This window comes from Streptomyces sp. NPDC007863 (assembly GCF_040633895.1).
Lineage (GTDB): Bacteria > Actinomycetota > Actinomycetes > Streptomycetales > Streptomycetaceae > Streptomyces.
Window position 1 is genome coordinate 1 of record NZ_JBEYEI010000005.1, and the last position, 56114, is coordinate 56114.

Annotated in this window: 52 protein-coding genes and 1 pseudogene; 19 read left to right on the forward strand and 34 right to left on the reverse strand. The window is 73.9% G+C overall.

The window, feature by feature from the left end:
* Positions 1 to 616 precede the first annotated feature (616 nt).
* A complete protein-coding gene (trpS, locus tag ABZ621_RS09185) occupies positions 617 to 1615 on the forward strand; it encodes a tryptophan--tRNA ligase (protein WP_360602294.1) in 999 nt (332 codons plus the stop codon).
* Here trpS and ABZ621_RS09190 read toward each other — a convergent pair.
* Complete coding sequence (locus tag ABZ621_RS09190; protein WP_360602296.1) at positions 1582 to 2376, reverse strand: helix-turn-helix domain-containing protein; 795 nt, start codon at positions 2374 to 2376, stop codon at positions 1582 to 1584. The two genes, trpS and ABZ621_RS09190, sit on opposite strands and share 34 nt — an antisense overlap.
* Between ABZ621_RS09190 and ABZ621_RS09195 the strand changes: the two are divergent.
* Positions 2285 to 2737 (forward strand): annotated as a pseudogene (locus ABZ621_RS09195) (isochorismatase family protein); the annotation flags it as partial. The gene ABZ621_RS09190 and the pseudogene ABZ621_RS09195 overlap by 92 nt on opposite strands.
* Here the strand turns inward: ABZ621_RS09195 and proC are convergent.
* The 5 genes from proC to ABZ621_RS09220 form a co-directional block, all read right to left on the reverse strand.
* The gene (proC, locus tag ABZ621_RS09200) at positions 2734 to 3543 is read right to left on the reverse strand and encodes a pyrroline-5-carboxylate reductase (protein WP_360602298.1); all 810 of its coding nucleotides are present in this window, start codon (positions 3541 to 3543) and stop codon (positions 2734 to 2736) included. The pseudogene ABZ621_RS09195 and the gene proC sit on opposite strands and share 4 nt — an antisense overlap.
* A gap of 85 nt (positions 3544 to 3628) precedes the next feature.
* Complete coding sequence (locus tag ABZ621_RS09205) at positions 3629 to 4366, reverse strand: ABC transporter permease (protein ID WP_360602300.1); 738 nt, start codon at positions 4364 to 4366, stop codon at positions 3629 to 3631.
* Complete coding sequence (locus ABZ621_RS09210) at positions 4363 to 5184, reverse strand: ABC transporter ATP-binding protein (protein WP_360602302.1); 822 nt, start codon at positions 5182 to 5184, stop codon at positions 4363 to 4365. Before ABZ621_RS09210 ends, ABZ621_RS09205 begins: the two co-directional genes overlap by 4 nt.
* 85 nt (positions 5185 to 5269) lie before the next feature.
* The gene (locus tag ABZ621_RS09215; RefSeq protein ID WP_360602304.1) at positions 5270 to 5776 is read right to left on the reverse strand and encodes a hypothetical protein; all 507 of its coding nucleotides are present in this window, start codon (positions 5774 to 5776) and stop codon (positions 5270 to 5272) included.
* 49 nt (positions 5777 to 5825) lie between these two features.
* Positions 5826 to 6080, reverse strand: coding sequence for an SH3 domain-containing protein (locus tag ABZ621_RS09220; RefSeq protein ID WP_360602306.1), 255 nt, complete (start codon positions 6078 to 6080; stop codon positions 5826 to 5828).
* A 138-nt stretch (positions 6081 to 6218) separates the two neighbouring features.
* On the opposite strand from ABZ621_RS09220, the gene ABZ621_RS09225 reads away from it, so the two are divergent.
* Complete coding sequence (locus ABZ621_RS09225) at positions 6219 to 8444, forward strand: serine/threonine-protein kinase (RefSeq protein WP_360602308.1); 2226 nt, start codon at positions 6219 to 6221, stop codon at positions 8442 to 8444.
* 18 nt (positions 8445 to 8462) lie between these two features.
* Here the strand turns inward: ABZ621_RS09225 and ABZ621_RS09230 are convergent, their stop codons facing one another.
* The 5 genes from ABZ621_RS09230 to ABZ621_RS09250 form a co-directional block, all read right to left on the reverse strand.
* Complete coding sequence (locus tag ABZ621_RS09230; RefSeq protein ID WP_360602310.1) at positions 8463 to 8903, reverse strand: acetyltransferase; 441 nt, start codon at positions 8901 to 8903, stop codon at positions 8463 to 8465.
* Between the two features lie 218 nt (positions 8904 to 9121).
* Positions 9122 to 10975 (reverse strand): dihydroxy-acid dehydratase, encoded by a 1854-nt coding sequence (ilvD, locus tag ABZ621_RS09235; RefSeq protein WP_360602312.1) that lies wholly within the window; start codon positions 10973 to 10975, stop codon positions 9122 to 9124.
* A 103-nt stretch (positions 10976 to 11078) separates the two neighbouring features.
* On the reverse strand, positions 11079 to 11693 hold the full coding sequence (locus tag ABZ621_RS09240) for a TetR family transcriptional regulator (RefSeq protein ID WP_360602314.1): 615 nt from the start codon (positions 11691 to 11693) through the stop codon (positions 11079 to 11081).
* Positions 11690 to 12514: a sugar phosphate isomerase/epimerase gene (locus ABZ621_RS09245; RefSeq protein ID WP_360602316.1), complete on the reverse strand. Its 825-nt coding sequence runs from the start codon at positions 12512 to 12514 to the stop codon at positions 11690 to 11692. The genes ABZ621_RS09240 and ABZ621_RS09245 overlap by 4 nt, the downstream gene beginning before the upstream one ends.
* 121 nt (positions 12515 to 12635) lie before the next feature.
* Positions 12636 to 13580, reverse strand: a complete 945-nt coding sequence (locus ABZ621_RS09250; RefSeq protein WP_360602318.1) for a Ppx/GppA phosphatase family protein — start codon at positions 13578 to 13580, stop codon at positions 12636 to 12638.
* Between the two features lie 152 nt (positions 13581 to 13732).
* Here ABZ621_RS09250 and ABZ621_RS09255 point away from each other — a divergent pair, with 152 nt between their 5' ends.
* Positions 13733 to 14539, forward strand: a complete 807-nt coding sequence (locus ABZ621_RS09255) for a hypothetical protein (RefSeq protein WP_360602990.1) — start codon at positions 13733 to 13735, stop codon at positions 14537 to 14539.
* A 9-nt stretch (positions 14540 to 14548) separates the two neighbouring features.
* Here the strand turns inward: ABZ621_RS09255 and ABZ621_RS09260 are convergent, their stop codons facing one another.
* On the reverse strand, positions 14549 to 16378 hold the full coding sequence (locus ABZ621_RS09260) for a hypothetical protein (protein WP_360602320.1): 1830 nt from the start codon (positions 16376 to 16378) through the stop codon (positions 14549 to 14551).
* Positions 16379 to 16606: 228 nt separating this feature from the next.
* Here ABZ621_RS09260 and radA point away from each other — a divergent pair, with 228 nt between their 5' ends.
* Positions 16607 to 18013, forward strand: coding sequence for a DNA repair protein RadA (radA, locus tag ABZ621_RS09265; RefSeq protein WP_360602322.1), 1407 nt, complete (start codon positions 16607 to 16609; stop codon positions 18011 to 18013).
* Between the two features lie 438 nt (positions 18014 to 18451).
* Positions 18452 to 19576: a DNA integrity scanning diadenylate cyclase DisA gene (gene disA / locus ABZ621_RS09270; protein WP_030497825.1), complete on the forward strand. Its 1125-nt coding sequence runs from the start codon at positions 18452 to 18454 to the stop codon at positions 19574 to 19576.
* Positions 19577 to 19663: 87 nt separating this feature from the next.
* Here the strand turns inward: disA and ABZ621_RS09275 are convergent, their stop codons facing one another.
* Entirely contained in the window at positions 19664 to 20536 is an 873-nt protein-coding gene (locus ABZ621_RS09275; protein ID WP_360602325.1) for a hypothetical protein, read from the reverse strand.
* Positions 20537 to 20751: 215 nt separating this feature from the next.
* Here ABZ621_RS09275 and ABZ621_RS09280 point away from each other — a divergent pair, with 215 nt between their 5' ends.
* The 6 genes from ABZ621_RS09280 (at position 20752) to cseC (ending at position 26173) form a co-directional block, all read left to right on the forward strand.
* Entirely contained in the window at positions 20752 to 21429 is a 678-nt protein-coding gene (locus tag ABZ621_RS09280; protein WP_360602327.1) for a phosphatase PAP2 family protein, read from the forward strand.
* Between the two features lie 33 nt (positions 21430 to 21462).
* Complete coding sequence (locus ABZ621_RS09285) at positions 21463 to 22470, forward strand: A/G-specific adenine glycosylase (protein ID WP_360602329.1); 1008 nt, start codon at positions 21463 to 21465, stop codon at positions 22468 to 22470.
* A 218-nt stretch (positions 22471 to 22688) separates the two neighbouring features.
* A complete protein-coding gene (locus ABZ621_RS09290; RefSeq protein ID WP_360602331.1) occupies positions 22689 to 23285 on the forward strand; it encodes a SigE family RNA polymerase sigma factor in 597 nt (198 codons plus the stop codon).
* On the forward strand, positions 23273 to 24076 hold the full coding sequence (locus ABZ621_RS09295) for a hypothetical protein (RefSeq protein ID WP_360602333.1): 804 nt from the start codon (positions 23273 to 23275) through the stop codon (positions 24074 to 24076). The genes ABZ621_RS09290 and ABZ621_RS09295 overlap by 13 nt, the downstream gene beginning before the upstream one ends.
* A gap of 66 nt (positions 24077 to 24142) precedes the next feature.
* On the forward strand, positions 24143 to 24853 hold the full coding sequence (cseB, locus tag ABZ621_RS09300) for a two-component system response regulator CseB (RefSeq protein WP_360602335.1): 711 nt from the start codon (positions 24143 to 24145) through the stop codon (positions 24851 to 24853).
* A gap of 3 nt (positions 24854 to 24856) precedes the next feature.
* Positions 24857 to 26173, forward strand: coding sequence for a two-component system sensor histidine kinase CseC (gene cseC / locus ABZ621_RS09305; RefSeq protein WP_360602337.1), 1317 nt, complete (start codon positions 24857 to 24859; stop codon positions 26171 to 26173).
* 66 nt (positions 26174 to 26239) lie between these two features.
* On the opposite strand, the gene ABZ621_RS09310 is transcribed toward cseC, so the two are convergent.
* Positions 26240 to 27817, reverse strand: coding sequence for an MDR family MFS transporter (locus ABZ621_RS09310; RefSeq protein WP_360602339.1), 1578 nt, complete (start codon positions 27815 to 27817; stop codon positions 26240 to 26242).
* Between the two features lie 105 nt (positions 27818 to 27922).
* Here ABZ621_RS09310 and ABZ621_RS09315 point away from each other — a divergent pair, with 105 nt between their 5' ends.
* Entirely contained in the window at positions 27923 to 28477 is a 555-nt protein-coding gene (locus ABZ621_RS09315) for a helix-turn-helix domain-containing protein (protein WP_360602341.1), read from the forward strand.
* A gap of 12 nt (positions 28478 to 28489) precedes the next feature.
* On the opposite strand, the gene ABZ621_RS09320 is transcribed toward ABZ621_RS09315, so the two are convergent.
* Positions 28490 to 29194: a M23 family metallopeptidase gene (locus ABZ621_RS09320; RefSeq protein WP_360602343.1), complete on the reverse strand. Its 705-nt coding sequence runs from the start codon at positions 29192 to 29194 to the stop codon at positions 28490 to 28492.
* A gap of 476 nt (positions 29195 to 29670) precedes the next feature.
* On the opposite strand from ABZ621_RS09320, the gene ABZ621_RS09325 reads away from it, so the two are divergent.
* Complete coding sequence (locus tag ABZ621_RS09325; protein ID WP_360602345.1) at positions 29671 to 32652, forward strand: NACHT domain-containing protein; 2982 nt, start codon at positions 29671 to 29673, stop codon at positions 32650 to 32652.
* 68 nt (positions 32653 to 32720) lie between these two features.
* Here ABZ621_RS09325 and ABZ621_RS09330 read toward each other — a convergent pair whose 3' ends face one another.
* On the reverse strand, positions 32721 to 35240 hold the full coding sequence (locus ABZ621_RS09330) for an ATP-dependent Clp protease ATP-binding subunit (RefSeq protein WP_360602347.1): 2520 nt from the start codon (positions 35238 to 35240) through the stop codon (positions 32721 to 32723).
* A 473-nt stretch (positions 35241 to 35713) separates the two neighbouring features.
* On the opposite strand from ABZ621_RS09330, the gene ABZ621_RS09335 reads away from it, so the two are divergent.
* On the forward strand, positions 35714 to 36310 hold the full coding sequence (locus tag ABZ621_RS09335) for an SCO3374 family protein (protein ID WP_360602349.1): 597 nt from the start codon (positions 35714 to 35716) through the stop codon (positions 36308 to 36310).
* Here ABZ621_RS09335 and ABZ621_RS09340 read toward each other — a convergent pair.
* The 10 genes from ABZ621_RS09340 to ABZ621_RS09385 form a co-directional block, all read right to left on the reverse strand.
* Positions 36289 to 36624, reverse strand: a complete 336-nt coding sequence (locus tag ABZ621_RS09340) for an Lsr2 family protein (protein WP_189944495.1) — start codon at positions 36622 to 36624, stop codon at positions 36289 to 36291. The two genes, ABZ621_RS09335 and ABZ621_RS09340, sit on opposite strands and share 22 nt — an antisense overlap.
* Before the next feature lie 165 nt (positions 36625 to 36789).
* The gene (locus ABZ621_RS09345) at positions 36790 to 37299 is read right to left on the reverse strand and encodes an amino-acid N-acetyltransferase (protein WP_150229043.1); all 510 of its coding nucleotides are present in this window, start codon (positions 37297 to 37299) and stop codon (positions 36790 to 36792) included.
* Positions 37300 to 37314: 15 nt separating this feature from the next.
* On the reverse strand, positions 37315 to 37728 hold the full coding sequence (locus ABZ621_RS09350) for a BlaI/MecI/CopY family transcriptional regulator (protein ID WP_360602352.1): 414 nt from the start codon (positions 37726 to 37728) through the stop codon (positions 37315 to 37317).
* A 160-nt stretch (positions 37729 to 37888) separates the two neighbouring features.
* Positions 37889 to 38065: a hypothetical protein gene (locus ABZ621_RS09355; protein ID WP_360602354.1), complete on the reverse strand. Its 177-nt coding sequence runs from the start codon at positions 38063 to 38065 to the stop codon at positions 37889 to 37891.
* 14 nt (positions 38066 to 38079) lie between these two features.
* Entirely contained in the window at positions 38080 to 38652 is a 573-nt protein-coding gene (locus tag ABZ621_RS09360) for a hypothetical protein (RefSeq protein WP_360602992.1), read from the reverse strand.
* 178 nt (positions 38653 to 38830) lie between these two features.
* Complete coding sequence (locus ABZ621_RS09365; RefSeq protein WP_360602356.1) at positions 38831 to 39637, reverse strand: type III pantothenate kinase; 807 nt, start codon at positions 39635 to 39637, stop codon at positions 38831 to 38833.
* A complete protein-coding gene (nadC, locus tag ABZ621_RS09370) occupies positions 39637 to 40650 on the reverse strand; it encodes a carboxylating nicotinate-nucleotide diphosphorylase (protein WP_360602358.1) in 1014 nt (337 codons plus the stop codon). Before nadC ends, ABZ621_RS09365 begins: the two co-directional genes overlap by 1 nt.
* Positions 40651 to 40737: 87 nt before the next feature.
* Positions 40738 to 42411: an L-aspartate oxidase gene (locus ABZ621_RS09375; protein WP_360602360.1), complete on the reverse strand. Its 1674-nt coding sequence runs from the start codon at positions 42409 to 42411 to the stop codon at positions 40738 to 40740.
* On the reverse strand, positions 42408 to 43478 hold the full coding sequence (gene panC, locus ABZ621_RS09380) for a pantoate--beta-alanine ligase (RefSeq protein ID WP_360602362.1): 1071 nt from the start codon (positions 43476 to 43478) through the stop codon (positions 42408 to 42410). Before panC ends, ABZ621_RS09375 begins: the two co-directional genes overlap by 4 nt.
* Entirely contained in the window at positions 43475 to 44452 is a 978-nt protein-coding gene (locus ABZ621_RS09385) for a DUF2520 domain-containing protein (RefSeq protein ID WP_360602364.1), read from the reverse strand. The genes panC and ABZ621_RS09385 overlap by 4 nt, the downstream gene beginning before the upstream one ends.
* A 138-nt stretch (positions 44453 to 44590) precedes the next feature.
* On the opposite strand from ABZ621_RS09385, the gene ABZ621_RS09390 reads away from it, so the two are divergent.
* On the forward strand, positions 44591 to 45862 hold the full coding sequence (locus tag ABZ621_RS09390; protein ID WP_360602366.1) for a beta-eliminating lyase-related protein: 1272 nt from the start codon (positions 44591 to 44593) through the stop codon (positions 45860 to 45862).
* Positions 45863 to 46007: 145 nt separating this feature from the next.
* Here the strand turns inward: ABZ621_RS09390 and ABZ621_RS09395 are convergent, their stop codons facing one another.
* On the reverse strand, positions 46008 to 46253 hold the full coding sequence (locus tag ABZ621_RS09395; RefSeq protein WP_360602368.1) for a hypothetical protein: 246 nt from the start codon (positions 46251 to 46253) through the stop codon (positions 46008 to 46010).
* Positions 46254 to 46353: 100 nt separating this feature from the next.
* On the opposite strand from ABZ621_RS09395, the gene ABZ621_RS09400 reads away from it, so the two are divergent.
* Positions 46354 to 47445: a DUF5937 family protein gene (locus tag ABZ621_RS09400; protein WP_360602369.1), complete on the forward strand. Its 1092-nt coding sequence runs from the start codon at positions 46354 to 46356 to the stop codon at positions 47443 to 47445.
* Between the two features lie 29 nt (positions 47446 to 47474).
* Here ABZ621_RS09400 and ABZ621_RS09405 read toward each other — a convergent pair whose 3' ends face one another.
* Both ABZ621_RS09405 and ABZ621_RS09410 read right to left on the reverse strand, forming a co-directional pair.
* Positions 47475 to 48149: a response regulator transcription factor gene (locus ABZ621_RS09405; protein ID WP_360602371.1), complete on the reverse strand. Its 675-nt coding sequence runs from the start codon at positions 48147 to 48149 to the stop codon at positions 47475 to 47477.
* Between the two features lie 44 nt (positions 48150 to 48193).
* Entirely contained in the window at positions 48194 to 49396 is a 1203-nt protein-coding gene (locus ABZ621_RS09410; protein WP_360602374.1) for a sensor histidine kinase, read from the reverse strand.
* A 120-nt stretch (positions 49397 to 49516) separates the two neighbouring features.
* On the opposite strand from ABZ621_RS09410, the gene ABZ621_RS09415 reads away from it, so the two are divergent.
* Positions 49517 to 50518, forward strand: a complete 1002-nt coding sequence (locus tag ABZ621_RS09415) for an SAM-dependent methyltransferase (RefSeq protein ID WP_360602994.1) — start codon at positions 49517 to 49519, stop codon at positions 50516 to 50518.
* 114 nt (positions 50519 to 50632) lie between these two features.
* Positions 50633 to 51775 carry an NADH-quinone oxidoreductase subunit D gene (locus ABZ621_RS09420; RefSeq protein WP_360602376.1) on the forward strand — a complete coding sequence of 381 codons (1143 nt, stop codon included), beginning with the start codon at positions 50633 to 50635 and terminating at the stop codon, positions 51773 to 51775.
* Positions 51776 to 51788: 13 nt separating this feature from the next.
* Here the strand turns inward: ABZ621_RS09420 and ABZ621_RS09425 are convergent, their stop codons facing one another.
* The 5 genes from ABZ621_RS09425 to ABZ621_RS09445 form a co-directional block, all read right to left on the reverse strand.
* Positions 51789 to 52274, reverse strand: a complete 486-nt coding sequence (locus ABZ621_RS09425) for a GNAT family N-acetyltransferase (protein WP_360602378.1) — start codon at positions 52272 to 52274, stop codon at positions 51789 to 51791.
* Positions 52271 to 53479: a hypothetical protein gene (locus tag ABZ621_RS09430; protein WP_360602380.1), complete on the reverse strand. Its 1209-nt coding sequence runs from the start codon at positions 53477 to 53479 to the stop codon at positions 52271 to 52273. The genes ABZ621_RS09425 and ABZ621_RS09430 overlap by 4 nt, the downstream gene beginning before the upstream one ends.
* A 130-nt stretch (positions 53480 to 53609) precedes the next feature.
* A complete protein-coding gene (locus tag ABZ621_RS09435; RefSeq protein ID WP_360602382.1) occupies positions 53610 to 54584 on the reverse strand; it encodes an ABC transporter substrate-binding protein in 975 nt (324 codons plus the stop codon).
* A gap of 37 nt (positions 54585 to 54621) precedes the next feature.
* Positions 54622 to 55290 (reverse strand): ABC transporter permease, encoded by a 669-nt coding sequence (locus ABZ621_RS09440; protein ID WP_360602384.1) that lies wholly within the window; start codon positions 55288 to 55290, stop codon positions 54622 to 54624.
* A gap of 1 nt (position 55291) precedes the next feature.
* Positions 55292 to 55978 (reverse strand): ABC transporter permease, encoded by a 687-nt coding sequence (locus tag ABZ621_RS09445; protein ID WP_360602386.1) that lies wholly within the window; start codon positions 55976 to 55978, stop codon positions 55292 to 55294.
* Positions 55979 to 56114 lie beyond the last annotated feature (136 nt).

Here is a 56114-nt window from a genome sequence, read left to right on the forward strand (position 1 = left end):
TCCTTCGTTCCTGTTCCCAGGCCCTCCGGGCGCTTCCTTCGTTTCCGACTCTATCAGATCTTTCCGATCCGATTTCCTCGGTGCTTTCCGGTCCCTTTCGCTTTCGCTCCGGGCCCTTCCGGCGTTTCCGACTCTATCAGATCCTTTCGGCGTCTGATTCCCAGTCAGCGGGGTTTGTCTTCCCGGCTGTTGGGCCGTTCCGACGAGTGAGACATTAGCGGATTCCCCGGCCCCGAAGCCAATCGGGGCCTGCGTCCGAAGTTCGAACGCGGATTCCTCATTTCGCAAAAGCGCACGGAAAGCAGAACGGCGCGACGAATCGCGGCCGTCAGGCTCAGTGGTTCTTGCGGAATCGCTGTCCGGGGCCGACCGGAGTCGGTGCTCACGTCGGACAACTCGGAGAACACTACGGACCTGGCAATCCCGTGTCAACCCTGGTCCGGAGGCGTACTCTCTCCGTATGACTACGCATGCGCACACCACCCAGTGGTGGGCCGCCTGACCGGCGGCCCGTACTGACGCATGCACACGGCCGCCGACTCGGCGGCCGTTCGCGTATCCCCCTCCGGGAGCCGGGCCGTCGGGCCGGCGCAGGACGGAGAAGGAGCGGAACGCGATGACGAGGATCTTCAGCGGGGTCAAGCCGACGGGGCATCTGACGCTCGGCAACTACCTCGGGGCCGTACGGCGGTGGGTCGAGGTGGACCAGCACCAGGGCGAGGCGCTGTTCAGCGTGGTGGACCTGCACGCGCTGACCGTGGAGCACGATCCCGCGCGGGTGCGGCGGCTGAGCCGGCAGGCGGCGACGCTGCTGCTGGCCTCGGGGCTCGATCCGCAGCTCTGCACGCTGTTCGTGCAGAGCCACGTGGACGAGCACGCCCGGCTGTCGTACCTCCTGGAGTGCACGGCCACCGACGGCGAGCTGCGGCGGATGATCCAGTACAAGGAGAAGAGCGTGCAGGCCCGGGAGGCCGGGCAGGGGGTCCGGCTGTCGCTGCTCACCTATCCCGTGCTGATGGCGGCGGACATCCTGGCCTACGGAGCCGACGAGGTGCCCGTGGGTGAGGACCAGACGCAGCACGTGGAGCTGACGCGGGATCTGGCGGTGCGGTTCAACCAGCGGTACGGGCACACCTTCACCGTGCCGAGGGCGACGCGGCCGGCGGTGGCGGCGCGGGTGATGGACCTCCAGGACCCGGCCTCGAAGATGGGGAAGTCGCACGAGAACGGGACGGGGATCGTCTATCTGCTCGACGACGCGGACACCGTGCGGCGGAAGGTCATGCGGGCGGTGACCGACAGCGGGCAGGAGGTGGCCTACGACCGGGAGCTCAAGCCGGGGATCACGAACCTGCTCGATCTGATGGCGGCGGCCACGGACGGGGACCCGGAGGAGCTGGCCGGTGGGTACGCGTCGTACGGGGCGCTGAAGAAGGACACGGCGGACGCGGTCGTCGAGCTGCTGCGGCCGGTGCGGGAGCGGCATGCCGAGCTCGCGGCGGACCCCGCGTACGTGGACGGGGTGCTGCGGCGGGGGGCCGAGCGGGCGCGGGGGATGGCCCGGCCGCTGGTGGACCGGGCCTATCGGGCGATCGGGCTGCTGCCCGCCGTCTGACGGAAGGCGGCGCGGTAGTCGCGCGGGCTGGTGGCGAGGTGCGAGGCGAAATGCTGGGGGCACCTCCCATGCCGAAGGCTATGGGGGAGCATCGTGACCTCGCTGCCGAAGCCCGCGCGGCGGGCCACCTCGGGGAGGGGGTGGTCGGTGCGTTCGAGGAGTTTCCGGGCGGCGTCGACGCGCTGGGTGATGAGCCAGTGGAGCGGGGTCGTGCCCGTGGTGGCCTGGAAGTGGCGGGCGAAGGAGCGGGGGGACATGCCGGCGGGCGCCGCCAGGCTCGCGACGGTGTGCGGCCGGTCGAGGTGGGCGAGCGCGTGGGCGCGTACGGCGGCGAGGGCGTCGGCGTCGCGGTCGGTCCTGGGGGTGGGGCGCTCGATGAACTGGGCCTGGGTGCCGGTGCGGAAGGGGGCGGTGACCATCGAGCGGGCGACGGTGGCGGCGGCCTCGGCGCCGTGGGCCGTACGGACCAGGTGGAGGCAGAGGTCGATGCCGGCGGCGGTGCCGGCCGGGGTCCAGACGCCGGTGTCCTCGATGAAGAGCGCCCCGGGTTCGACGCGGACCTTCGGGTGGCGGGCGGCGAGGGTGTCGGCGAGGCGCCAGTGGGTGACCGCGCGGCGGCCGTCGAGGAGGCCGGCGCGGGCGAGGACGAAGGCGCCGGCGCAGAGGGAGGCGACGGGGACGCCGGCGGTGTGGGCGCGGCGGAGGGCGTCGAGGGCGGGGGCCGGGACGTCGGCGCCGGGGAGCGCGGGGAACGCGTTCAAGGACTTCGTCGAGGAGCGGCGGGGCCGGGGCGCCGGGCCCGAGGTGCTGGTGACGAAGACGGTGAACTCCGCCTTCTACGGGGAGCCGGATCTGGACGCGTGGCTGAGGGGGGCCGGGATCGAGCAGGTGGTGATCGTCGGGATCCAGACGAACATGTGCAACGAGACGACGGCCCGGATGGGCGGGAACCTCGGGTACGACGTGGTGTTCCCGCTGGACGCGATGCACACCTTCGACCTGGCCGGGCCGTTCGGGTGGGCGGCGACGGCGGAGGAGCCGACCCGGGCGACGGCGGTGTCGCTGCACGGTGGACGGTTCGCCCGGGTCGTGACGACGGCGGAGGTGCTGTCCGCCGCTTAGCCGTTGCCGGAGGCGAGCTCGCGGCTGCGGTCGCGGGCGGCTTCCAGGGCGGCGATGAGGGCGGCGCGGACGCCGTGGTTCTCCAGCTCGCGGATGGCGCTGATGGTGGTGCCGGCGGGGGAGGTGACGGCCTCGCGGAGCTTCACGGGGTGTTCGCCGCTGTCGCGGAGCATCACGGCGGCGCCGATGGCGGCCTGGACGATGAGGTCGTGGGCCTGGGCGCGGGGCAGGCCGAGGAGGATGCCGGCGTCGGTCATGGCCTCGACGAGGAAGTAGAAGTACGCGGGGCCGGAGCCGGAGAGGGCGGTGGCGGCGTCCTGCTGGGACTCGGGGACGCGGAGGGTCTTGCCGACGCCGCCGAAGATCTCCTCGGTGTGGGCGAGGTGGTCGGGGGTGGCGTGGCTGCCGCCGGAGATCACGGACATGCCCTCGTCGACGAGGACGGGCGTGTTGGGCATGACGCGGACGACGGGGGTGCCGGGGCTGAGCCGTTCCTCGATGAAGGAGGTGGGGATGCCGGCGGCGGCGCTGATGACGAGGCGGTCGGCGGCCACGTGGGGGCCGAGTTCGTCGAGGAGGCGGCCCATGTCCTGGGGCTTGACGGCCAGGATGAGGGTGTCGGCGCGCTTGGCGGCCTCGGCGTTGGTGACGGCCTCGACGCCGTAGCGGTCGCGGAGCTCCGCGGCGCGCTCGGCGCGGCGGGTGGTGACCAGCAGGTGGGCGGGGCGCCAGCCGGCTCGGATCATGCCGCTGAGGAGGGCTTCACCGATCTTGCCGGTGCCGAGGACTGCGACGGTCTGGGTCATGGCTCTGTTCACCTCGCCGGAGGGGGTACGTGCCGTCATCCTCGCACCGGCCGGGCGGCCGGTGCGCGGGGTGTCCGAGGGGCGGTCACGGGGTGCGGCGGCGGAGGGTGGCGGCGCCGAGGGCGAGGACGAGGACGGCGCAGCCGGCGACGACGAGCGCGTCGCGGACGAAGGCGGACGTCACGTCGGGGTGGCGGAGGACCTCGTTCATGCCGTCGACGGCGTACGACATGGGCAGGACGTTCGAGATCGCTTCGAGGGCGGGGGCCATCTTGTCGCGCGGGGTGAACAGGCCGCAGAGGAGGAGCTGGGGGAAGATCACGGCCGGCATGAACTGGACGGCCTGGAACTCGGAGGCGGCGAAGGCGGAGACGAAGAGGCCGAGGGCGGTGCCGAGGAGGGCGTCGAGGAGGGCGACCAGGAGGAGGAGCCAGGGGGAGCCGACGACGTCGAGGCCGAGGAAGCCGACGGCGAGGCCGGTGGCGAGGACGGACTGGACGACGGCGACGAGGCCGAAGGCGAGGGCGTAGCCGGCGATGAGGTCGGCCTTGCCGAGGGGCATGGCGAGGAGGCGTTCGAGGGTGCCGGAGGTGCGTTCGCGCAGGGTGGCGATGGAGGTCACCAGGAACATGGTGATGAGGGGGAAGATGCCGAGCAGCGAGGCGCCGATGTTGTCGAAGGTCTCCGGGCTGCCGTCGAAGACGTAGCGGAGCAGGAAGAGCATCAGGCAGGGGACGAGGAGCATCAGGGCGATCGAGCGCGGGTCGTGGCGGAGCTGGCGCAGGACGCGGGCCGCGGTGGCGAGGGTGCGGGCGGTGCTCATGGGCGGGGCTCCTCGTGGGCGGCCCGGGCGGCGCGGGCGACGGCGGTGTCGACCAGGTGGAGGAAGGCTTCTTCGACGGTGTCCGTGCCGCTCCGGCGGCGGAGGGCGTCGGGGCTGCCTTCGGCGAGGATCTCGCCCTCGCGCATCAGGAGGAGACGGTGGCAGCGCTCGGCCTCGTCCATGACGTGGGAGGAGACGAGGAGGGTGGTGCCCCGGTCGGCGGCGAGGCGGTGGAAGAGGTCCCACAGGTCGCGGCGGAGGACGGGGTCGAGGCCGACGGTGGGTTCGTCGAGGACGAGCAGGTCGGGGCTGCCGAGGAGGGCGACGGCGAGGGAGACGCGGCTGCGCTGGCCGCCGGAGAGGCGTCCGGCGAGGTCGTCGGCGTGGTCGGTGAGGTCGACGTCGGCGAGGGCGGCCTCGACGGCGGTGGCGCGGGCGGGGCGGTGGGCGCGGCCGGGGAGGAGGACGGCGGCGAAGTAGTCGAGGTTCTGCCGGACGGTGAGGTCGTCGTAGACGGAGGGGGCCTGGGTGACGTAGCCGATGCGGGGGCGGAGGTCCGGGTGTCCCGCGGGGCTGCCGAGGACGGTGAGGGTGCCGGTGACCTTGGCCTGGGTGCCGACGATCGTGCGCATGAGGGTGGTCTTGCCGCAGCCGGAGGGGCCGAGGAGGCCGGTGACGCGGCCGGCGGGGACGGTGAGGTCGAGGGCGCGCAGGACGGTGCGGTCGCCGCGTACGGCGGTGAGGCCGCGGGCGGTGACGGCGGGGTCCGGGTCGGGGGGTTCGGGTTCGCCGGGCGCCCCGGAGTCGTAATTCATCATGCGATGAATAGTGGGGACGGAAAAGCCCCCGCGTCAAGGATCGCGGGGGCCTGGGCCGGTGGTGGCGCGGGGAGCCCGGGGAGCGTTAGGAGCGTTTGGGCTTCTTGCGGGCGGCCGGGTTGCCGGTGCGGGCGCCGCGGCGCTTCTCGTGGCGGGCGCGGGCGGTCTCGTACTCGGCGCGGCGGAGCTTCTCGCCGGGGGCCTCCACGAGGCAGCGCAGGGCGTAGGCGAGGAGCGTGCCGATGAAGCCGATGGCCTTGAGGCTCCGGAGGGAGTCCTCGCGGGCCTGGTCGGCGGGGCGGCGGCCGAAGCCCTCCCACGTCTTGGCGAAGGCGATGGCCGAGCAGATCGCGAACATCAGGATGACGAGGGTGTTCACCAGGCCGCCCACCGCCGCGACCTGGAGTCCCTCGTAGGCGAAGCGCAGCACGAAGGCGCCCGCGACGGCCGCCGCGAGCGCGCCGGCGGCGAGGCTGGCGCGCCGCAGTCCGTAGTGGGCGCCGTGGTCGACCCAGGTGGTCCCGAAGAAACGGATCTCCTCGGGCCGGGGTCCGCTCGTGCCGGTTCCGGGGTGCTGCTTGTCCTCGCTCACGAGGTCGATTATCCCCGGTGCGGCGCTTCGGCGGCCGAGGCGAAGGTCCTCAGGCGCAGCGCGGCGCGACGTAGTCGTCGCTGCCGGTCTTCACGTACGCGTCGGAGACGTACTGCCCCGGGGCGATGCTGTCCCAGAGGCGGGTGGTGCCGTACGGCCCCGTGACCCACTCGCCGGGCTTCTGGCAGTGGATCGGGACGGTCGCGCCCTCGGAGAGCACCCGGACCACCGGGTACTGCGTGCTCGGGCCGGAGCGGACGTTGACCCGGTAGCCCGGCGCGACCGGGTAGTACTTCACCGCCATGATGTTCTCCCCCTGGTTTCACTCTGTGCGACGCGCGCAGGCTAGCAAGCCCCTCCGACATCGCGGGGACCATCGACTAGGCTCCGTCGCGTCGCGCAGGTGCGCGCGGACGGACGGGGAACCACACGGGGGTGGGAGATGCCGCCGTTGAGCAGGACCGATGCCGACCGGGACCCGGGAGGTCCCGAGTACGCCGGGGAGTACCGGCTCCAGGCGGTGCTCGGCGCGGGCGGCATGGGCGTCGTCCACCTGGCCTCCTCGCCCTCCGGGCTGCGGCTCGCCGTGAAGGTGGTGCACGCGCGCTACGCCGAGGATCCCGACTTCCGGGCCCGCTTCCGGCAGGAGGTGGCCGCCGCCCGCCGGGTCAGCGGCGCCTTCACCGCGCCCGTCGTGGACGCCGACCCGGACGCCGAGCGCCCCTGGATGGCCACCCTCTACGTCCCCGGCCCCACCCTCGCCGACCAGGTCCGCCAGCGCGGGCCCCTCTCCCCCGCCGAGCTGCGCCGGCTGACCGCCGGGCTCGCCGAGGCGCTGCGCGACATCCACCGCGCCGGGGTGGTCCACCGGGACCTCAAGCCGAGCAACGTGCTGCTCACCGACACCGGTCCCAAGGTCATCGACTTCGGGATCTCCCGGCCGGTCGACAGCGATCTGCGCACGGAGACCGGGAAGCTGATCGGCTCGCCGCCCTTCATGGCGCCCGAGCAGTTCCAGCGGCCGCGCGAGGTCGGTCCCGCCGCCGACGTCTTCGCGCTCGGCTCGGTCCTGGTGCACGCGGCGACCGGGCACGGCCCCTTCGACTCGGACAGCCCCTACATCGTGGCCTACCAGGTGGTCCACGACGAGCCGGACCTCACCGGGGTGCCCGGCGAGCTCGCGCCGCTGGTCGCGCGCTGCCTGGCGAAGGAGCCGGCCGACCGGCCCACGCCGGCCCAGATCATGGCGGCCCTGCTCCCGCCCTCGTACGAGGCCGAGGCCTTCATACCGTCCCAGCGGCGGCGGCCCGTGCTGCCCGCCGACCCGTTCGCGCCCGACGGGCCGGACGACGCCGCGGCCCGGGGCCGTACCGAGGCCTCCGGCGCGACGACGACCCGGGCCGCCGCGCCCGCCCCGCCCGCGCGGCGCCGGCGGACGCCGCTCGCCCCGCGGCTCACCGTCTCCGCCGTCGTCGTGCTCGTCCTCGCCGGCGCCGGGGTGTACGCGGCGCTGCGCCCGCCGGCCCGGCCCGCGGCCGAGGCGCCCGCCCACCCCGCCGAGGTGGCGACCGCCTTCGACGGCTGGCACACCCGGCTCCAGGAGCACGGCGGGACCGCCTCGCCGGCCTGTCTGCACGAGGCCGGCTCCCTCTACTGCGCGGCCCGGGGCGTCCCGCTCGCCCGGCTCGACCCGAGGACCGGCGAGGTGCTGTGGAAGCGGACCGGGCCGGTGGCGGCCGATCCGCCGCTCGCGCCGGTGCCGCTGGCGGGCGGGGCGGAGCCGCTGGTCGGCGTCGCGTCGGGGACCGGCCCGCTGCGCGCGCACGCCGTCGAGGACGGTGCCCCCGGCTGGACCGCGCGCGCGGACGTGCCCGAGACCTTCCGCCCGTCGGGCGGGGTGGTGGTCCTCACCGACGGCTTCGGCGCGCTGCGCGCCGTCGACGCGCGGACCGGGGCCGGGCGGTGGGCCCACCGCCTGCCCGGCTTCGACAACCCCGTGCTCGGCGCCTACGACGCCCCGACCGGGCTCCTCACCGTCTCCGAGACGGCCGGGGACGGGCGGAGCAGCCGGATCGGGGCCTTGCTCCCGGCCACCGGCGAGCTGGTGTGGACCCGGGTGGTGCCCGGGGACGCCGCCCCGGTCGGCCGCACCGGCGACGGGACGCTGGTCCTCGCCTCGCGCTACCAGGGCGGTCTGGTCGACGCGCTGGTGCTGCTCGCGCCGGGCGATCCCGACGACCCGGGGAGCGGGCCGGACGCGGGCGCGGTGCGGCGGGTCGGGATCCACGAGCGGATGCTGCTCTCCGGGATCGCCGTACGGGGCACGGTGGCGTATCTGCTCTCCCTGGACGGACGCCTGGTCGCCCTCGACACGGCGCCGGAGAAGGGCAGCCGGCGGTGGGACCTGGAGACCGGGGCCTCGAACGTCTCGGCGCCCGTCCTCGGCCCCGACGAGCGGCTCTACCTCTCCGCGGCGGACGGGCGGCTGTTCGCCGTGGACACCACGCGCGGCGCGGTCGTCGGGCAGACCCGGCCGCGTCTGGAGAACGGGCGGCTCGGGTACGCGCCGCACGTGCCGGCGCCGCTGGTCGCCGGGGAGCGGGTCTTCGGGACGGCCCCGGACGGCTCGGTGTTCGCGGTGCACGCGCGCGTGGCGGAGTCCTGGTAGCCCGCGCGCCCGCGCGCGTCAGCCGCAGTGCTCCCAGGGGCTGGTGTACGTGTACGTGCCGACCCCGGCCTCGATCATGCCGCCCCAGCTGACGCAGCGGCCGGCGGCGTAGGCGCGGACCGGGCCCGCGTAGGAGCTGTACAGGTCCTGGTCCCTGCGGGTGGTGGAGCCCTGCGGGGTGAGCCAGGCGCCGGTGGGCAGCCGGAAGCCGGCGGTGGCGTCGGTGTGCAGGGTGACGACGCAGTTGTAGCCGGTGGCGGCGTTGTAGAGCAGGTGGACGCGGGCCAGGGCGGTGGTGGAGTTCCGCAGGGTCTCGACGTCGACCTGGGTGTAGCCGGAGCCGCAGATCGAGGCCGGGGTGGCCGCGTGCGCCGGGACGGCGGCGAGTGCGGCGAAGGCCGCGGTGGCCGTCGCGAGGACGGCGGAGCGTCGGACCGTGCGGCGTACGGAGTCGCGCATGCGGATCCCCTCACTGGCAGGCGTGGACATGACACCCTGAGCGAGGCGTGAGCGTAGCGCGGGCGCGCCTGCGCGGGGAGCGGGCTTTTCGGCCCACCCCGCGCGCGTGCGACGCGAAATCCCCCCTCACGCGCGCGTGAAGGGGGATTTCGGGGAGATACGGCTCCGATGGCGGCGGGCCGGGAGGCGTTGCCGTCGGCCCGGCCTCGCGGGTCGGGTCAGCCGAGCTTCGAGACGTCGCGGACGGCGCCCTTGTCGGCGCTCGTCGCCATCGCCGCGTACGCGCGCAGGGCGGCCGAGACCTTGCGCTCGCGGTTCTTCGGGGCGTAGACGCCGCCGAGCGCCTCGCGGCGGTCGGCCAGGGTCGCGTCGTCGACGAGCAGCTCGATCGAGCGGTTCGGGATGTCGATGCGGATCCGGTCGCCGTCCTCGACCAGGGCGATGGTGCCGCCCGAGGCCGCCTCCGGGGAGGCGTGGCCGATGGAGAGGCCCGAGGTGCCGCCGGAGAAGCGGCCGTCGGTCACCAGGGCGCAGGTCTTGCCCAGGCCCCGGCCCTTGAGGAAGGAGGTCGGGTAGAGCATCTCCTGCATGCCGGGGCCGCCCTTGGGGCCCTCGTACCGGATGACGACCACGTCGCCGTCCTTGACCTGCTTGTTGAGGATCTTCTCGACGGCCTCCTCCTGCGACTCGCAGACGACGGCCGGGCCCTCGAAGGTCCAGATCGACTCGTCGACGCCGGCGGTCTTCACGACGCAGCCGTCGACGGCGAGGTTGCCGTGCAGGACGGCGAGGCCGCCGTCCTTCGAGTACGCGTGGGCGGCGTCGCGGATGCAGCCGCCGGCCGCGTCGGTGTCGAGGCTCGCCCAGCGCTCGGACTGGGAGAAGGCGGTCGCGGAGCGGACGCAGCCGGGGGCCGCGTGGAAGAGCTCGACGGCCTCCTCGGTGGCCGCGCCGCCGCGCACGTCCCAGGCGTCCAGCCACTCCTTGATGGAGCGGGAGTGGACGGAGTGGACGTCCTCGTTGAGCAGGCCCGCGCGGTACAGCTCGCCGAGGATGGCGGGGATGCCGCCGGCCCGGTGCACGTCCTCCATGTAGTACGTGCGGTCCTTGGCGACGTTCGGGGCGACCTTGGCCAGGCAGGGGACGCGGCGGGAGACCTCGTCCATGTCCGGCAGGCCGTAGTCCAGCTCGGCCTCCTGGGCGGCGGCGAGCAGGTGCAGGATCGTGTTGGTCGAGCCGCCCATGGCGATGTCGAGGGCCATGGCGTTCTCGAACGCGGCGCGGGTGGCGATCGAGCGGGGCAGGACGGAGGCGTCGTCCTCGTCGTAGTACCGACGGGTGATGTCGACGACCGTGCGGGCGGCGTTCTCGTACAGCGCCCTGCGGGCGGTGTGGGTGGCGAGGACGGAGCCGTTGCCCGGGAGGGAGAGGCCGATGGCCTCGGTCAGGCAGTTCATCGAGTTGGCGGTGAACATGCCGGAACAGGAGCCGCAGGTCGGGCAGGCGCTCTCCTCGATGCGGGCGATGTCCTCGTCCGAGATGTTCGGGTTCACCGCGTCGGAGATCGCGTCGACCAGGTCGAGCGTGCGGACCGAGCCGTCCACCAGGGTGGCGCGGCCGGACTCCATCGGACCGCCGGAGACGAAGACCGTCGGGATGTTCAGGCGCAGGGCCGCCATCAGCATGCCCGGGGTGATCTTGTCGCAGTTGGAGATGCAGATCAGGGCGTCGGCGCAGTGCGCCTCGACCATGTACTCCACGCTGTCCGCGATCAGGTCGCGGGAGGGCAGGCTGTAGAGCATGCCGCCGTGGCCCATGGCGATGCCGTCGTCGACGGCGATCGTGTTGAACTCGCGGGCGATGCCGCCGGCCGCCGTGATGGCGTCGGAGACGATCCGGCCGACCGGCTGGAGGTGGGTGTGGCCGGGGACGAACTCGGTGAAGGAGTTCGCCACCGCGATGATCGGCTTCCGGCCGATGTCCGCGCCCGGTACACCGGAGGCGCGCATAAGGGCGCGGGCGCCCGCCATGTTGCGGCCGTGGGTGACAGTGCGGGACCTCAGCTCGGGCATCGTCGCTCGCTCCTCGTGATGGATGTGCTTGATTCGAGCGTACGCCGACGCTCCAAGATCTGGACAGCCTGTCCGCCATGCGGGACGGCGTTCCAGAAGGCGGTCAGGCCTCCGTCAGGTACCGCTGGAGGGTGGGGGCGACCTCCGCCACGATCGTCTCCGGGTCCGCCGAGGCCAGCGGCTCCACCTGGAGGACGTACCGCAGGATCGCGATCCCGATCATCTGCGAGGCCGCCAGCTCGGCCCGGAACTTCGGGTCCGGTACGGCGAGACCGGAGGCGACGCGCTCCAGGAGCCGGCGCAGCACGAAGGTCCGCAGCACCTTCGCCGCCGCCTCGTGGGTCACGGCGGAGCGGATGACCGCGAGCAGCGGGGCGCGGGTCGCCGGGTTCTCCCAGACGCCGACGAAGAAGCGGGCGAGGCGCTCGCCGACCTCCTCGCGCGGGCCGTCGAGGAGGGCCGGGACGACGAGCGTCGGTTCGAAGGAGACCTCGATCGCCGCCGCGAAGACCTCGTCCTTGGTGCCGAAGTAGTGGTGCACGAGCGCCGGGTCGACCCCGGCGGCCTTGGCGATGCCGCGCACCGAGGTCTTGTCGTAGCCGCGCTCCGCGAACTGGGTCCTGGCCGCCGCCAGGATGCGCTCGCGCGCGCCGGGGGCGGTGTCGTCGGCGGCGGCGCGGGCCGGGCGGCCGCGGCGCCGGGGGGAGTCCTCGCTCACGCGCGCGTGCCCCGGGCCGCCGAGGCGAGGTGGAGCCGGGTGAAGGCGAGCGCCTCGGCGAGGTCGGCCTCCCGTTCGGCGGCGGACATCGCGCGCCGGGTGTTGACCTCGATGACGACGTGTCCGTCGAAGCCGGAGACGGCGAGCCGCTCCAGGAGCTCGGCGCACGGCTGGGTGCCCCGGCCCGGCACCAGGTGCTCGTCCTTGGCGGAGCCGCGCCCGTCGGCGAGGTGGACGTGACCGAGCCGGTCGCCCATGCGGTCGACCATCGCGAGGGTGTCGGTGCGGGCGGTCGCGGTGTGCGAGAGGTCGATCGTGAAGTGGCGGTAGTCGTCCTTGGTGACGTCCCACTCGGGGGCGTACGCGAGCATCTCGCGGTCCTTGTACCGCCACGGGTACATGTTCTCGACGGCGAAGCGGACGTCGGTCTCGTCGGCCATCCGCCAGATGCCGGTCACGAAGTCGCGGGCGTACTGGCGCTGCCAGCGGAACGGCGGATGGACGACGACGGTGGACGCGCCGAGCTTCTCGGCGGCCGCCCGGGCGCGCTGCAGCTTGACCCAGGGATCCGTCGACCAGACGCGCTGGGTGATCAGCAGACAGGGGGCGTGGACGGCGAGGACCGGCACCTGGTGGTAGTCGGAGAGCCGGCGCAGGGCCTCGATGTCCTGGCTGACCGGGTCGGTCCACACCATGACCTCGACGCCGTCGTACCCGAGGCGCGCGGCGACCTCGAAGGCCGTCGCCGTCGACTCCGGATAGACGGAGGCCGTCGACAGGGCGACCTTCGCATCCGGGACGCGCACCGCTGGTTCTGCCACGACAGACAGGGTACGGGGCGCACCTGGGCGCGGGAGGGTGGTTCCGGTCACCCTCCGCACGCCGCGGCGGCGCCCTGCGCGTACGCACGCGCGCGTGGCCCGGCCGTACGTCCCCGGGGACTCACGCGCCGGACAGGAGCTCCGGGAGGTGGTCGAGGCGGCGCAGGATCACGCCCTCGCGCAGCGCCCACGGGCAGATCTCCAGCTGCTCCACGCCGAGCAGGTCCATCGCGCCCTCGGCGACCAGGGCGCCGGCCAGGAGCTGGGCGGCGCGGCCCTCGGAGACGCCGGGCAGGGCGGCCCGCTCGCCGCCGGTCATGCCTGCGAGCCGGGGCACCCACTCCTCCAGGGAGGCGCGGGTCAGCAGCCGCTCCACGTAGAGGCCCTCGCCGGAGCCGGGGGCGCCGGCGATCCGGGCGAGCTGCTTGAAGGTCTTGGAGGTGGCGACGACGTGGTCGGGCTTCCCGAAGCGGCTGAACTCGCCGACCGTGCGGGCGATCTGGGCACGGACGTGGCGGCGCAGCGCCTTGACGTCCTCGGTGTCGGGCGGGTCGCCGGGGAGCCAGCCGGCGGTGAGGCGGCCGGCGCCGAGCGGCAGGGAGACGGCCGCGTCGGGGTCCTCGTCGATGCCGTAGGCGACCTCAAGGGAGCCGCCGCCGATGTCGAGGAGGAGGAGCTTGCCGGCGGACCAGCCGAACCAGCGGCGGGCGGCGAGGAAGGTGAGCCGGGCCTCCTCCTCGCCGGTGAGGACCTGGAGGTCGACGCCGGTCTCGTCCTTGACGCGGGCGAGGACGGCGTCGGCGTTGCCGGCCTCGCGGACGGCGGAAGTCGCGAAGGGCAGCACCTCCTCGCAGCCCTTGTCCTCGGCGGCCTGGAGCGCGTCGCGGACGGTCGCGACGAGCCGCTCGACGCCGCTGGGCGCGATGGCGCCGCGGGCGTCGAGGAGTTCGGCGAGCCGCAGCTCCGCCTTGTGGGAGTGGGCGGGCAGCGGGCGGGCGCCGGGGTGGGCGTCCACCACGAGCAGGTGCACTGTGTTCGAACCGACGTCGAGGACTCCGAGTCTCATGGCGGAAACGCTACTGCGCCCACCCGCATACGCTTGGTGTCGTGCCAAAGACGAAAAAGGCGAAGCCGGGCAAAGACAGTGCCGCCGGCGGCGAGGGTGCCGTACGCGAGGAGCTCCCGCACGACGTGCGGGACGTGAAGTACGCGCAGCACGTGGAGGGCGGGAAGCCGCCCGTCAAGGGCGTGCGGAAGCAGCGCAAGGGCGAGGAGCCGGACGAGCAGGGGCTGGACTTCCCGCGCGCGTGGGTGGAGTTCGCCGACCCGGCCGACGAGGAGCAGGTCTTCCGCTGTGACCTGACCTGGCTGACCTCGCGCTGGACCTGCGTCTTCGGCAGCGGCTGCCAGGGCATCCAGGCGGGCCGGGCGGCGGACGGCTGCTGCACGCTCGGCGCCCACTTCTCCGACGAGGACGACGAGAAGCGGGTGGCGGAGCACGTGGCGCGGCTGACGCCGGAGCTGTGGCAGTTCCACGACGTCGGCAGCGAGACGGGGTGGACGCAGGTCGACGAGGACGGCGACCGGCAGACCCGCCGCTGGCAGGGCTCGTGCATCTTCCAGAACCGGCCGGGGTTCGCGGGCGGCGCGGGCTGCTCGCTGCACATCCTGGCCCTGAAGGAGGGCCGGGAGCCGCTGGAGACCAAGCCGGACGTGTGCTGGCAGCTGCCGGTGCGCCGGACGTACGACTGGATCGACCGGCCCGACGACACGCGCGTGCTCCAGGTGTCCATCGGCGAGTACGACCGCCGGGGCTGGGGTCCGGGCGGTCACGACCTGCACTGGTGGTGCACCTCGGCGACCTCCGCGCACGGCGGCGGGGAGCCGGTCTACGTCTCGTACCGGCCCGAGCTGATCGAGATGATGGGCAAGGACGCGTACGACGTGCTGGTGGGGCTCTGCGAGGCGCGGCTCGCCTCGTCGCTGCCGATGGTGGCGCCGCACCCGGCCGACCCGAAGCGGTAGGGCCGGGGTTCAGGAGGAGGGCTGCGGGGCCGGTTCGTCCGTGGCCGGCGGGGGTGTCGGCTCCGTGGTGCCCGGGTCCGTCGTCGGGGGCGGGTCCGTGGTCGGCGGGGGTGTGGTCGGCTCGGTCGTCGGGGGCGGGGTCGTGGGCTCCGTCGTCGGCGGCGGGGTGGTGGGTTCCTCCGTCGCCGGCGGGGTCGTCGGCGGCGTCGTGGGCTCCGTCGGGCCGGTCGGCCGCGGGTCCACCGGGCCGCTCGTGGGCGGCGCGGTCGGCGGGGTCGTGGGCTCCGTCGTGACCGGCGGGGGCGGGATCACCCGGTCGTCGATCGGGGCGACGGGCCCCTGGCCGTCGATCCGCAGCACCGCGCCGGTGGGGTCGACGCCGATCCGGGCGCTCCAGGGGCCGCGCGGCTCCCGCGCCGGGTCGACGCGTACGGCGACGGTGACCGTGTCGCCCGGGGCGAGGGTGCCGGAGGCGCGGGTCACGTACAGCCAGGGCGCGTCCGTCCACAGCGACCAGTCGACCGGGGTGCCGCCCTGCCCGCTGAGCGTGATCAGGGTGACGCCGCCGACGCAGCGGGCGGTGACGCCGATCCAGCCCGGCGCCGCCTCGCCGGGGCGCGCGGGCGCGGCCGGGGCGGCGGTCCTGGCGGGGGTGACGACCTCGACGGAGACAGCGGGGGCACGGCTGCCCCTGACGTAGCCGGGGGCGGGGGTCGCGCGGGCGTTCCCGGCGTTCTCGTACGGGTCGTGGGGGCGGCCGTCGCCCGCCGCGTCCTCGCTCTCGCCGGCGCTGACCCGGGTGGCGTCCCTGCCCGCCTCCGCGCCCGCCGGGACGCCCCGGTAGGAGGTCCACAGGGCGAGCACGGGGGCGGCGACGACGGCGGCGACCACGGTGGTGGTGACCGCGCGGGCCCGCATCCGGTCGCGTCGGGCGACGACGTCCTTGGGGTCGATCGGGAAGCCGGTCGGGGCGAAGCGGGGGGCGCCGCCGCGCGCGCGGGGGACGTGCAGCATCGCCATGTACGCGGCGGCCCGGGGGGCCTCGACGAGCGCCGGGCCGTCCTGGAAGGGGCGCGGCCCGGCACCGGGCCAGGGCGCGGCGGCGCCGACCCGCTCGGCGGCGCGGCGGCAGACCGGGCAGTCGTCGACGTGCCGGACGAGTTCGGCGCGCAGGGCCGCCGAGAGGATCACCCGCCGGTCGCCGGTGAGGAGGCGGGCGACGGTGGGGCAGCTGCCGGTGGAGACGACGGCGAGCGCGGCCCGGGTCCGCTCGACCTCGCAGGCGGCGGTGGCGAGGAGCTCGCGGGCGGCCTGCGGGTCGAGGGCGAGGACGGCGGCGACCTGGCGCGGGCTCAGCCCGTGCCGGACGGCCAGTTCGAGGGCCTCGCGCTGTTCGGGGGTGGTGCCGGCGGCCTCGGGCCAGGCGAGGGTGGCGAGCTCGGCGCGGCGGCGCTCGGCGGTCTCGGCGGAGACCGGCGGCGGCCCGGGCGGGGTGACGGCGGGGCGGCCGGTGTGCGCGCCCTGCCGCCGGCGGCGCTGCTCGCCGAGGCTGCGCAGACAGGCCCAGCGCGCCAGCGCGTACAGCCAGGCGGTGCGGCCCTCCTCGTCGGAGGGGCAGCGGCCGTGGTGGCGTTCGGCGGCGGCGAGGACGTCGCCGAGGACGGCGGTGGCGGTGTCGTGGTCGCAGAGGACCGAGAGGCAGTACGTGAAGAGTCCGTCGAGGACGTCCTCGTAGCGGGCGGGGGGTCGCTGGCCGAGCGTGCGCGGTCCCTGCTGCGGGCCGCGGCGCGCCCGGTGGGCGCCCGGGGTGCGGGAGGATTCCAGCCTGCTGCTCGTCACTGGGCGACCGTAGGCGCGTCAGGGAGGACTCTTCATATCGGATCCACTCTTCTCAGCCTTACGGGTGAAGCCATCACTCGAAAGGGGACAGGAGCGGGGTGGGAAGCTGCCACGGCGACGGACCGGTGGCCGGATGACGGCGGGGTTGTCCACAGGCCGTGGATATCCGTCCACAGGCCGGAAGCGGGCGGCGGTCCGCTGTCGGTGGCGGCGGCTACGGTGTGGGGCATGGCTGCCCGTACGAAATCCGCCAAGGACCGTCCGTCGTACCGCTGCACCGAGTGCGGCTGGCAGACGGCCAAATGGCTCGGCCGCTGCCCCGAGTGCCAGGCATGGGGGACGGTCGAGGAGTACGGCGCGCCCGCCGTCAGGACCACCGCCGCCGGCCGGGTCTCCACCGCCGCGCTCCCCATCGCACAGGTCGACGGCCGGCAGGCGACCGCCCGCTCCACCGGCGTCGACGAGCTGGACCGGGTCCTCGGCGGCGGCCTGGTGCCCGGCGCGGTCGTGCTGCTCGCCGGCGAGCCCGGCGTCGGCAAGTCGACGCTGCTCCTCGACGTGGCGGCGAAGGCGGCGAGCGACGCGCACCGCACGCTGTACGTGACGGGCGAGGAGTCCGCGAGCCAGGTCCGGCTCCGCGCCGACCGGATCCACGCGCTCAGCGACCACCTGTACCTGGCGGCGGAGACGGACCTGTCGGCGGTCCTCGGCCACCTGGACGAGGTGAAGCCCTCGCTGCTCGTCCTGGACTCGGTGCAGACCGTCGCCTCGCCGGAGATCGACGGCGCACCCGGCGGCATGGCGCAGGTCCGCGAGGTCGCGGGCGCGCTGATCCGGGCCTCCAAGGAGCGCGGGATGTCCACGCTGCTCGTCGGCCACGTGACGAAGGACGGGGCGATCGCCGGCCCCCGGCTCCTGGAGCACCTGGTCGACGTCGTCCTGCACTTCGAGGGCGACCGGCACGCGCGCCTGCGGCTGGTCCGGGGCGTGAAGAACCGGTACGGGGCCACGGACGAGGTCGGCTGTTTCGAGCTGCACGACGAGGGGATCACGGGTCTCGCCGACCCGTCCGGGCTCTTCCTGACCCGCCGTGACGTGGCCGTGCCCGGCACCTGCCTCACGGTCACCCTGGAGGGCCGCCGTCCGCTGGTCGCCGAGGTGCAGGCGCTGACCGTGGACTCCCAGATCCCCTCGCCGCGCCGGACCACCTCCGGCCTGGAGACCTCCCGGGTCTCGATGATGCTGGCCGTCCTGGAGCAGCGGGGGCGGATCAGCGCGCTGGGGAAGCGGGACATCTACAGCGCCACCGTGGGCGGCGTGAGGCTCTCCGAGCCGGCCGCCGACCTGGCGATCGCGCTCGCCCTGGCCTCCGCCGCGAGCGACACCCCGCTGCCGAAGAACCTGGTCGCGATCGGCGAGGTCGGGCTCGCGGGCGAGGTGAGGCGGGTGACGGGCGTCCAGCGCCGCCTCGCCGAGGCCCACCGGCTGGGCTTCACCCACGCGCTGGTCCCCGGGGACCCGGGGAAGGTGCCGCCCGGCATGAAGGTGACGGAAGTGGCCGACATGGGCGACGCCCTGCGGGTCCTGCCGCAGAGCCGCCGCGCGGCGAGGAAGACGGAGGAGACGGCGGGCTGACCGCCGGAAGGAGGGCCGGTCGTCCGGGGCCGTGGCGGGGACGCGGTCTTCCGGGGCGGTGGCGCGGGCGCGGTCTTCCGGCCGGTGGCGGGGACGTGGCCTTCCGGGGCGGTGGCGGGGACACGCCTTCCGGCCGGTGGCGGGGAGGGGGCCTTCCGCACCGTGGCGCGGACACGCCTTCCGGACCGTGGCGGGGAGGGGGCCTTCCGCACCGTGGCGCGGACGCGCCTTCCGGGCCCTGCCGGAGACCGTCGCGCGTACTCCGGTCGGGGTGTGGAGGGGTAGGCGGGGGGTCGAGCGGGTAGGGCGGATCGCGACCGGGGCGCACCGGCGGGGCCCGTCCGGAGCACCCCGGACCGGCGTGCGGCCCAGGGCCGCGGGGTGGTGTCGCTAGACTTTGCCCTGGTCTCGCCCATCCGTACGAGCCGGAGGAGTGCAGTGGCAGCCAAGGACGGGGCAGCAGCTCCCGGGAAGTCCGGCGCGGGCTCCGGCAACGAAGCACTGATGCGCGCGGCGCTGAGCGCGGTCGCGCCCGGCACCGCCCTGCGCGACGGCCTGGAGCGGATCCTCCGCGGGAACACCGGTGGTCTGATCGTCCTCGGCATGGACAAGACCGTCGACTCGATGTGCACCGGCGGTTTCGTGATCGACGTCGAGTTCGCCGCGACGCGCCTGCGCGAGCTGTGCAAGCTCGACGGCGCGCTCGTCCTGGACAAGGACATCACCAAGATCCACCGGGCCGGTGTGCAGCTGGTCCCGGACGCCTCCATCCCCACCGAGGAGACCGGCACCCGCCACCGCACCGCGGACCGGGTCTCCAAGCAGTGCAACTTCCCGGTCGTCTCCGTCTCCCAGTCGATGCGCCTGATCGCGCTCTACGTGAACGGCGAGCGTCGGGTCCTGGAGGAGTCGGCCGCCATCCTGTCCCGGGCCAACCAGGCGCTCGCGACCCTGGAGCGGTACAAGCTCCGCCTCGACGAGGTGGCCGGCACGCTCTCCGCCCTGGAGATCGAGGACCTGGTGACCGTCCGGGACGTCACCGCCGTCGCCCAGCGCCTGGAGATGGTCCGCCGGATCGCCACCGAGATCGCGGAGTACGTGGTCGAGCTCGGCACCGACGGCCGGCTGCTCTCGCTCCAGCTCGACGAGCTGATCGCGGGCGTGGAGCCGGAGCGCGAGCTGGTCATCCGCGACTACGTGCCGGAGCCGACGGCGAAGCGTTCCCGCACGGTCGCGGAGGCGCTGACCGAGCTGGACGCGCTCTCCCACACCGAGCTTCTCGAACTGCCCGTCGTCGCACGGGCCCTGGGCTACAGCGGCTCCCCCGAGACGCTCGACTCGGCGGTCTCGCCGCGCGGCTACCGGCTCCTGGCCAAGGTGCCGCGCCTGCCCGGCGCGATCATCGAGCGGCTTGTGGAGCACTTCGGCGGGCTGCAGAAGCTGCTCGCGGCGAGCGTGGACGACCTCCAGACCGTGGACGGCGTCGGCGAGGCCCGCGCCCGCAGCGTCCGCGAGGGCCTGTCGCGGCTCGCGGAGTCGTCGATCCTGGAGCGGTACGTCTGACGGCGGGGCGCCCGCCCGGCGCCCCGCCCGGTCCTCGGCCGCCCGGTCCTCGGCCGGTCAGCCCTCGACCGGCCGGTCCTCGGCCGGTCAGTCCTTCGCGAGACTGAACGGCGTCGCGACCGTCCGGCCGCCCGCCACGGTCGCCTCGGCCAGGTAGTTGCCCGGGCCGGCCGAGCCCGCGGGGGCGGTGGCGCACTGCGGGGCGCTGCGCCGGAGGTCCCACTCCACGGTGTGGGTGATCGTGGCGCGCGCGGGGAGCCTCAGCAGCACCGGGTCGGCGGGGCGCGGGCAGTCGTCGGAGGACCAGAGGCGGTCGCTCTGCGGGTTGCTGATCTTCAGCACGGCCGCACGGGGGCCGACGTCGGCCTTGCAGTCGGCGTCCGAGGTGTTCTTGAGGACCAGGTGGAAGCGGGGCTTCTCGCCGGGCTCGTACGTGAGCTTGACGCTGCGCAGCGTCAACTCCAGGGATCCGGCAGGGCAGTTCGGGAGCGGGGAGTCGGCCGGGAGGCGCTGTCCCGCGCCCGTCCCGGCTCCGCCGTCGCCGCCCGCGCCGTCGGTGTCGCCGTTCTTGCCCGCCGTACCGGAACCGGTCTCGCCGCCACCGGAACCCGAGCCCGAGCCCGTGTCCGTACCGGAACCGGCGTCCGTACCGGAACCGGCGTCCGCACCTTCGCCGCCGCCGGAACCCGCGCCGTCGCCCGTACCGGACTCGCCCGACTCGTCGCGCCCGCCCGGCTGTTGACTGATGGCGGGGCCGGTGCCGCCCGGCCCCGGGGTGATGGAGGGCGCGGGGGCCGCGCCGTTGGCGGCGTCGTTCGTCTTCTTCCCGTCGCCGTCACCGGAGGTGACGGCCCACAGGGTCAGCAGGGCGAGGAGCGCGATCAGGCACAGCGCGACCGCCCTCCGTCGCCAGTAGATGGTGGAGGGAAGCGGCCCGACCGGATTGCGCAAAGATCCCACGCCCCGAACCTTACGAGAGATCCCGCCCAACTCCCGCCCCACCCGCCGCCCGAGAGCCCAAGTTTTGCCGATGATCACATCCTCCGGGAACGGGAACTTTCCACGCGGCGGCCGGAAATCACCGCTCTCGTCGCCCATCCCCCACTTTCGTCAGGGGTCGGTCCGTCCCTTGGCCCGGGGCGTGGCGGTCCGGATTCCGGTTAGCGTCATGTCCCATGGAAACCCTCCTCGACCTCTCCGACCGTCTCTACCTCGACGTCCTCGACTTCGCGCACTCCACACCGCACTGGTTCCAGTGGCTCGCCGAAGTGTGGACGGAGCTCGGACTGCTGCTCTTCGGCGCGCTGTTCCTGGCCGGCTGGTGGCGCTCGCGGACCGGGGCGAGCGGGGCGATGGCGGTCGCCTTCCTCGCCCCGCTCGCCACCGCCTTCGGATACGTGGTGAGCGAGGCGCTGAAGTCGCTGATCGACGAGGAACGCCCGTGCCGGGCCGTCGCCGGGGCACCCGCCGCGCTCATCGACTGCCCGGCGTACGGCGACTGGTCCTTCCCCAGCAACCACTCCGCGATCGCCGGAGCCGCCGCGGTCGCGCTCGCCCTCTCCTGGCGCGGGATCGTCTGGCTGACCGTGCCGATGGCCATCCTCATGGCCTTCTCCCGCGTCTTCGTCGGCGTCCACTACCCGCACGACGTGACCGCGGGCCTGCTCCTCGGCGGCCTGGTCGCCTTCCTCTTCATGCGGGCCGCGCGCCGGCCGATGACGGCGCTGGTGGAGACGGCCCGGTCCAGCCGGAGCGCGGCGGTCGTGTGGTGCGCGGGGCGGGGGCCCGCGACCCCTGCGCACGCCTCCGCGCGCCCCGAGCGCCGCTCTCGCGCGCGTCACGGCGCGTACTGATCGTCTCCGGGACGTGCCAGGATCGGGGGTGCCATGACTTCCATCGATGCCCCCGCCTCCCTGTCCCTCCCCGCCGCCCCCCGCGCCGCCGCCGGCACGGCCTCGGCCGGCACGGCCTCGGGCCGTACGACCGCCGCCGGCAGCGGCGCGGCGCCGGCCGTCGTCGACCCGGCCGAGCTGCACGGGCCGGTCCTCGCCTGGTTCGACCGGCACGCCCGTGACCTGCCCTGGCGCCGCCCCGAGGCCGGTGCCTGGGGCGTCATGGTCAGCGAGTTCATGCTCCAGCAGACGCCCGTCGTGCGGGTGCTGCCGGTGTACGAGCAGTGGCTGGCGCGCTGGCCGCGCCCGGCCGACCTGGCCGCCGAGCCGCCCGGCGAGGCCGTCCGCGCCTGGGGCCGGCTCGGCTACCCGCGCCGGGCCCTGCGGCTGCACGCGGCGGCCGTGGCGATAAGGGACCGGCACCGCGGCGACGTGCCCAGCGACCACGGGCAGCTCCTCGCGCTCCCCGGCATCGGCGAGTACACGGCCGCCGCCGTGGCCTCCTTCGCGTACGGGCAGCGCCACGCGGTCCTCGACACCAATGTGCGCCGGGTCCTCGCCCGCGCGGCGAGCGGCGTCCAGTACCCGCCGAACGCCACCACCGCGGCCGAGCGGCGCCTCGCCCGCGAGCTCCTCCCCGACGACGAGGCCACCGCCGCCCGCTGGGCCGCCGCCTCCATGGAGCTGGGCGCCCTGGTCTGCACGGCGAAGAACGAGGACTGCGGGCGCTGCCCGGTCTCGGACCGGTGCGCCTGGCTGCTCGCCGGCAAGCCGGCCCACGACGGCCCGCCCCGCCGCGGCCAGACCTACGCGGGCACCGACCGCCAGGTCCGCGGCCGGCTCCTCGCCGTGCTCCGTGACGCCCCCGGCCCCGTCCCGCAGTCCGCGCTCGACGCGGTCTGGGACGAGCCGGTGCAGCGCGGCCGGGCCCTGGACGGCCTGGTCTCGGACGGTCTGGTGGAGCCGCTGGACGGCGGCCGGTACCGGCTTCCGCTGACCTGAGGTACCCGCCGGGACCCGAGACACCCGCCGGCGCGGGGAGGCCCGGTCTACCCACCCGCCGCCTCCCCGAAACACCCGCCCGGCGGCCGCTGTTACACAACCGATGGGTAGCCGTGCGTCCACCGACGGCTGCCTCGCACAGGCCCGTGACAAGCGCTCCGTAGCGTCGTCGACGACACGGAGGACAAGCAGGTCACGGGGATGTGGAGGCAGCCGGGATGAGCCAGGGCGAGGTGCTCGACTTCGAGGAGTACGTCCGCACGCGGCAGGACGCGCTGCTGCGCAGCGCGCGCCGGCTCGTCCCGGATCCGGTCGACGCGCAGGACCTGCTCCAGACCGCGCTGGTCCGCACGTACGGCCGCTGGGACGGGATCGCGGACAAGTCGCTGGCCGACGCGTACCTGCGCCGGGTCATGATCAACACGCGGACGGAGTGGTGGCGGGCGCGCCGCCTCGAAGAGGTCCCGACCGAGCAGCTGCCGGACGCGCGCGTGGAGGACCCGACCGAGCAGCACGCCGACCGGGCCCTGCTCATGGACGTCCTGAAGGTGCTCGCGCCCAAGCAGCGCAGCGTCGTGGTGCTGCGGCACTGGGAGCAGATGAGCACGGAGGAGACCGCGGCGGCCCTCGGCATGTCGACGGGTACGGTGAAGTCGACGCTCCACCGCGCGCTCGCCCGGCTCCGCCAGGAGCTGGAGAGCCGCGACCTGAACGCCCGCGCCCTGGGGCGGCCCGTGGAGCGGACCGGTGGACAGCGGCCGGCCACGGCGGCCGTGCGAGGTGACGAGGGGGGACCCGAGCGGTGCGCGGCCTAGACGACGGCGACGTCGACGGCGTCAGAACCCACGACGGAAGAACCGGCGCCGGCGGGACCGGCGCCGGTTCCGGCGGTGGGGCGGCGCGGGCGGTGGGTCCCAAGGCGGCGGGTGTCACGGCGATGGCCGGGCTCGCCGCCCTCGGCCTGTTCGTGGCCGCGTGCTCCACGGGCGGCACCGGCTCCCGTGACGAGGGCGCGGCACGCGCCGACGCGACGGCCGCCGCCGCCCCCACGCCGTCCGCCGCCGCCTCGGGCTCCGGCGCGGACCCGGGAGCGGCGAAGGCGGCGCCCCGGGTGGACCCGGTGGCGCTCCTCAAGGGCGATCCGAAGATCGGGGCGCGGGTGAAGGCCGACCTGAAGCCGTGCGTGGCCGACGCGTACCCGGTGGACACCTCGTACGGCAACCTCACCGACGGCTCCGTGCCGGACGTCGTGGTCAACGTGATGACCTGCGGCGACGCGGTCGGGATCGGTACGTACGTGTACCGCGGCAAGCCCGGCGGGGGCACCGGCGCCGACGGCTACGAGAACGTCTTCATGGCCGAGGACGCGGCGGTCTACGGCACCATCGACCGCGGCGACCTGATCGTCACGAAGCAGGTGTACGCGGAGGGCGACCCGGTCGCCTACCCGTCGGGCGAGGACGTGATCACGTACCGCTGGTCGGGGAAGAGGTTCGCCCAGCACGACTGGGTGCACAACGACTACAGCCGCGGCGTCGGCGAGGGCGGCGACGGGACCGGCGAGGTGCCGGAGCCGGTGCCCAGCCCGTCCGCCGCCGCCGGCTGACCGGCGCTCCTCCCCGTCCCCCTCCCGCCGTTCCGTCCCACCCACCACCGCCGAAGGATCCGCACGATGGCCGAGACCCATGTCCTGTTCGTCGAGGACGACGACGTCATCCGTGAGGCCACCCAGCTCGCCCTGGAGCGGGACGGCTTCCGCGTCACCGCGATGCCCGACGGGCTCTCCGGCCTGGACGCCTTCCGCGCCCACCGGCCGGACATCGCGCTCCTCGACGTGATGCTGCCGGGCATGGACGGGGTCAGCCTCTGCCGCCGCATCCGCGACGAGTCGACCGTTCCGGTGATCATGCTGTCGGCGCGCGCCGACTCCATCGACGTCGTCCTCGGCCTGGAGGCCGGGGCGGACGACTACGTCACCAAGCCCTTCGACGGCTCCGTGCTGATGGCCCGCATCCGGGCCGTGCTGCGCCGCTTCGGCCACGCGGCCGGCAACGGCGCGGGCGACGCGGACGGGGCGGCGGCCGGCGACGGCGGGCCGCTGGTCTTCGGCGACGGGGACCTGGAGGTCGACACCGAGGGCATGGAGGTGCGCCGGGGCGGTACTCCGGTGGCGCTGACGCCGACCGAGATGCGGCTGCTCCTGGAGTTCTCCTCGGCGCCGAACACCGTGCTCTCCCGCGACAAGCTCCTGGAGCGGGTCTGGGACTACGGCTGGGGCGGCGACACCCGGGTCGTCGACGTCCACGTGCAGCGGCTGCGCGCCAAGATCGGCCAGGACCGGATCGAGACGGTCCGCGGCTTCGGCTACAAGCTCAGGGGCTGATCGGTGAGAGCGCTTCCGCTCCGCACCGGCGTCCGCTGGAAGATCGCCCTGGCCATCGCGGCGGTCGGCGCGCTGATCGCGGTCACCCTCAGCGTGGTCGTGCACAACGCCGCCCGGATCTCGATGCTCGACAACGCGCGCGAGGTGCAGATGGAGCGGCTGCTCTTCGCCCAGCGCCTCTACGAGACCTCCAAGCCGAAGGAGCCGCGCTTCGGCGCCAAGATCAACGACCCGGCGCTGCCGGACCAGCTCGACGAGCTGATGCGGGACCAGCGGCGGGGCACGTACGTGCAGGAACACCGGCACGGCGGGCCGCCGGACGTGTGGGCGGCGGTGCCGCTGGCCAACGGCGACGTGCTCTCGCTGCACATCCCCTTCGCCGACCGCAGCGCCACGATCATGAAGGACCTCGACCGGGCGCTGGTCATCGGCTCGGTCTCGGTGGTCTTCGGGGGCTGCGCGCTCGGCATCCTCGTCGGCGGGCAGCTGTCCCGGCGGCTGCGGAAGGCCGCGGCGGCGGCCGGGCGGGTCGCCCAGGGCAACGGCGACGTCCGGGTGCGGGACGCCGTCGGCGGAGTCGTACGCGACGAGACCGACGACCTGGCGTGGGCGATCGACTCGCTCACCGACGCGCTGAACGAGCGGATCGAGGCCGAGCGGCGGGTCACCGCGGACATCGCGCACGAGCTGCGCACCCCGGTGACCGGGCTGCTGACGGCGGCCGAGCTGCTGCCGCCGGGCCGCCCGACCGAGCTGGTACGGGACCGGGCGCAGGCGATGCGGACGCTGGTCGAGGACGTCCTGGAGGTGGCCCGGCTCGACGGGGCCTCGGAGCGGGCGGAGCTCCAGGAGATCGCGCTGGGCGAGTTCGTGGACCGGCGGGTGCGGTCGATGTTCCCGGACGCGGAGGTCCGGGTGGTCCACGAGTCCTGGGTGTCGACCGACCCGCGCCGCCTGGAGCGGATCCTCGGCAATCTGCTGGCGAACGCGGCCAAGCACGGCAGGGGTCCGGTGGAGGTCACCGTCGAGGGCCGGGTGGTGCGGGTGCGGGACCACGGCCCCGGTTTCCCGGAGGCGCTGCTCCGCGAGGGCCCGAGCCGCTTCCGTACGGGCACGAGCGACCGCGCGGGCCAGGGCCACGGCCTGGGCCTGACGATCGCGGCCGGTCAGGCGCGGGTCCTCGGCGCCCGGCTGACCTTCCGGAACGTCGCCTCGGAGGGCTCGCCGGAGGGTGTCGGCGGGGCGGTCGCGGTGCTGTGGCTGCCGGACCACGCGCCGACGAACACGGGCAGCTTCCCGATCCTGCGGCTGCCGGTGTAGACGGGGTACGCGCGCGTGGGGCCCGGATTCGAGGAATCCGGGCCCCACGCGCGCGTGCCGACGGGATCAGACCGTCTCGGCGACCTTGGCCGTGCCCTCGTCGGCCGGCTTCTCCGCCGTCGCGGGGCCGGCGCCGCGCAGCGCCACCTCCTTGACGAAGAAGGCGAGGACGAAGCCGGCCACCGCGACCGCCGAGCCGACGAGGAAGGCGGAGTGGGTGCCGGCGGCGACGGCGTGCTGATAGGCCTCGCGCAGCGCCTCCGGCAGCTTGGCCAGGCTCGCGGCGTCGAGCTGGGCGGTCCGCTCGGTGAGGGCGGAGCCGCCGCCGGCGGCCATCTCGTCCTGGACCCGGCTGGTGAAGAGGGCGCCCATGATGGCGACGCCGAAGGAGGAGCCGAGGGTCCGGAAGAGGGTGGTGGAGCTGGAGGCCACGCCCATGTCCTTCATCTCGACGCTGTTCTGCGCGACGAGCATGGTGATCTGCATGAGGAAGCCCATGCCGGCGCCGAGCAGGGCCATGTACACGCCGGAGAGCAGGCGGCCCGTGCCGGTGTCCATGGTGGAGAGCAGGAAGAGGCCGGCGATCATCAGGGCGCCGCCCGCGATGGGGAACACCTTGTACTTGCCGGTGCTGGTGGTGACGCGGCCGACGACCAGCGAGACGACCATCATCGACAGGAGCATCGGCAGGAGCAGCAGGCCGGAGTTGGTGGCCGAGGCGCCCTGCACGGACTGCTGGAAGATCGGCAGGTAGAGGACGGCGCCGAACATGACGAAGCCGGTGATGAAGCCGATCAGCGACATGAGCGTGAAGTTGCGGCTGCGGAAGATGTGCAGCGGCATGATCGGGTCGCTCGCGCGGGTCTCCACGTACAGGAAGGCGGCGAGGGAGAGCGCGCCGCCGGCCGCGAGGCCGACGATGGTGGCCGAGCCCCAGGCGTACTCGGTGCCGCCCCAGGTGGTGACGAGGACGATCGCGGTGATGCCGACGGTCAGCAGCGCGGCGCCGAGGAAGTCGATCCGGGTGCCGGCCGCCCGCCGCTTCTTCGGCAGGTGGAGGACGGCGGTGACCATGGCGAGGGCGACGGCGCCGAGCGGCAGGTTGATGTAGAAGGACCAGCGCCAGCCCCAGTGGTCGGTGATGGTGCCGCCGACCAGCGGGCCGCCGATCATGGCGAGGGCCATCACGCCGGCCATCATGCCCTGGTACTTGCCCCGCTCCCGGGGCGGGATCAGGTCGCCGATGATCGCCATGACGCCGACCATGAGACCGCCGGCGCCGAGGCCCTGGACGGTGCGGAAGCCGATGAGCTGGCCCATGTCCTGGGCCATGCCGCTGAGCGCCGAGCCGATCAGGAAGATCACGATCGAGGTGAGGAAGACGCCCTTGCGGCCGTACATGTCGCCGAGCTTGCCCCAGATGGGGGTGGAGGCGGCGGTGGCCAGGGTGTAGGCGGTGACGACCCAGGAGAGGTGCTCCAGACCGCCGAGCTCGCCGACGATCGTCGGCATCGCGGTGCCGATGATCATGTTGTCCAGCATCGCGAGGAGCATCGCGATCATGAGGGCGAGGAGGACCACGCGCACGCTGCGCTGCGCCTCCGGCTCCCCCTGCGTCTGTTTCGATGGTGCGGTGTCCGTCATGGCCGTCCCCTTACTTGCCGCCCGGCTAGTTACTACACTGGGGACGGTAGGCGCGTCACTTGCCGGTCGTCAAGTAAGTTTTGTGGAAAGTGGGAGTGAACAGCCATGGCCCGAGGCAACACCCGCCAGCGCATCCAGGACGTGGCTCTCGAACTCTTCGCCGAGCAGGGATACGAGAAGACCTCGCTCCGGGAGATCGCGGAACGCCTCGACGTCACCAAGGCCGCGCTGTACTACCACTTCAAGACCAAGGAAGACATCATCATCGGGATCTTCCAGGATCTGACGCGCCCGATGGACGAGCTGCTCGCCTGGGCCGCCGAGCAGCCGCGCACCCTGGAGACCAAGCGGGAGATCCTGCGCCGCTACCAGCTCTGCCTGCTCGCCGCGACCCCGCTGTTCCGCTTCATGCACGAGAACCAGGCGACCGTGCGCGAGCTGAGCATCGGCCTCACCTTCAAGGAGCGGCTGCTCGCGCTCTACGAGTTCATCGAGCAGCCCGAGGCCCCGATGAAGGACCGGGTCCGCGCCATGAGCGCGGTCTTCACCCTGCACGCGGGCACCTTCTTCATGCAGAACGAAGAGGACGACCCCGAGGAGAGGCAGGAAGCCGTCCTCGAGGTCGCCCTCGATCTGATCGAGCAGGCCCACCGGGCCTGACACGCGTCAGCGTCAGATGGTCACGCCGTGGGTCCGCAGGAACGCGGCCGGGTTGATGGCGGAGCCGTAGTTCGGGGTCGTACGGATCTCGAAGTGCAGGTGCGGGCCGGAGGAGTTGCCGGTGTTGCCCGAGAGGGCGATCTGCTGGCCGGCGGCGACCTTCTGGCCGATGTGGACCTTGATCTTCGACAGGTGGGCGTACTGCGAGTACGTGCCGTTGGCGTGCTTCACCACGATGGCGTTGCCGTACGCGGGGCCGTCGCCGCCGCCGTTCGGGCCGGCCTTCACGACGGTGCCGGCGCCGGCGGCCTTGACCGGGGTGCCGGTCGGGACGGCGAAGTCCTGGCCGGAGTGCTTGTGGGCCCACATGGCGCCGCCCTGGTTGAAGCTGGCGCTGAGGGCGTACGAGGCGACCGGCTTGACCCAGCCCTTGGCCTTCTTCGCGGCGGCGGGCTTGGCGGCGGCCTTCTTGGCCGCGGCCTTCACCTGGGCGGCCTTGGCGGCCTGCGCCTTGGCGGCCTTCACCTGGGCGGCGGCCTTGGCCTGGGTCTCGGCCTGCGCCGCGACGGCGGCGGCCGCGGTACCGGCGACCGGGGCGGCCTTGCTCTCGGCGGCGAAGGCGGACCCGGCTCCGGCCACCAGCGTCGCTCCCAGACCCGCGGTGGCGAGGGCGACGGCGGTGGTGCGGACGGCGGGGTTCATGACGCGCTTCGACATACGGGGGAAGACCTCCGGGAAGAACGGGACCCGACGCGATCGGTGCGTTGCGCCGGGCTGGCTGTTCCTTGGTAACCCGCCACCCAGGTCATCCCAAAACACCCCATCTACGACACGAGGTCGTAGCGATCTCCCCAGGAATACGACCCTTGACGCCCGGGACACCCACCCCTCAAATCGGACATAACAACCCAAGATTCCGGGTTTAAGCCCATGTCGCCGGGGCCCGGAAAGGCCCGAAAGGCGGCGCCCCGCCCGATTCGAGCCGCTCGGGACCTCCGTCCCGATGGTTGCCCCCTGAACGTCCCGATTCACCCCTTATCGACACTACGATCCCGTCTAGTACCCCTCGAAAGCCCTGTGCCGCTTGTCACCGCGCACCCCCTGCCACTGCGACCTGGGTCACGCAACCCGAGCCGCCCGGAGACCGTCCCGCACTACGCTGACGGCATCCGGGGACGTACGGGGGGACAGACATGGAACCGGCACTCATCGGCACGCGCCTCGCGTCGGCCGCGATCGGTCCGCTGCTGAAGAAACTGCTGGCCGGCGACGTACCAGGGGCCGGGCTCACCGGCGCGGACCGCCCCGTGCGGCTCGCCTCCCTCCTCTCCTTCCGCGGCGAGAAGCGCACCCTCACCGAGAAGGACGTCGCGAAACTGGCCGCGACGCTGGTGGCCCGCACCTGCGAGGGCCCCGGCGAGCGGCCCTTCCCCGCCGACGAGACCGAGGCCGTCACCGACGCGCTCACCGCGAACCTGCTGGCCCTCGGCGACCTCGACATGGACGACGTCCAGGCCGTCCACCTCGGCCACGAGGCCCTCGCCCGGCGCCTGCGCGCCGCCGCGCCCGCCCCCGACGGCCTCTCCGCGGACTCCGTCCACTACCTGGAGACCGCCACGGCCTGGGCCTGCCGCCACCTCCTGGAGTTCTTCACCAGCCGCCCCTCCTTCGTCGCCCGCACCCTGGTCGAACAGACCCGCGGCCAGGCCGCGCTCTCCACGAAGCTCGACGCGGTGGCCGCCGCGAACCCCGGCCCGCTCGCCGAGGACGCCGCCTTCGAGCGCCGCTACCTCGCCCACCTGGCGAAGAAGCACGGCCGGCTGACGATCTACGGCATCGACCTGCGCGACTCGTCGGCCGAGTGGCCCCTCGACATCGCCTACCTCTCGCTGGAGGCGGCCGGCCAGGACCTCCACCCCCCGCGCGACCACGCCGCAGGGCCCGTCCGGGCCGACCTCGCCCTCGCCCGCCACGACCGGGTCCTCCTGCGGGGCCTCGCCGGCTCCGGCAAGACCACCCTCGTCCAGTGGCTGACTGTCTCCGCGTCCGCCCCCGGCCACGCGGAAGGCATGGCCTACCTCCACGGCCGCATCCCCTTCGTCCTCCCCCTGCGCACCCTCACCCGGCACGGCGAACGGCTCCCCGCCCCCGACCGCTTCCTCACCGCCACCGGCTGCCCGCTCACCCCGCCCGACGGCTGGGCCGACCGGGTCCTCGCGGCCGGCCGCGGCCTCGTCCTCGTCGACGGCATCGACGAGATCCCCGAGGCCGAACGCGGCCGGGCCCGCGACTGGCTCCGCGACCTCACCGGCGCGTACGAGGGCAACCGCTGGCTCGTGACCTCCCGCCCCACCGCCGTGGACGGCGACTGGCTCGCCGGTGACGGCTTCACCGAGCTGACGCTCTCCCCCATGACCCGGGCCGGGGTCGCCACCTTCGTACGCCGCTGGCACCGGGCCGCCGGGCCCGACGCCGCCCCGTACGAGCAGCCGCTCCTCGACGCCCTGCGCGGCGACTCACCCGTCGCCCAGCTCGCCACCAACCCCCTCATGTGCGGTCTCATCTGCGCCCTCCACCGCGACCGGCGCGGCTACCTGCCGCGCGGCCGCAAGGCGCTCTACGAGGCCGCCCTCGCCATGCTGCTCTCCCGCCGCGACCGCGAACGGGACATGGGGACCCCGTACGGCATCGCCCTCGACGAGGCCCCGCAGATCCAGCTCATCCAGCGCCTCGCGTACTGGCTCACGCGCAACGGCCGCACCGAGATCGACCGGGCCCGCGCCGAGACGATCGTCGCGGAGGCCGTCCCCGCCGTGGCCGCCGACTGCCCTCCCGATCAGGTCTTCACCCATCTCCTGCACCGCAGCGGACTGCTCCGCGAGCCGACCGCCGACACCGTCGACTTCGTCCACCGCACCTTCCAGGACTACCTGGCGGCCAAGGCGCTGGTGGACAACTGGGACATCGGCGTCCTGGTCGAGCACGCCTCCGACGACCAGTGGGAGGACGTCATCCGCATGGCCGTGGGCCACGCCCGGCCCCGCGAGTGCGCGGAGATCCTCCGCGAACTCCTGAGGACGGCGGACGCGGCGGAGAAACGCGCGACGCAGCTGCGCGTCCTGGTGCTCGCCGCGACGGCCCTGGAGCACGCCACGGAGGTCTCTCCCGAGATCCGCGCGGAGATCCTGGCCCGGACGGCCGAGATCGTGCCGCCCCGCTCCTTCGACGAGGCCCGCCAGCTGGCGACGGTCGGCCCCGCGGTGCTGCGCCTGCTCGGCGGAGCCGGGGAACTGGACGAGCGGTCCGCCACCTACTGCGTGACCGCGGCCTCCCACATCACGGCCGAGGCCGCCGTCCCCTATCTGGCCCGCTTCGCCGGCCACCCGTCGTTGATGATCCGGTCCCAGCTGGTCCACGCCTGGTCGCGCTACGACACCCGCCTCTACGGCGAGGAGATCGTCGCGCGTCTCGATCCGACGGACCTGCGGTACAGCGTCGCCGGCGACGAGCAGGCGGACGAGCTGCTCCGGCTGGGGCTGCGTCCGTCCCGGCTGGACATCCGCGAGGGGCTCTCGGACGCGGCACTCGCCCGGCTTCTCGCCGCCTGCGACCCCGTCACGCTCCACCTCCAGCGCGCCGGCGGGCGGGCCGACCTCTCCGCCCTGTCCGGCCTGACGCGCCTGACCTCCCTCACCCTGGAGACGGACGACGACACCGTGTGGTCCGTCGGCGACCTGCCCGCGGCCGCCCCGCTCGCCCACGTCGAGCTTCCTGAGAGCTGGCCGAGGGAGGGGCTCGCCGGCCTCGCCCGGCTCGGGAACCTGACCTCGCTCCACCTGTTCCAGACGGACCCGCTGGACGCCGGCACCTGGCGGGCCCTCGCCTCCCTCCCGGCGGTGCACACCCTCTCGCTGACCGAGACCGACCTCCAGAGCTGCCCCGAGCACCTCGCTCTCGACGGCGTACGGACGGTCCGGCTCGCCTACTACGACGCGCCCGCGCTCGACGAGCTGCCCCGGATCTTCCCGTCCATGGAGGAGCTGGAACTCCTCAACGAGGGAGGCGCCGTCCCGGACGTCGCCCCGCTCGCCGTCCTCCGCTCCCTGCGGCAGGTCCGCACGGACAGCACCGTCACGGGCGCCGAGGCGCTGGGGGCCTGGGTCGGGCGGTACTGACCCCACGCGAAGGGGCGGCCCCGGAACCGTGAGGGTTCCGGGGCCGCCCCTTTACGTACTGCTACCGCTTACGCGTCCTTGGACAGGTTCGGGCCCGTGTCGCCCGCCGCGACCGGGGGAGCGTCGGGCAGGGCCGACTTCTCCTCGCCGCGGAAGGTGAACTTCTGCTCGTCGCCCTCGCCCTCGGTGTCCACGACCACGATGTGGCCGGGACGCAGCTCGCCGAAGAGGATCTTCTCGGAGAGCGAGTCCTCGACCTCGCGCTGGATCGTCCGGCGCAGCGGCCGGGCGCCCATGACCGGGTCGTAGCCCTTCTTGGCGAGGAGCTCCTTCGCGGACTGGGAGAGCTCGATGCCCATGTCCCGGTCCTTGAGGCGCTCGTCCACGCGGCCGATCATCAGGTCGACGATCTGGAGGATGTCGTCCTGGGTCAGCTGCGGGAAGACGATGATGTCGTCCACACGGTTGAGGAACTCGGGGCGGAAGTGCTGCTTCAGCTCCTCGCTGACCTTCGCCTTCATCCGCTCGTAGTTGGACTTCGTGTCGCCCTGGGCGGCGAAGCCCAGGTTGAAGCCCTTCGAGATGTCCCTGGTCCCGAGGTTGGTCGTCATGATGATGACCGTGTTCTTGAAGTCCACGACCCGGCCCTGGGAGTCGGTCAGGCGACCGTCCTCCAGGATCTGGAGCAGGGAATTGAAGATATCGGGGTGGGCCTTCTCGACCTCGTCGAAGAGGACGACGGAGAACGGCTTGCGGCGCACCTTCTCGGTGAGCTGGCCGCCCTCTTCGTAGCCGACGTATCCGGGCGGCGAACCGAAGAGACGCGAAACCGTGTGCTTCTCGCTGAACTCCGACATGTCGAGGGAGATCATCGCGTCCTCGTCGCCGAAGAGGAATTCGGCGAGGGCCTTCGAAAGCTCGGTCTTACCGACACCGGACGGACCGGCGAAGATGAACGAGCCACCGGGACGCTTCGGGTCCTTCAGGCCGGCACGGGTACGGCGGATGGCCCGCGAGAGGCCGATGACGGCGTCCTTCTGGCCGATGACGCGCTTGTGGAGCTCGTCCTCCATGCGGAGCAGACGCGAGGACTCCTCCTCGGTCAGCTTGAAGACCGGGATGCCGGTGGCGGTCGCGAGGACCTCGGCGATCAGCTCGCCGTCGACCTCGGCGACGACGTCCATGTCGCCGGCCTTCCACTCCTTCTCCCGCTTGGCCTTCGCGGCGAGGAGCTGCTTCTCCTTGTCGCGCAGGGACGCGGCCTTCTCGAAGTCCTGCGAGTCGATCGCGGACTCCTTGTCGCGGCGGACGCCGGCGATCTTCTCGTCGAACTCGCGGAGGTCCGGCGGCGCGGTCATCCGGCGGATGCGCATCCGGGAGCCGGCCTCGTCGATCAGGTCGATCGCCTTGTCCGGGAGGAAGCGGTCCGAGATGTACCGGTCGGCCAGGGTCGCGGCCTGGACGAGGGCCTCGTCGGTGATGGAGACGCGGTGGTGCGCCTCGTACCGGTCGCGCAGGCCCTTGAGGATCTCGATGGTGTGCGGCAGCGACGGCTCGGCGACCTGGATGGGCTGGAAGCGGCGCTCGAGGGCGGCGTCCTTCTCCAGGTACTTGCGGTACTCGTCGAGCGTGGTGGCACCGATGGTCTGGAGCTCGCCGCGGGCCAGCATCGGCTTGAGGATGCTGGCGGCGTCGATCGCGCCCTCGGCGGCGCCCGCACCCACGAGGGTGTGGAGCTCGTCGATGAACAGGATGATGTCGCCGCGGGTGCGGATCTCCTTGAGGACCTTCTTCAGGCGCTCCTCGAAGTCACCGCGGTAGCGGGAGCCGGCGACCAGCGCGCCGAGGTCGAGGGTGTAGAGGTGCTTGTCCTTGAGGGTCTCGGGCACCTCGCCCTTGACGATGGCCTGCGCCAGGCCCTCGACGACGGCGGTCTTGCCGACGCCGGGCTCGCCGATGAGGACCGGGTTGTTCTTGGTGCGGCGGGACAGCACCTGCATGACCCGCTCGATCTCCTTCTCGCGCCCGATGACCGGGTCGAGCTTGGACTCGCGAGCGGCCTGCGTGAGGTTGCGGCCGAACTGGTCGAGGACCAGGGACGTCGAGGGGGTGCCCTCGGCAGGGCCGCCGGCGGTGGCGGCTTCCTTGCCCTGGTAACCGGAGAGCAGCTGGATGACCTGCTGCCGCACCCGGTTGAGATCGGCGCCCAGCTTCACGAGGACCTGGGCGGCGACGCCCTCGCCCTCGCGGATCAGGCCGAGCAGGATGTGCTCGGTGCCGATGTAGTTGTGGCCGAGCTGGAGGGCCTCGCGGAGCGAGAGCTCCAGGACCTTCTTGGCGCGAGGGGTGAAGGGGATGTGGCCGGACGGGGCCTGCTGGCCCTGGCCGATGATCTCCTCCACCTGCTGGCGGACCGCCTCGAGCGAAATCCCGAGGCTCTCCAGGGCCTTAGCGGCGACACCCTCACCCTCGTGGATAAGGCCCAGAAGGATGTGCTCGGTGCCGATGTAGTTGTGGTTGAGCATCCGGGCTTCTTCCTGAGCCAGGACGACAACCCGCCGCGCGCGGTCGGTGAACCTCTCGAACATCGTTAATCGCTCCTCAGAGCGGTCAGTCAGTTAGGGGTCGATCCCCTCCCTGTCCTTCCGCAGCTTAGTCCCGCAAGCGGGGACCGCTCATTCCAACTGCCGACATCCGTCCGGATCACCCCCTTGTCCCTGGGGTGCCTCGCTGCCGAACAGCCGACAAATGCTCCAACTCGATGGTGCGAGACGATGTTCCCGCAGGCCAAGTAGTTACCCCCGCCTTGAGTACGCCGATGGCGAACGCGAGACGGACCGGCCGTACGAGTCACCCCTCTCCACTAGGAATGTCTTACCCGTAGGGTCCGACACTCCATGCGGCACACCCGGGTTCCCTCCGCTACCAGCGAACAGAGTTGCGTCGCCGAATGCGCTCGTACGCCCCATTACCGGACACCTCGGGTACCCGGACCGGAACGTTACGTCACCGGTGGCGCACGGGGCCGTAACCAACTCGGCCCCCCGGGAGTTCCCCGGGCATGGCCCTCACCGTCCCGTCTCCCCGCTCGCCGCTCGACGGCGGCCGGGAGCTCGCGCTCTGGTACGAGCGGGAGCTGGGGTGGGCGACGGTGCCGGGTCCGCCGGCGCAGCTGGTGACGGGGCTCCGCTTCGACGTCCTCGAACTGCCCGCCGCGGCCGGCCGGGGGGTGCTGCGCCGGGTGGGCGCGGCGACCGGTCCGGTGGCCCTCCTGGGGCGCCGGATGCGGCTGCTCGTGGCCGCGGGGAGCGCGGAGGAGCTGCCCGGCCTGCTGGAGTGGCTGGAGTGGGGCGGGATCTCACTGGACCTCGTGGCGCTGGGCGCCGACGGCCGGATGACCGCTCCCCCGCCGCCGGGGCGGGGCGGATCCGGCGCGCCGGGCGTCGGCGCCTGGCTGCGGGCCCCCGAGCCGGGGCGCGAGGTGGAGTCCTCGCTGCCGGCTCCGCGGTCCGGGCCGTGGGGCCGTGCGGAGGCCCCGTGTCTGACGCGCCTGGTGGCCGCGGCCGCGGTGGAGTGCCACCGGCTGCGGCTGCTGAGCGCCCGGGCCGGCGGACCGGCGGGCCGACGCGGGACGCCTCAGCGGTTCGCGTCCTCGTAGGCCGCCTTGACGTGGGCGGGGACGCGGCCGCGGTCGTTGACCTCCATGCCGTTCTCCTTGGCCCAGGCGCGGATCTTCGCCGTGTCCTGGCTGCCGGAGGCGGCCACGCGGCCCTTGCCGCGGCCCGCGGTGGTGCGGCCGCCGGTGCGGCGCCCGCTCGTGGTGTACGGCTCGAGCAGGCCACGGAGCTTCTCCGCGTTGGCGGTGGTGAGGTCGATCTCGTAGGTCTTGCCGTCCAGCGCGAACGTCACGGTCTCGTCCGCCTCGACGCCGTCGAGGTCGTCGACAAGAAGGACCTGAACCTTCTGTGCCACCGGATTTCCTTTCATCGAAAATGCAGTACGCGGAAAGGAAACCGCTTTTCCCGGAAAAACACAAACCCCTGGGAGAGGTTCAGATCCCCGGGAACGCGGGAAACATGCGCGATTCGGACATAGGGTTCCACCGGGGTTCCAGCGGGGTTCCGCCGGGGGGATAGGTCACAGGTGCAGAAGCATCCGGCTGTTGCCCAAGGTGTTCGGCTTCACTCGTTCGAGACCGAGGAACTCGGCGACACCCTCGTCATAGGAACGGAGGAGCTCGGCGTAGACATCTCCGTCGACGGGGGTCTCACCGATCTCGACGAAGCCGTGCTTCGCGAAGAACTCGACTTCGAAGGTGAGACAGAAAACCCGGCGCACACCGAGCCAGCGCGCGGTCTGCAACAACTTGGTGAGCAGCTGATGACCGACGCCGGCGCCCTTGAACTCGGGATCGACGGCGAGCGTGCGGACTTCCGCGAGGTCTTCCCACATGACGTGGAGTGCGCCGACTCCGACGACCTCCGCGTCCTCGTCGCGTTCCGCGACCCAGAACTCCTGGATGGCCTCGTAAAACGTCACCGTCGCCTTGTCGAGGAGGATGCCGCGGCGCGCGTAGGGGTCGACCAGACGTCGCACGGCGGCGACGTCGGAGGTGCGGGCACGGCGTACGGTGACGGCTTTCGACATGGGGGGACGGTACCGCTAGGAGGGCGCCGGTCCGCCCTCGCCCTCCTCGGGCGGGGCGGGGAGCGGGTTGTCGCGCTGGACGATCCGGATGGCGTCGTTCAGGGACTCGCGCTGTTCCGGGGACATCATCCCGAAGAAGGCGACGAGGGCGGCGGCGGGGTTGTCGCTCTGCGCCCAGGCCTCGTTCATCAGGGCGGCCGAGTAGGCGGCGCGGGTGGAGACCGCCGTATATCGATAGGCGCGGCCTTCGACTTCCCGGCGCACCCAGCCCTTCTGATGGAGATTGTCCAAGACGGTCATGACGGTGGTGTAGGCGATGGAGCGTTCCTGCTGGAGGTCTTCCAGGACTTCCCGGACGGTCACCGGGCGGTTCCATTGCCAGATGCGCGTCATGACGGCGTCTTCGAGTTCTCCCAAGGGGCGCGGCACAGGCTCACCCTAGTGGGAGGTAACGGGAATAACGGTTATTGGCGGTCGAAGCGCGGCCGTAGCGCGCGACGGCCCGTCGTCATGCGCCGCAACGCCTCATCACACGACAAAAGGGGCGCCGACCGCTGACGGTCGTACGCCCCTCGGGGTCCTGCGGGTGCTACGCGTCGGGGCCGTCCGGCTGGCGGGCGGCCTCCGCACGGGCCAGGGCCGCGTCGACCGCGGCGTCCTCCTTGGCCTTGTTGGGGCCGCCCTGCGTCTTGACGATCACGACGATGAGGGCGATGAAGAACCCGGCCATCACGACGGGCGGCACGAGCGCGGAGACGTAGTCCATGCCGACCAGAGTAGCTAGCCCGCGACCCGTTCCTCGGGTGGGGGCGGGGGAACCGGGCGGCGGCGTGGCGGGAAGACCTCGGAGGGCTTGGGGACCGGTCGCTCGGAGGGGGTCGGGGTCGGCGGCTTGGGACGGGGCTCCTGGGCGGCGCGGCCGCCGGGCAGGGAGAGCAGCCGGGCGCGGGAGGCGGACGGGACGCTCGCGGTGGCCTGGGAGACGCGGGCGAGACGGGCCCGCACGGAGCGCTCGGCGAGGACCTGGCAGCGGTCGAGCAGCCGGGCGGCGGCCGGGTTGGCGCGCAGGGCGCGCAGGGCGGCGAGGTCGTCGGCCCCGGGGTCGTACCCGCCGGCCAGGGCCTCCTCCAGGAGCTCCAGGTAGCCGGTGAGCGAGCCGGGGAGACTCTCGCGGTAGCGGACCAGGTCGGCGAGGAGGAAGGCGCGCAGCCGGCCTGCCTCGCACACCGCCTCGTCCACGGAATCGGCCAGACGGAGGGCGTCACGGACGTCCTCGTCCGGGAGGGGGACGGGGTGGAGGGCGTTGGCGAGGGCGCGTCGGAGCACACGCAGCTCGTCCGCGCTGAACGCCATGCCGCCGCGGGATCCGTAGGGCGTGGGCATGGGGCGACGATACGCGCTAATCGGACAAATTTCGCTTAGCGATCATCCGGCGCGTCGGTACGGGACCCCTTCCACCTGCGGAGACGTCACCCGCCCGCGAGGGCCCCGTCGCGGTCGCGACCACGCGCGCGCGACGGGGGCGGGTGGGTCACATGCGGGAGACGTTGCGTTCGTAGACCAGGCGGAGGCCTATGAGGGTCAGCCAGGGTTCGTGGCGGTCGATCTCGGCCGAGTCGCGGAGGACCATCGGGGCCAGGCCGCCGGTGGCGATCACCGTCACCGCCGAGGGGTCGCCCTTCGGGCCGACCAGTTCGCGCTTCATCCGGGCGACGACCCCGTCGACCTGGCCCGCGTACCCGAAGACGATGCCGGACTGCATCGCCTCGACCGTGTTCTTCCCGATCACCCCGCGCGGCCTGACCAGCTCGATCTTGCGGAGCATCGCGCCCTTCACGCCCAGCGCCTCGACCGAGATCTCGATGCCGGGGGCGATCGCGCCGCCCGCGTACTCCCCGCGCGCGGTCACCGCGTCGTACGTGGTCGCCGTGCCGAAGTCGACGACGATCGCCGGGCCGCCGTAGAGCTCGACGGCGGCGACCGCGTTGATGATGCGGTCCGCGCCGACCTCCTTCGGGTTGTCGGTGAGGATCGGCACGCCCGTCTTCACGCCGGGCTCCACGAGGACCGCCGGCACGTCCCCGTAGTAGCGGCGGGTCACCTCGCGCAGCTCGTGCAGGACCGACGGGACCGTGGCGCAGATCGCGATCCCCTCGATCCCGTCGCTCAGCTCCGCGCCGAGCAGCGGGTGCATGCCCATGAGGCCCTGGAGCAGGACCGCCATCTCGTCGGCGGTCCTGCTGGGATCCGTGGAGATCCGCCAGTGCTCGACGATCTCCTCGCCGTCGAAGAGCCCGAGGACCGTGTGCGTGTTGCCGACGTCGATGGTGAGGAGCATCAGTCGCGCACCTCGCGCAGGTCCAGGCCGATGTCGAGGATCGGGGAGGAGTGCGTGAGACCGCCGACCGCCAGGTAGTCCACGCCGGTCGCCGCGTACGCCGCCGCGTTCTCCAGCGTCAGCCGGCCGGAGGACTCCAGGGCCGCGCGGCCGCCGACCAGGGCCACCGCCTCCTCGGTCTCGTCCGGGGTGAAGTTGTCGAGCAGGATCAGGTCGGCGCCCGCGTCGAGGACCTCGCGGACCTGGTGCATGGTGTCGACCTCGACCTCGATCGGCAGCTCGGGGAAGGCCTCGCGGACGGCCTGGAAGGCCTCGGCGACACCGCCGGCCGCCACCACGTGGTTGTCCTTCACCAGCGCCGCGTCCGACAGCGACATCCGGTGGTTGACGCCGCCGCCGCAGCGGACCGCGTACTTCTCCAGGGCGCGCAGGCCCGGCGTCGTCTTGCGGGTGTCGCGGACCCTGGCCTTCGTGCCCTCCAGGACGTCCGCCCACGCGCGCGTGGCGGTGGCGATGCCGGAGAGGCGGCACAGGATGTTCAGCGCGCTGCGCTCGCCGGTGAGCAGGTCGCGGGTGCGGGCGGTGACGCTGAGCAGCAGGTCGCCGGGCTCGACGCGCTCGCCGTCCTCCCGGTGCCGCTCGACCTCGAACTCCTCGGTGCAGACGATCGACAGGACCGCCTCCGCCACCCGCAGACCGGCGACCACGCCGGCCTCCCTGGCCACGAAGTCGGCGGTCGCGACGGCGTCCTCGGGGACGGTCGCCACGGTCGTCACGTCGACGCCGCCGTCGAGGTCCTCGGCGATCGCCAGGTGGGCGATGTCCTCGACCTGTACGGGGTCGAGGCCGGCGTCGGCGAGCAGCTGGGCGAGCGCGGGGTCGAGCCCGCACTCGTACTCCTCGGCGTCGCCGCAGCCGCAGCCGTCGCCGCAGCCGCCGGACTCCTCGTACGAGCTGATCTGGATGAGAGGGACGTCCACGGGCTCGGGACGGGATTCCTCGGGCGTGCTCACGGCTGCTGCTCCCTGGGGGTGACGGGGCTTCGGGGGATGACGGGGATGAGGGAGGTCGAGAGGCCCCGGGTCACGGGGCTTCGGGGATCACGGGGCTGCGGGGGTCACGGGCGGGAAGTCCGCGCCCTCGGTGACGCGGACCACCGGGCGGCGGTCGGCGGCGATCCGGACGACCAGGTGGCGGCGCCACCTCTCGTCGTCCCGGTCCGGACGGTCCTCCCGCCAGTGGCAGCCGCGGGTCTCCTCGCGGGCCAGGGCGGCCGCGGCCAGGACCCGGGCGACGCACAGCAGGTTGGTGGTCTCCCAGGAGTCGACGCCCGGCTCGGCGGCCTTGCGCTCCTCCTCGGTGTCCTGCCGGAGCGCCTCCAGGGCGTCGCAGGCGGCCGTCAGGGAGGCGGCCGAGCGCAGCACGCCCGCGTCCCTGGTCATGATCCGCTGGATCTCGCGGCGGATCTCGGGCGCGACGAGGGTCAGCACCTCGCCGTTCTCGTTCCGGGCCACGCCCTCGCGGTGCGGGCCGTGCTCGGCGATGTCCGCGGCGATCCGCTCGGCGAAGACCAGGCCCTCCAGGAGCGAGTTCGAGGCCAGCCGGTTGGCGCCGTGCACGCCGGTGCAGGCGACCTCGCCGCAGGCGTACAGGCCGGGGACGGTGGTGCGGCCGTCGAGGTCGGTGCGGATGCCGCCGGAGGCGTAGTGCGCGGCCGGGGCGACCGGGATCGGGTCGGTGACCGGGTCGATGCCGTGCGAGCGGCAGGCGGCCAGGATCGTGGGGAAGCGGTGCTCCCACATCTCGGCGCCGAAGTGCCGGGCGTCGAGGTACATGTGCTCGGCGCCCTGCTCCTGCATGCGGCGGGTGATCGCCTTGGCGACGATGTCCCGGGGCGCGAGCTCGGCCAGCTCGTGCTGCCCGAGCATGAAGCGGACGCCGTCCGCGTCGACCAGGTGGGCGCCCTCGCCGCGGACCGCCTCGGAGACCAGCGGCTGCTGGCCCTCGGCGCCGGCGCCGAGGAAGAGCACCGTCGGGTGGAACTGCACGAACTCCAGGTCGGAGACCTCGGCGCCGGCGCGCAGCGCGAGGGCGACGCCGTCGCCGGTGGAGACGGACGGGTTGGTGGTCGCGGAGAAGACCTGGCCCATGCCGCCGGTGGCGAGGACCACGGCGGGGGCGCGGACGGCGCCGACGCCGTCGTGCTGGCCCTCGCCCATGACGTGCAGGGTGACGCCGGCCGTGCGGCCCTCGTCGTCCTTGAGGAGGTCGAGGACGAGCGCGTGCTCGATGGTGCGGACCCCCCGCTCGCGGATGGCCTCGACCAGCGCGCGGGAGATCTCCGCGCCGGTGGCGTCGCCGCCCGCGTGGGCGATCCGGCGGCGGTGGTGGCCGCCCTCGCGGGTGAGGGCGATCTCGCCGTCGTCGGTGCGGTCGAAGTCGGCGCCGGTGGCCATGAGGCGGCGGACGGCGTCGGGGCCCTCGGTGACGAGGAGGCGGACGGCCGGCTCGTCGCAGAGGCCGGCGCCGGCGACGAGGGTGTCGTCCAGGTGCTGCCCCGGGGTGTCGCCCTCGCCGAGCGCCGCGGCGATGCCGCCCTGGGCCCAGCGGGTGGAGCCGTCGTCCAGGTTGGCCTTGGTGACGACGACCGTACGGAGCCCGGCGGCCGTGCAGCGCAGGGCGGCCGTCAGTCCGGCGACGCCCGAGCCCACCACGACGACGTCGGCGTCGATGGCCCAGCCGGGCGCGGCGGCGTGCAGTCGTATTCCGGTCACGAGGCGGCTCCCTGGGTGGCTCCGAAGGTCAGCGGGATGTTGTCGATCAGCCGGGTGGTGCCCACGCGCGCGGCGAGCGCCAGGATCGCCTCGCCCCGGTGGCCGTCCTCGACCTCGGTGAAGTCGGCGGGGTCGATCAGCGCCAGGTAGTCGAGGACGAGCGGCGGCTCGGCCTTCGCGGCCTCGTCGAGGACGGCGCGGGCCGCGGCCCGGACGGCCTCGGCGCCGCCGCCCTCGGCGGCCTGCGCGACCGCGTGCGCGTCGGCTGCGGCCCGGGCCTCGCCGAGCCGGGACAGCCCCTCGGCGCGGTTCTCGGCGCGCCCCTGGGCGCCGGGCAGGGCGACGGCGCGGGCGTGCAGCGCCTCCTGCGCGGCAAGCCGGTCGCGGGCCGCGAACAGGGCCCGGGACAGGGCGAGGGCGGTGTGCCGCTCGGCGGCCGACAGGTAGCGGTTGCGGCTCGACAGGGCGAGGCCGTCGTCCTCGCGGACCGTCGGGACGCCGACGATCTCGACCGGGAAGTTCAGGTCGCGCGCCATGCGCCGGATGACGGCCAGCTGCTGGGCGTCCTTCTGGCCGAAGAAGGCCAGGTCGGGCCCGGTGAGGTGGAGCAGCTTGGCGACGACGGTGAGGACGCCGTCGAAGTGCCCGGGCCGGGAGGCGCCCTCCAGGCGGTCGCCCATGGGCCCGGCGGTGATCCGGACCTGCGGCTGCCCGCCGGGGTAGACCTCGTCGACGGAGGGCGCGAAGACGGCACTGGCACCGGCGGCGAAGGCCAGCTCCAGGTCGGCGTCGAGGGTGCGCGGGTAGCGGTCGAGGTCCTCGCCCGCGCCGAACTGGAGCGGGTTGACGAAGACCGTGACGACGACGAAGCCGTCGGCGCCGACCCGCTCCCGGGCGGCCCGGATCAGGGTGGCGTGGCCCTCGTGGAGGGCGCCCATGGTCATGACGACGGCGTTGTGCCCCGGCGGACCGCCGGAGCCCGCACGCGCGCGTGCCAGTTCCGCGACCGTGGAGACCAGCTCCGCCGGCGCGTGACGCCCGGGGTTCTTCCGGTCGGTCAGGGTCATCGGTCGTCTCCTCGCGGCCCGTCGGCGGGGCCGGTCGTGTCGGCGGGGCCGGTCGTGTCGGCGGCGGGGTCGGCGGCGAGGACGCCCAGCAGGTCCTGGGCCAGCTCCGGCTTGAGCAGGCCGTGCGCGAGGGCCCGGTCGGCGGTCGTCCGGGCCATCGCCAGGTAGCCGGCGACGGTGCCGGGCGCGTGCTTGCGGAGCTCGGCGACGTGGGCGGCGACCGTGCCGGCGTCACCGCGCGCGACGGGGCCGGTCAGGGCCGCGTCGCCGGACCGCAGCGCGTTGTCGAGCGCGGCGCCCAGGAGGGGGCCGAGCATCCGGTCGGGGGCGGCGACGCCGGCCGTGCGGAGCAGCTCCATCGACTGGGCCACCAGGGTGACCAGGTGGTTCGCGCCGAGGGCGAGGGCCGCGTGGTAGAGCGGCCGGGCCTCCTCGGCGATCCACTCGGGCTCCCCGCCCATCTCGATGACCAGCGCCTCGGCGGCGAGCCGCAGCTCCTCCGGCGCGGTCACCCCGAAGGAGCAGCCGGCGAGCCGCTGCACGTCCACGGCGGTGCCGGTGAAGGTCATCGCCGGGTGCAGGGCCAGCGGGAGCGCGCCCGCGCGCCGGGCCGGGTCCAGGACCCGGGCGCCGTACCGCCCCGAGGTGTGCACGATCAGCTGGCCGGGCCGGACGGCGCCGGTCCCGGCGAGCCCCTCGACGAGGCCCGGCAGGGCGTCGTCCGGGACGGTGAGCAGGACGAGGTCGGCGAGCGCGAGCACCCGCGCGGGCTCCACGACCGGCACGTCCGGCAGCAGCGCGGCGGCCCGGCGCCGGGAGGCGTCGGAGACGGCGGAGACGGCGACGGGGCGGTGTCCGGCGAGCCGGAGGGAGGCGGCGAGCGCGGGGCCGACGCGGCCTGCGCCGACGACCCCGACGGTCAGCCGGGCGGGCCGGTCCTCGGCCCTGGGCTCTGGCGCTGCGGGTGCGTTCACGGTGGTTACGGGCCTTCCGTTCCAGTCCTCGGCGGGTACCGGACGATTTCTCGTCATGCTACGCCAGCGTTTCGCCCCTCCTCCCGGCCGCCCGAAACCCGCAGGCGGGGGTGCGGGGGGCGGTGTGATGATCGCTCCATGAACAGGGATCAGCTGCCACCGGAGACGCCCGAAGAGGTGACCGGAGAGGTGACCGGAGAGGTGACCGGAGAGGTGACCGGAGACGTGACCGGCGCGGTGTCGGACGAGGTGACCGGGAAGGTTCTTGACGAGGGTGCGGCGCGGCGGTACCGGACCCAGGTGTGGGGCGGGGCCGCGCGCTCGCTGTGGCGCCCGTCCGTGGACGGCACGGTCGGCGGGCGGCTGCGCGAGCTGGCCGACTGGACGGACGCGGCGGACCTCGCGGACGCGCTCCCCGACACGTACGGCGACGGTCTCGTGGAGGTCCTGGAGCGGCGGGTCGCGGAGGAGCTGGGGATGGAGGCCGCCGTCTTCTTCCCCAGCGGCACCATGGCCCAGCAGGTGGCGCTGCGCTGCTGGGCCGGGCGCACCGGAAGCCCGGTCGTCGCGCTCCACCCGCTCGCCCACCCCGAGGTCCACGAGGACGACGCCTTCGGGACCGTGTCGGGGCTGCGGACGGTCCACCCGACGGACGCGCCCCGGCTGCCGACGGCCGAGGAGGTACGGGACCACCCGGAGCCCTTCGGGACGCTGATGCTGGAGCTGCCGCTGCGGGACGCGGGCTTCGTGCTGCCGTCCTGGGAGGAGCTGACCGCGACCGTCGAGGCGGCCAGGGAGCGGGACGCGGTGGTCCACTTCGACGGCGCCCGGCTGTGGGAGTGCCCGACGCACTTCGGGCGTCCGCTCGCGGAGATCGCCGGGCTCGCGGACAGCGTGTACGTGTCGTTCTACAAGTCCCTCGGCGGGATGTCCGGGGCCGTGCTGGCCGGCCCCGAGGAGCTGGTGGCGGAGGCCAGGATCTGGCTCCACCGGTACGGGGGCCTGGTCTTCCAGCAGTACCCGACCGCGCTGTCGGCGCTGCGCGGCCTGGAGACCGAGCTGCCCCGGCTGCCCTCGTACGTGGCCCACGCGCGCGTGGTCGCGGAGGCGCTGCGCGAGGCGTTGGCGGAGAAGGACGGTCCCGGCTGGTTCCGGGTCCATCCGGAGGTGCCGCACACCCACCAGTTCCAGGTGTGGCTGCCGTACGAGCCGGACGTCCTGACGGCGGCGGCGCTCGCGCTGACCGAGCGGACCGGTGCCTGTCTCTTCCGCCGCTGGTTCGCGCCGGGCGCGGGCGGCCCTCCGGGGACCGCCGTCACCGAGGTGACGGTGGCCGCGGGGGGCCTGGAATGGACGGCCGAGGACGTCAGGAAGGCCGTACGCGACTTCCTGGCGCTCGTCGAGAGCTGAGGCCCGGGGCCGGGGCCGGGGCGGGGCCGGGGCAGGGCCGGGGCCGGGGCCGAGGCCGTACAAAACCGCTCGGCTCGTCTCACGGGCGCCGTACGCGTGCCCGTTCGCGGAGGTCGTGCGACCGGCGCCGACCGCCGGGGCACGGTCAGGGGCGGTCCGTGGGTCCGCCCCGCGGACGGCGGAGGCCGAGGCCGAGGCGGGTCAGGAGGGCGGCGAGGGCGGTGCCGAGGGGGCCGGCCGCGGGGCGGCCGGCGAGCACGCGCGCGAAGCGGCGGTGGTCGCGGAGCTCGCGGAGCACGGCCAGGTCGTGGGTGCCGGGGGCGGGCGGCGCGGGCTCGCCCCGCCGCACGGCCCGGTAGCTGTCGAAGAGGTGCTGCTGCAGCGCGTCCATGGGCTCACCCTGGGCCCGCCCCGGCCCCTCCCGCGCGCCGATTGACGGCCCTCGTCAATCGGCGCGACGGCCGCCCGGGGACATCCCGCACCATGGGGGCGTGAGCGTGACCATCGACATCACCGGCGTGCCCCCCGAGCGGATCGCCTTCAGCCCCTCGCCGCTGGCCGAGCTCGGCAACGCCGTCCACGTCCTCGCCGAACCGGGCCACCACCCCGCCCACCACGCGTGGGCGACGGCGACCAACGCCGCGCTCGAACCCGGCCTCGCGGACCGCCTCCTGGAAGCCGACTTCATGTGGCGGTCGACCCGCTCGGACTTCCTGCTGCCCGCCCGGCCGCGCGAGACCCTGGCCGAGGAGCTCGACGACCTCGACCGCATCGACGACGAGACCTTCGTCGGCGCCGCCCTGGAGATCTCCTGCAGCCCCCGCTACGCCCGGGGCGGCATCCCGTCCCCGCTGGTCGACGAGGGGTCCCGGCGGCGCGCCCTGGACCTGGCCGCCGCGCGCGGCCCGCGCCAGGCCGCGTTCGCGGAGCGGATGATCTCCGCGCCCACCGCCACGCGCGCGTGGATCCGGCGGCTCCTGGAGGACTGCGACGAGGCCTTCTTCGCCGACACCTGGCGGCGGGTCCGGGTGCAGCTCGCCGCCGACGCCCGCCACAAGACGGAGCTGATGCGCCGCAAGGGCCTGGCCGACGCCCTCGCGGACGCCTCCCGGGCGCTGTGCCTGGAGGAGGACCACGAGGGCACCCGGATCGTGGTCGACAAGCTGGTCGAGGCCCGGACGGAGGCCAGGGCCGGGGCCCTGACGCTGGTGCCCAGCGCCTTCGGCCGGCCCCACCTCATGGCCCTCTACACGCCCGGCTGGCAGCCGGTGATCATGTATCCGGCGGCCAGCCGCGAGGTCGGCGGCCTGGAGTCCGTCGGCACCGTGGGGCTCCGCCTCGAAGCGCTCGCCCACCCGGTGCGGATGCGGATGTGCCGGAGCCTGGCGCGCGGCCCGTACTCGACGAGCGAGCTGGCGGACACGCACGGCATCACCGCTCCCGAGGTCTCCCGCCACCTGGCCGTCCTGCGCAAGGCCGGCCTGCTCACCACCCGCCGCCGGGGCCGCTACGTCCTGCACCAGCTCGACTTCTCCGTCGTCGCCCGCCTGGGCAGCGACTTCCTGGAGTCGGTGCTGCGCTGAGCCGCCCCCGGCGCCGGGGCTCCGCCCGTTCAGCCCTTGGCGCCGCCCGCGCGGACCAGGCCCGTCTCGTACGCGAGGACGACGACCTGGACGCGGTCGCGCAGGCCCAGCTTGGTGAGGATGCGGCCCACGTGCGTCTTGACCGTCGCCTCCGACAGGACGAGACGGGCGGCGATCTCGCCGTTGGACAGGCCCTGGGCGACCAGGAGCATGACCTCGCGCTCGCGCTCGGTCAGCCTCTCCACCTCGCGGTGCTCGGGCTCGCGGCCGGAGGACGGCAGCATCGGGGAGAAGCGGTCCAGGAGCCGGCGGGTGGTCGAGGGGGCGACGACGGCGTCGCCGCTGTGCACCGAGCGGATCGCGCCCAGCAGCTCGCCCGGCGGCACGTCCTTCAGCATGAAGCCGCTCGCGCCCGCCTTCAGGCCGGAGAAGGCGTACTCGTCGAGGTCGAAGGTGGTCAGGATGAGCACCTTCGGGGCGTCGGGCACCGCGCAGATCCGCCGGGTCGCCTCGACCCCGTCGAGGCGCGGCATCCGGACGTCCATGAGGACGACGTCGACCTCGGTGGTCCGCAGCACCTCCAGGGCCTCCGCGCCGTCGCCCGCCTCGGCCACGACCTCCATGTCCGGCTGGGCGGCGAGCACCATGCGGAAACCGGTGCGCAGCAGCACCTGGTCGTCGACGAGCATCACGCGGATGGACATGGGGTTCCTTCGGTGGGTGGGGACGGAACGGGACTCGCGGACTCTCAGTGTGCGGGCTTGAGCGGCAGCAGGACGCTGATCCGGAAACCGCCGCCGGGGCGCGGCCCCGCGTCCAGGGTGCCGCCCACCATGCCCACCCGCTCCCGCATGCCGATGAGACCGTGACCGCGCCCGTCGGCGCCGCCGTCCTCGTACATCTCCTGGGGCGCGCCCCGGCCGTCGTCCTCGACGAGCAGGCCGAGGCCGTCGTCGAAGTAGACGAGCCGGACGCTGGCGCCGGCGTCGGGGCCGCCGTGCTTGCGGGTGTTGGTGAGGGCTTCCTGGACGATCCGGTAGGCGGTCAGGCCGACGCCGGTGGGCAGCTCGCGCGGGGTGCCCTCGACGGCGAGGTCGACGGTGAGCCCGGCGCCCCGCACCTGCTCGACGAGCTCCTCGATCTGCTCCACGTCGGGCTGCGGGACGTACTCCCCCGCCTCCTGGTGCTCGCCGGTGCGCAGGATGCCGAGGAGGCGGCGCATCTCGGCGAGCGCCTGCCGGCCGGTGGTGGAGATGGTCTCCAGGGCCTGCTTGGCGGTCTCCGGGGAGGAGTCCATGACGTAGGCGGCGCCGTCGGCCTGCACCACCATCACCGACACGTTGTGCGCGACGACGTCGTGGAGCTCGCGGGCGATCCGGGCCCGCTCGGCGGCCACCGCGACCTTGGCCTGGGCCTCCCGCTCCCGTTCGAGCCGGGCGGCCCTCTCCTCCAGCTGGGCGAAGTACGCGCGGCGGGTGCGCAGCGAGTCGCCGAGGACCCAGGCGAGGGCGAACGGCACGGCCATGATCACCGTGAAGAAGACCCGGGCGGGCACCGAGACCGTCTCCTCCAGCGGCCACCTCAGCTGGGACAGCGGGGCGGCGCACAGTCCGCCGACGAGCGCGAGCCGGGAGGCCCAGCGGGGGCCGTCGTGCGCGGCGACGGTGAAGATGATGACGAGCATGGCGAAGTCCGCCATGAAGGTCTGGATGTCGAGGACCAGCTGGACGACGCCGAGGGCGACGGCCAGGACCAGCATCTTCTCGGGCGCCCGCCGTCGCAGGGCGACGACCAGGGAGAAGAGCGTGGCGACCGCCCCGTAGCCGGCGGCGTGGTCGAGGGCCGGGGACATCGACCCGATCCACAGCACGGACAACCCGAGGAGGACGACGGCCCAGAAGACGTCGACGCCCGTCGGGTGGCTGCGGATGAAGTCGTAGAGGCGCTGCACGTAACCCAGAGTAGGGAAAGCCCGGGGGCGGGGGATCAACCGAGCGGTCGATCCTTGCGGCGGGACCCGTACACCCCGGGGTGGAGACTGGGGCGCGTGACGGATGACGGGACGGACGGGGTGACGGGCGGGACGGGACGGCCGCGGGGCGGCCGGGAGCCGGGCGGCCGGGAGTGGCGGGGGTGGCGGGAGGCCACCGAGGAGGCGCTGTACGGCCCCGGGGGCTTCTTCCTGCGCCCCGAGGGCCCCGCGGGCCACTTCCGCACCTCGGTGCACGCCTCGCCGCTCTTCGCGGCGGCGGTGGCCCGGCTGCTCGTCGCGACGGCGGAGGAGCTGGGGACCGACGAGGTCGACCTGGTGGACGTGGGCGCGGGCCGGGGCGAGCTGCTGACCGGGGTGCTGGCGGCGGTCCCGGCGGGGCTGCGGGTGCGGGCGCACGCGGTGGAGCGGGCCGCCCGGCCGGACGGGCTGCACGCGCGCGTGGAGTGGACCGACCGGCTCCCCGAGGGCGTGCGGGGCCTGCTCTTCGCGAACGAGTGGCTGGACAACGTGCCGGTGGACGTCGCCGAGGTGGGCGAGGACGGCACGGTCCGATACGTGGAGGTCCGCGCCGACGGCGCGGAGCGGCTCGGCGCCCCGGTCACGGGTCCGGACGCGCGGTGGCTGGCCCGCTGGTGGCCGCTGGCCGAGCCGGGCGGGCGGGCCGAGATCGGCCGGCCCCGGGACGAGGCATGGGCGGCGGCGGTCGGCTCGCTGGCGGCGGGCCTGGCGGTGGCCGTGGACTACGGGCACGTACGGGACTCCCGGCCGCCCTTCGGCACGCTGACCGGCTTCCGGGCGGGGCGGGAGGTCGCGCCGGTCCCGGACGGCACCGGCGACCTGACCTCCCACGTGGCCCTGGACGCCTGCGCGGCGGCGGTCCACGCGCGCGTGCCGGCGGAGCTGACGACCCAGCGGGATGCGCTGCGCGGCCTCGGGGTCTCCGGCGCCCGCCCGCCCCTCGCGCTCGCCTCGACGGACCCGGCGGCGTACGTGCGGGCGCTGACCGGTGCCGGCGAGGCGGCCGAACTGACCGCGCGGGGAGGCCTGGGCGACTTCCTGTGGCTGAGCCAGCGGGTGTGAGCCGGCGGGTGCGGGCGGCCCTGTGAACGGTCCCGGTCATCCACAGGGCCGGGGTTGTCCACAGGCCGGGCCCTGGCCCGTCGGCGGGCCGTGCGGCGGGGGATACTGTCCGGCATGACGGAGACCACGGTCGGCATCGGCGGCGCGGCGGAGAGCACCGACATGGTGCTGAACATCGGCCCGCAGCACCCCTCCACGCACGGCGTGCTCCGGCTGCGGCTGGTGCTCGACGGCGAGGTGATCCGGCACGCCGAGCCCGTCGTCGGCTACATGCACCGGGGCGCCGAGAAGCTCTTCGAGGCGCGCGACTACCGCCAGATCGTCATGCTGGCCAACCGCCACGACTGGCTGTCCGCCTTCTCCAACGAGCTGGGCGTGGTGATGGGCGTCGAGCGGATGCTCGGCATGGAGGTGCCGGAGCGGGCGGTCTGGCTGCGGACGCTGCTGGCGGAGCTGAACCGGGTCCTGAACCATCTGATGTTCCTGGGGTCCTATCCGCTGGAGCTGGGCGGGATCACGCCCGTCTTCCACGCCTTCCGGGAGCGCGAGGAGCTCCAGACGGTGATGGAGGAGGTCTCGGGCGGCCGGATGCACTACATGTTCAACCGGGTCGGCGGCCTCAAGGAGGACCTGCCGGCGGGCTGGCTCGGCCGGGCCCGGCAGGCGGTCGCGGACGTGCGGTCGCGGATGGACGTCTACGACCGGCTGGTCCTCGGGAACGAGATCTTCCGGGCCCGCACGCGCGGGGTCGGCGTCCTGGCCCCCGAGACCGTGCACGCCTTCGGGGTGTCCGGGCCGATCGCCCGCGCCTCCGGCGTCGACTTCGACCTGCGGCGCGACGAGCCGTACCTGGCCTACGGGGAGCTCCAGGACACCCTGCGGGTCGTGGTCCGCCGGGAGGGCGACTGCCTGGCCCGCTTCGAGTGCCTCCTCGACCAGACGCACAACTCCCTGGAGCTGGCGGACGCCTGTCTGGACCGGCTCGCCGAGCTGCCGCAGGGGCCGGTCAACCAGCGGCTGCCGAAGGTCCTGAAGGCGCCGGAGGGGCACACGTACGCCTGGACCGAGAACCCGCTGGGGCTGAACGGCTACTACCTGGTGTCGAAGGGCGAGAAGACCCCGTACCGGCTGAAGCTGCGCTCGGCCTCGTACAACAACATCCAGGCGCTGGTGGAGCTGCTGCCGGGGACGCTGGTCGCGGACATGGTCGCGATCCTGGGGTCGTTCTTCTTCGTCGTCGGCGACATCGACAAGTGACCGCCCGGGGCGCTCAGCCCCGGCGCATCACCACGTAGTCGCGTTCCTCCCGGCCGGGGCGGCGGCGGTCGACGACCCGCCAGCCCCAGCGGGCGTACCGGTCCGTCAGTTCCGGCACGTCGAGGGTCATCAGCAGGGCGGGCCCGGCCCCGGCGTTCACCAGCAGGGCGTCGTGGAGGGCCCGGCCGAGGCCGCGGCCCTGGTGGGCGGGGGCGACGAGGAGTTCGGCGAGCTCGAAGGCGGGCTCCGCCCCGGAGAGGGCCGTGCCGGTCCACCCGGCGGCGAGGCCGAGGAGTTCGCCGTCGGGCCCGAGGGCCGTCACCGCGTGGAAGCCGTCGCCGCGGGCGGCCGATTCCAGGAGCCGGTCCGCGGTCCGTACGGCGCCGAGCGGGGTGTCGTGCCAGGGGGCGCCGGCGAAGGCCTGGGCGCACAGGGCGATCAGCTCGTCGCGGCGGGCCGGGACCTCCTCCGGCGGGAGGAGGCCGAGGCGGTGGGTCACTGGTTGACGGCGCCGCGCAGCTCGGCGAGGTCGAGCTGCTCGGTCTCGTCGTGCGCGGTCAGGTCGATGACCTGGCCGATCGGTCCGGCGGCGGAGGGGCGGGGCACCACGGGCTCCTCCTCGGCCGGAGCCTCCGCGGCCGGCTCCTCGTCGGCGCGAGCGGGGCGGGGACCGACGGCGGCCGAGGCCGGGACCGGGGTGAGGGCGGGGCCCTGCGCCGGGAGGGCGGCGGCGCGGGCCTCCTCCAGGACCTCCTCGCCCACCACGTCGGCGAGGTCGGTGTCCTGGACGGCCTCGATGGCCGCCTTGTGCGTGCCCGCCTGCGGATCGGACGGCGCACCGGCCTGAGCGCCGGTCTGCGGGCCGGCCTGCGTGCCGAAGAAGTCGAAGCCGCCCTCGGTGCGCGGGGCGGGACGGCGGGCCGCGTACGGGGCGATCGCGCTGGCCGCCGGGACGGCCGGGGTCCGGTCCGGGGCCGCCGGGGGCAGGGCCTTCGCGGTGGCGGCGGGGGCGAGCGCCGCCGGGGCGTCCTGGCCCGCCGGGTGGGCGTGCTCGGCGGCGTGCCGGCCGCGCGGCTCCTCGGTCTGCGCGGCGCGCTCGGCGAGGTCGCGGGCGCGGGCCGCCTCGGCGGTGCGGCGGGCCTGCTGGGCGGCGGCGTTGCGCGGCAGGTCGCGCAGGGCCTGGGCGGCGCGGCGGTACGCCTCCGGGGTGGGCGTCGACCCGGCGGCGGGCAGCTCCTTGGGGGCCTCGGCGTTCGCCTGGGCCAGGACGCGCCGGCCTTCGAGGGCGCTGGCGCGCTCGGTCTCCGCGGTCGCGTAGCGGCGCAGCAGGTCGGCGTGCTCGCCGCGCAGCCCGGCCAGTTCGACGCGCTTGGCGCGGAGCTTGGCGTCGAGGCGGACGCGCAGGGCGCGGGACTCCTCCAGGTCCGCCTCCAGTTCGGCGAGGCGCTCCTCGGCCTTCCACTGGTCGGCGGTGCGGGCGCGGGTCAGTTCCGCGACCTGGCGGCCGGCGCTGCGGTCCCAGCCACGCATGAGGACGGCACCGGTGACGGCGGCGGCCGACGCCGCCACGGCGAGCAGCCGCACGACCACGAGTTCCCCGGGGATCCAGGCCGCCGCGGCGCAGACGACCGCGGCGCCGGCGACCGCGGAGGGCGGCATCAGCTTGTGCAGAGGCGGGGAATGACGGTGGCGTCCACGTGGCATGGCCTGAAATTTACCGTGCGTAGGCGCGGCGTGGGGGGTCGGCCCGGCAATCATTTGGCCACTTCTCGACAACGGAATCGGGCAGACCTCGTTCCGCTTCCGCTTCGGGCCGACTTCCCCTCTCCGGCGACTACTTGCCGACCAGCCCCTTCTCCTTCAGATAGGCGGCGGCGACGTCCTCCGGCTTCGCCCGCTCGGCGTCGACCTTGCGGTTGAGTTCGGCGAGATCCACGGTGGTCAGCACCTTGGTGAGCTTGTCGAGGGCGGCGGCGACCTCGGGCGCGCCGGCCTCCTTCGCGTTCACCACCGGTAGCACGTTGTCCGCGTTCTGCAGGTGCTTGTCGTCCTCCAGGAACACCAGGCCGAAGCCGTCGATCGTGGCGTCCGTGGTGGTGGTGAGGACCAGCTGGTCCACGCCGTCCTTGACGGCCTGCTTGGCCTGCGGGGTGCCGACGCCCTTGGGGTCGACGCCGGTCACGTCGATGCCGTAGGTCTTCTTCAGACCGGGGGCGCAGAAGGGGCGGACCGCGCATTCGTCGCCCGCCGCGATCTTCACCTTCAGCTTCGCCGCGCCGAGATCCGAAAGGGTCTTCAGCTTGTTCTTCTCGGCGAATTCCTTCGACACCGCGAAGGCGTTCTGGTCGACCGCCCCGCCGACTTCCAGGACCTTCAGTCCGCGCGGCTCCGCGAGCTTCCGCAGCGCGTCCACGGTGGCCTTCGCGTCACCGGAGGCGACCGGCTTCTCCTCGGGCGCCTTCGGGCCGTTCGCCTTCGCGTTGAGGAATTCCGCGAGCGTCGCCGCGTATTCCGGTACGACGTCGATCTCGCCCTTCTCCAGGGCGGGCTCGTACAGCTCGCGGTTCTTCACGGTGGTGACCGAGGCCGAGTAGCCGGCGTCGCGCAGCAGCTGCGCGTACAGCTCGGCGAGGACCTTCGACTCGGTGAAGGCGGCGGCGCCCACCACCAGGGTGCCCTTGTCGCCGCCGGAGCCGCCGGAGCTCGTCTCCTTGCCCTTCTCCAGGCTGTCGCCGCCGCACGCGGTGAGCGAGACGGCCAGCACGGCGGCGCCAAGGAGAGCGCCGGTGGCGCGCGAGATCCTGTTCACGTCTTTCCGTCCTTCTCTTTACGGTGTACCGAATACGTCAAGTCCGAGGCGGCCGGGGCACCAGGAGCCGGTCCACGCCGACCAGCACCCCCTCCACCACGAGCGCGAGCAGCGCCACCAGGACGGCGCCCGCGACCACCTGCGCGGTGTCGTACAGCGCGAAGCCCGCGGTGATGATCCGGCCGAGGCCGCCCTGGCCGACCATGGCGGCGATCGTCGCGGTGGCGACCACCTGCACGGCGGCGGAGCGTACCCCCGTCATGACCACCGGGGCCGCCAGCGGCAGCTCGACCCGCCCGAAGACCTGGGCACCCGTCATCCCCATGCCCCGGGCCGCCCGGACGGCCGACCGGTCGACCTCGCGCACGCCCACGTACGCGTTGGTCAGCAGCGGCGGTATCGCGAAGAGGACCAGCGCGGTCACGGTCGGCACGTAGCCCGCGTTCCGCAGCGGGGAGACCATGAAGAGGGCGAGGACCGCGAAGACCGGGACCGCCCGCCCCACGTTCGACACGTTCACCGCGAGGGCGCCGCCGCGCCCGAGGTGGCCGAGCCAGAGGCCAAGGGGCAGCGCGACCGCGCCGGCGATCAGCAGCGCAAGCCCGCTCACGTACACGTGCTCGGCGAGGCGCGCCGCGATGCCCTCCTCGCCGGTCCAGTGCGCGCCGGTGGTGAGCCAGGTCCACGCGTCCGTCACGACCCCCACCTCACTCACCCCCCGGCGCGCCCTGGGCCCTCGACCAGGGCGTGAGCAGCCGCTGGAGGCCCAGGAGCAGCAGGTCGGCGGCGACGGCGAGCAGCACGCAGAGCACGGAGGCGGCGAGCACCTGCGCCTTGAAGAAGGTGGGCAGGGCGTCCTCGATGAGATTGCCGAGGCCGCCGCGGCCGACGACCGAGCCGATGGTCGTGAGCGCGATGGTGGAGACCGTGGCCATCCGGACGCCGGCCATCAGGACCGGCAGCGCGAGCGGCAGTTCGACCTGACAGAGCAGCCGCCAGGGACCGAAGCCGAGGCCCCGGGCGGCCTCCCGGGTCTCGGCCGGCACGGCTTCGAGTCCGGCCAGCGCGTTCCGCACCAGGATCGTCAGGGCGTACAGCACGAGACCGGTGACGACGAGCGCGGAGGAGAGCCCGAAGACGGGCAGCAGCAGCGAGAACATGGCGAGCGACGGCACCGTGTAGAGCAGGGTGGTGAGCCCGAGGACGGGGGTGGCCAGGCGCGGGCGGGCCCGGACCAGGAGGGCCAGCGGCACGGCGACGAGCAGCGCGATCGCCACCGAGGCGGCGGTGAGGCCGATGTGTTGGACCAGGGCGTCGGTCAGCTCCTCGCGGCGGGTGCGCAGATACTCCCCGCAGATCCAGTCGTTGGCGACCAGACAGTTCGGTGCGCTCATCCGGACCTCCCCCAGGCCGCCGCCGCTAGAACGTGTGTCTGACGACGACCCTAACCCGCCCCACCGACGAAACGGCCGGTCCACGGCCCTGTGGCGCCCATCCGCCACCTCGCCGCAACACCTCCTTCACACAAGC

Excerpts from the sequence above, each read along its gene's own strand:
- trpS (WP_360602294.1), top strand. The coding sequence starts at position 617 with ATGACGAGGATCTTCAGCGGGGTCAAGCCGACGGGGCATCTGACGCTC.
- proC (WP_360602298.1), bottom strand. The coding sequence starts at position 3,543 with ATGACCCAGACCGTCGCAGTCCTCGGCACCGGCAAGATCGGTGAAGCC.
- ABZ621_RS09205 (WP_360602300.1), bottom strand. The coding sequence starts at position 4,366 with ATGAGCACCGCCCGCACCCTCGCCACCGCGGCCCGCGTCCTGCGCCAG.
- ABZ621_RS09210 (WP_360602302.1), bottom strand. The coding sequence starts at position 5,184 with ATGATGAATTACGACTCCGGGGCGCCCGGCGAACCCGAACCCCCCGAC.
- ABZ621_RS09220 (WP_360602306.1), bottom strand. The coding sequence starts at position 6,080 with ATGGCGGTGAAGTACTACCCGGTCGCGCCGGGCTACCGGGTCAACGTC.
- ABZ621_RS09225 (WP_360602308.1), top strand. The coding sequence starts at position 6,219 with ATGCCGCCGTTGAGCAGGACCGATGCCGACCGGGACCCGGGAGGTCCC.
- ABZ621_RS09230 (WP_360602310.1), bottom strand. The coding sequence starts at position 8,903 with ATGCGCGACTCCGTACGCCGCACGGTCCGACGCTCCGCCGTCCTCGCG.
- ilvD (WP_360602312.1), bottom strand. The coding sequence starts at position 10,975 with ATGCCCGAGCTGAGGTCCCGCACTGTCACCCACGGCCGCAACATGGCG.
- ABZ621_RS09250 (WP_360602318.1), bottom strand. The coding sequence starts at position 13,580 with ATGAGACTCGGAGTCCTCGACGTCGGTTCGAACACAGTGCACCTGCTC.
- radA (WP_360602322.1), top strand. The coding sequence starts at position 16,607 with ATGGCTGCCCGTACGAAATCCGCCAAGGACCGTCCGTCGTACCGCTGC.
- ABZ621_RS09280 (WP_360602327.1), top strand. The coding sequence starts at position 20,752 with ATGGAAACCCTCCTCGACCTCTCCGACCGTCTCTACCTCGACGTCCTC.
- ABZ621_RS09285 (WP_360602329.1), top strand. The coding sequence starts at position 21,463 with ATGACTTCCATCGATGCCCCCGCCTCCCTGTCCCTCCCCGCCGCCCCC.
- ABZ621_RS09290 (WP_360602331.1), top strand. The coding sequence starts at position 22,689 with ATGAGCCAGGGCGAGGTGCTCGACTTCGAGGAGTACGTCCGCACGCGG.
- cseB (WP_360602335.1), top strand. The coding sequence starts at position 24,143 with ATGGCCGAGACCCATGTCCTGTTCGTCGAGGACGACGACGTCATCCGT.
- ABZ621_RS09310 (WP_360602339.1), bottom strand. The coding sequence starts at position 27,817 with ATGACGGACACCGCACCATCGAAACAGACGCAGGGGGAGCCGGAGGCG.
- ABZ621_RS09315 (WP_360602341.1), top strand. The coding sequence starts at position 27,923 with ATGGCCCGAGGCAACACCCGCCAGCGCATCCAGGACGTGGCTCTCGAA.
- ABZ621_RS09320 (WP_360602343.1), bottom strand. The coding sequence starts at position 29,194 with ATGTCGAAGCGCGTCATGAACCCCGCCGTCCGCACCACCGCCGTCGCC.
- ABZ621_RS09325 (WP_360602345.1), top strand. The coding sequence starts at position 29,671 with ATGGAACCGGCACTCATCGGCACGCGCCTCGCGTCGGCCGCGATCGGT.
- ABZ621_RS09330 (WP_360602347.1), bottom strand. The coding sequence starts at position 35,240 with ATGTTCGAGAGGTTCACCGACCGCGCGCGGCGGGTTGTCGTCCTGGCT.
- ABZ621_RS09335 (WP_360602349.1), top strand. The coding sequence starts at position 35,714 with ATGGCCCTCACCGTCCCGTCTCCCCGCTCGCCGCTCGACGGCGGCCGG.
- ABZ621_RS09345 (WP_150229043.1), bottom strand. The coding sequence starts at position 37,299 with ATGTCGAAAGCCGTCACCGTACGCCGTGCCCGCACCTCCGACGTCGCC.
- ABZ621_RS09355 (WP_360602354.1), bottom strand. The coding sequence starts at position 38,065 with ATGGACTACGTCTCCGCGCTCGTGCCGCCCGTCGTGATGGCCGGGTTC.
- ABZ621_RS09360 (WP_360602992.1), bottom strand. The coding sequence starts at position 38,652 with ATGGCGTTCAGCGCGGACGAGCTGCGTGTGCTCCGACGCGCCCTCGCC.
- ABZ621_RS09365 (WP_360602356.1), bottom strand. The coding sequence starts at position 39,637 with ATGCTCCTCACCATCGACGTCGGCAACACGCACACGGTCCTCGGGCTC.
- panC (WP_360602362.1), bottom strand. The coding sequence starts at position 43,478 with ATGACCCTGACCGACCGGAAGAACCCCGGGCGTCACGCGCCGGCGGAG.
- ABZ621_RS09390 (WP_360602366.1), top strand. The coding sequence starts at position 44,591 with ATGAACAGGGATCAGCTGCCACCGGAGACGCCCGAAGAGGTGACCGGA.
- ABZ621_RS09395 (WP_360602368.1), bottom strand. The coding sequence starts at position 46,253 with ATGGACGCGCTGCAGCAGCACCTCTTCGACAGCTACCGGGCCGTGCGG.
- ABZ621_RS09405 (WP_360602371.1), bottom strand. The coding sequence starts at position 48,149 with ATGTCCATCCGCGTGATGCTCGTCGACGACCAGGTGCTGCTGCGCACC.
- ABZ621_RS09420 (WP_360602376.1), top strand. The coding sequence starts at position 50,633 with ATGACGGAGACCACGGTCGGCATCGGCGGCGCGGCGGAGAGCACCGAC.
- ABZ621_RS09430 (WP_360602380.1), bottom strand. The coding sequence starts at position 53,479 with ATGCCACGTGGACGCCACCGTCATTCCCCGCCTCTGCACAAGCTGATG.
- ABZ621_RS09445 (WP_360602386.1), bottom strand. The coding sequence starts at position 55,978 with ATGAGCGCACCGAACTGTCTGGTCGCCAACGACTGGATCTGCGGGGAG.